The sequence below is a fragment of the Streptosporangium sp. NPDC000239 genome (assembly GCF_040300765.1).
Taxonomy (GTDB): domain Bacteria; phylum Actinomycetota; class Actinomycetes; order Streptosporangiales; family Streptosporangiaceae; genus Streptosporangium.
This window is the reverse complement of the sequence record NZ_JBEPEI010000003.1, coordinates 401,470-458,391: the sequence shown is the minus strand read 5'-3', so window position 1 is coordinate 458,391 and position 56,922 is coordinate 401,470. Positions and strand designations below refer to the sequence as shown.

Sequence of the window (56,922 nt, the reverse complement as noted above, 5' to 3'; positions counted from 1 at the left end):
AACCGCAGGTCACCCACTCAAGAACCGCCTATCGAAGCACCATGGAAGCGGGCGCGCCCTGCCCCCTGCCGCCCCGTACGGCCACGCCCGCCGGAGAGGCCGGGACGGTGGCCTGGACGGTGGCCCTGACCGCGTCCCCGGCGGTGGCCCGCTCCCGGCTGTGGCAGGCCCGCAGCACCGGGCCGAGCATCACGAGCACCCCGACCTCGAAGAGCACGACCAGCCGCTGGGTCACCCCGGCCGGGATGTCGTCGTTGGTCAGGTCGATGCCGAGCATCCGTACGACGTAGGGGGCGACCACCAGGACCAGCACGCCCAGGGAGGCCAGGCTCAACAGCCGGACCGGGCGGGAGTACGGGCTGCTCGCGTACCTCCTGGCCAGGATCAGGCCCGCCAGCGGCATCGCCAGGAAGGCCACGAACGCCGCGTACCTGTGGATGCCACCGGACATCGACAGCGGCACACCGGGCTTGTCCGTGGGGAAGGCGCCGATCAGCAGCATGCACAGCCCCCAGACGGCGATCAGCGTCGCGGCCCCCCGGTCCTCACCGCGCCGGGCGAGCAGGACGCCGAACGTGGTCGCGGCCGCGGCGAAGAGGCCCAGGGAGACGGGCAACAGCCAGCCGTCGGTCTGGAAGGCGTATTCACTGATCACCGTGTGCACCGGGTCGAGCCCGGTGACCAGGTGGAGTCCCGTCATCGTCACGGTCCCGGCGCCGATCGCCACGTAACCGCCCACAAGCATCTTCGATCCCGCAAAAGCCTGACGTGCCATGGGTTCAACCTTGGCGAGCGGCCTCGTTCCGCAGTACCGGAGACGGTCCCCAGTGATCCCTGAGCCTTCCCGGAGGAACCCCGGGGCGGGGTGGGGTTACCTTCAGGGGGCCGTTCGTCACCCCAGGGCGCTGAACTGGGAGAAGACCACCCAGGGTAGGGCAGACCTCATCAGGGTAGCCCTCCTCAGGGTGGGGTCGGGGCCACCCGGGACTTGACCTTGAGCGCGCTCGAAGAGACATCGTGGGACACCGGGGCCGCCCCGAACACAGGGGCCTCGATCACTTGATCGACTTCTACAGGGCACAGGAGTTCACATGAACAGGCGTCGTCTTGGTCAGAACGGCCCGGAGGTCTCGGCCATCGGACTCGGCTGCATGGGGATGTCGGAATTCTACGGTCAGGCCGACGAGTCCGAGTCGGTCGCGGTCATCCGTCGCGCGCTCGATTTGGGGATCGACTTCCTCGACACCGCCGACATGTACGGCAGGGGCCACAACGAGGAACTGGTCGGCCGGGCGATCAGGGGCCGCAGGGACGAGGTGGTGCTGGCCACCAAGTTCGGCGTCGTCAGAGGGGAGGGCGAGGAGCGCGGGGTCGACGGCAGCCCCGGCTACGTCAGGCAGGCGGCCGAGGCCTCGCTCAGGAGGCTCGGCGTGGACCACATCGACCTGTACTACCTGCACCGTCGTGACCCGCAGGTGCCGATCGAGGACACCGTCGGCGCGATGGCCGAGCTGGTCGCGCAGGGCAAGGTCGGCCGGATCGGCCTGTCGGAGGTGAGCGCGGACACCCTGAGGAGGGCCCACGCCACGCACCCGATCGCCGCGCTGCAGAGTGAGTACTCGCTGTTCACCCGGGGTCTTGAGACGGAGATCCTGCCCGCGGCCAGGGAGCTCGGCGTCGCGCTCGTCGCCTACTCTCCGATCAGCAGGGGACTGCTCGGCGGCCTCGGCACGGGAGACCGGCTTCCCGACGACGACTTCCGCAGGTATCTTCCCCGCTTCGCCGGGGAGAACGGCTCGCGCAACGAGGAGCTCGCCGCCGAGGTCCGCAAGATCGCCGAGGAGGCCGGTTGCACTCCGGCCCAGCTCTCCCTGGCGTGGCTGCTGGGCCGGGGTGAGGACGTCATCCCCATCCCCGGCACCAAGCGGCTGCGTTATCTGGAGGAGAACGCGGCGTCGGTTGACGTCGCCCTGACCGCCGACCAGCTCGCCGCGCTCGACGCGGCCGTGCCCCCGGACAGCGTCAAGGGTGATCGTTACCCGAGCATGGCACTGATCGAGGGCTGAGCCGTACCGTCGCACGGTCCCGGGCCCGTGCCGGGCACGGGCCTCAGGGCCTGCGGTCGCGGAAGGTGCGGCGCAGGTCGTCGACCCAGGCGCCGGGGATCTCCCAGGGGATGAAGTGGCCGCCCCGGTCGTGGGCGGTGAGGTTGACGTGGTTGTACCAGCCCGCCCGGTCGCCGTCGAGGAAGGAGCGCACCCGCCGGTCGGTGGTGACGCCGGGCGGGTTCTCGTAGCCGACGAAGGTGATGCCGGTCGGGGCCTCGACGACGGGTTCTCGGTCGTGGGAGGGCGCCCAGGGGTGACGGTTGGCGTTGGCGTAGTAGCGCATCGAGGCGCCGATCGCGTTGTTGACCCAGTAGATCATCGTGTGCGTGATCAGGTCGTCCCGGTCGAAGACGGTCTCGACGTCGCCGCCGTTGTCGCTCCAGGCCGTCCAGCGTTCCAGGAGCCAGGCCAGCAGGCCCGCGGGTGAGTCGCTCAGCGCGTGGGCGAGGGTGCCTGAGTCCAGCATGTGCACGGCCAGGTGCACCGCGAAGCGCCGGTCGAGGGCGAGGATCCGCTCGCGGACGGAGTCGGGCGCCCCTTCGGGGATGGGCGCGCCCTGGGCGAGGTCCCAGGCCCGGTCGCCGTTGAAGAGGGTGAGCTTCTGGCCGGAGCCGATGTGGATGCCGTACAGCTCGGCGGCGTACTTGTGGCCGAGCTGACCGCAGACCAGGGCGCCGATGTCGCACCCGCCTGCGGCGTATCTGGAGTGGCCGAGGACGCCGGTCATGAGGCTGTGCCACAGGTCGGCGACCTTCCAGAAGTTGACGTCGTGGCTTCCTGGGAGCGGACCGGAGAACCCGAACCCGGGCAGGGAGGGCACGATGACGTCGAAGGCGTCCTCCGGGTCGCCGCCGAAGGCCGCGGGGTCGGCGAGCCGGTCGACGACCTTCGACCAGTGCCAGAACGTCCACGGCCAGCCGTGGGTGAGGATCAGCGGAACCGGCCGGGGTCCTGCCCCCGCCTTGTACATGAAGTGCACCGGGGTGCCGTCCACGGTCACCCGGTAGTGCTCGTAGGCGTTGATCGCGGCCTCGGCCTCCCGCCAGTCGTACTCCTCGCGCCAGTAGGTGACCAGCTCGTTCAGGTAGCCGCGGGGGACGCCGTAGGACCAGTCGCCGTCCTCCTCCAGCGGTGGGCGGGTCAGGCTCAGCCGTACCCTCAGGTCGTCCAGAACCTGGTCGGACACGTGGATCGGGGTCGGTTCGAGGGGAATCATGCGGTTCCTTTCACCGGTCACCGGCGGCGGGCGGCGGTTCGTCCGGCGGCCGTACGGCGAGGGCGGACATCTCCGACAGCGCGGGCAGCGCCTCGGCGATCGCCCGTCGCTGCCCGGCGTCCAGGTGCCGGGCCAGTTCGGCGAGCCTGGCGATCCGGTTCTCGCGGCGGCTGTGGACGATCTCGGCGCCCGCGGGGGTGATGTGCACGAGCACGGCCCGGCCGTCGGTCGGGTCGGGCCGCCGCCTGACCAGGCCGTCGCGTTCGAGACGGGTGACGAGCTGGGTGATCGCAGGTTGGGTGACCTGTTCGCTCTCCTTCAGCTCCGACAGGCGCAACGGCCCTCTGCCGGCCAGGGTGTGCAGCACCCCCAGCGTGGTGAAGCTCATCCGCTCAACGGAGGCGAGGCGGATGAAGACTCCCGTGAACCTCTCCACGGCGAGGGCGAGGGCCTCGACGTCGAGGCCGTCCGATGACTCGTGCGGCGACACGGCAGGACTGTATCACCGACTTATATAAGTTGCTTATCTATTTCGGGAGGGGGCGAACCCCCTCCCGAGGGAACCACGGGACTCAGCGGGCCAGCGCGGTGGCCAGCGGGGTCGCCGGATGCCCCGTCAGCCGCGGTACGGCGTCGCCGACCCCGGCCAGCTCACCCTTGGCGATGGCCGTGTAGGTCGAGACCCACGCGTCGACCTCCCAGTCGGGGGCGCCGTAGTGCGCCCTGGAACGGTAGGCCTCCTCGACGGTCTCCCGGTGGTAGGTGACGGGACGCCCGGTGACCTCGGTGATGATCGCGGCGGCCTCCTCAAGGGTGATCGCCTCGGGGCCGGTCAGGTCGTACGTCGCGCCCGCGTGTTCGCCGGGTGAGCCCAGGACCGCGACGGCGGCGTCGGTGATGTCGTCGAGGGCCACGACCGACACCCGCCCGTCCTCCGCGGGACCGCGCAGCACACCGTCCTGACCGGCCATCAGTGGCAGCAGGTCGGCGTACATGTTGTCCCGCAGGAACGTGAACGGCACCCCCGTGGCCCGGATGTGCTCCTCGGTCGCCCAGTGGTCGCGGGCGAGGGTGAACGTGGCGTCGGGGGCGGCCCCGTAGAAGGAGACGTACACCAGGTGGCCGACGCCCGCGGCGACCGCGGCGTCCACGAAGGCCCGGTGCTGGGCGACGCGGTCGGGGGCCTCGGAGGCCGAGACCATGAGCAGGGTCTCGATCCCGTCGAGGGCCTGGCGCGCGGCCTCCCCGTCGGCGAAGTCCGCCCGCGCGACCTGGGCCCCGTCCAGCCGGGGCGCGCGGGCGGGATCGCGGACGACGAGCCTCTGACTGGTCCCCGCGGCGGCGAGCCTGGCGGCGACACGCCCGCCGAGCCTGCCGGTTACTCCTGTGACAGCGATGGTGGTCATGCTTGAAAGGTACTGGCGCCCCTCACGGCCACCGGGCAGGCATGCCCCCGGACGACTCAGCGGAAAGCGACAAATCCCCGGCGGCATGCCCCATAAGACATTAGATCGCTCACCCGAATCACTTGACGGGTGGCCGTATACCGCTGTCAACTCCGGCCTTCCCGAGCCCGCCCTCCCCCGGGGACGTCCCGATCCTTCCGGGCCGCGGTGTCACACCGGTGGGCGCGAGGGTCATGGCCGATGAACTCAGAGGACCGCCCAGAAAAGGCCGCACCATCACGAAAAGCCACGAAATATCATTATTTTTCACGCCAATTGTGGCACTTTACTCGAACATTGATACGGGCTGCGTGTCGTTTACCAAGAAGAGCACCAGGGGAGTATTGAACTCGCGCCCGGAAGCATGTCGCGGCGTTTTTCCACCTTCGGACTATTTTTCATGGAGTGATGATGCGCCCTGGGAACAGACCCGCCCGCGCCCTGTCCGTCACCGCCCTGGGCGTCGCCCTCGCGGCGCTCGCGCCCCTGCCCGCCCTCGCCGTCTCCGCCCCTGTCTCCACCGCCACCCCCGCCACCGGGCCCGGCTCCGGCATGGGAGAACCGGTGGATCCCGGCGAGGTCGAGCCGGGCATCTCATGGACGAACACCCTGAAGCCCTCGGGCCTGGGCAGGCGCGGAACGCACTGATCCCACGTCCCGCACACCGGCTCCGCCCTCACAAAAGACCCCGTGAGGACCCCATGGAGACCCATGAGGGCCCACGACTCCACGAAGGCTCTCTTAGGGCCCTATGAGGGCCCGATGAGGATCCCGGAGACCGGCTCAGCCCAGGCGTGAGACGAGGACCCCGGCACGCGCGAGCTGCGCCTCGCGCGCCCTCCGCACCGCCCGGCCCAGCAGCGTACGGTTCCAGGCCTGCACCACGAGCCTGTCCTCGACCTCGGTCCCGCCGTCCCGGTCCCGCAGGGTGAACCGGTAGCCGAGTTTGACCCCGCCGGGACCCGCGGCCTCCCCCTCGACGGTCTCCGGAGTGCTCCTGAGCGTCACCTTCACCAGGCTCTCGTACCTGACGAGACCGAGCAGCCTGAGCCGCTCGACCGAGACGTAGCGCGTCTCCCCGTCCACCGTGCTGACGTCCCTGACCGCGACCACCAGCGGCGAGAGCCCCACGTAGCTCTGCGGCTGGCTCAGGTGCGCCCGGAGCGCCGCCGGGGTGTTACGCACATGGAAGGTGTTGTGCAGCGTGACTTTCGGCATGACATGTCCCCCAAATCATGATCTTTAGGGGGAGACAGTAGCCGGTTCCGACATGTACCACCGGGTGTGTTGCTCACCTCGGGTGAGGGAGTCGAGCCTGCGGGGCAGCTCGCTGCGGGAGAACGGGTCGGCCCCGGCGTTGCGGATGTGGATGCCCACGGCGTACATGTCCCGGATCTCCATGAGCGTCGAGTAGCCCGGCCAGGAGCGCAGGTCACTGCCGTAGGCGTCGGCGAAGGCGTCCACCTCGGCCGCGCTCAGCCCGAACCGGCGCTGACCGTGGTAGGTGTGCACCAGGTCCCACTCACGGGGTCCGACCGCGACGCCGTCCCAGTCGCACAGCACCACGTGACCGTCCGTGCAGCGCAGCAGGTTGTCGATCCAGGCGTCCCCGTGCAGCAGCACCGGCGAGCCGTCCATGTCCAGCCCCGCCCAGCGCTCGGAGAGCTCGGCGATGCGGTCGCGCAGCCAGGCCCGCTGGCAGGGGGTGAGCACCGCCGACCCGTCGACCGTCACCCGCAGCTCGGCCAGCGGATCGGCGAAGCGCTTCAACGCCACCGGGGGCACCGGCAGCAGGTGCAGGCTGCGCAGGATCTCTCCCAGCTCGGTGGTCGTCGGACGGCCGCTCGCGGGCACGTAGTGCCAGAAGGTCACGACGCCGCCCTCGTGGGTCACCGGCTGCTCGGAGATCTCGTCGGCGGGACGCACCGCGGGAAAGCCCTGCTGGGCGAGCCAGCGGGCGACCGCGAGCACCAGTGGAAGCCTGGTCCGCGCGTTCGGCGCGGTGGCGATCCTGACCACGATCCCGCCGCGCAGCTTGAAGACGGCGTTGCTTCGCACACGAAGGAGTTCGGCGTCCCGGTGATCGATCCCGAGATCCTCGCAGACCTCGCGCAGGACCCGGAACGCCCCCTCCGCGAGCGGGCCCATCAGCTCACCGGCAGGGCATCGACGACCAGGTCTGTCAGGCGGCGCACCGCCGCGGCTCTGCGCCTGCCCTCCGGCACCTCCGACAGCACCACCCTGGCGCGGCTGAGCACGATGGAGGTGCGGTGCTCCGGCGGCACCTGGAGCAGGGCCTTCTCCGCCAGGTGGCAGGCGTCGTCGGCCTTGCCCCCGCGGGCCATGTGCGCGGCCTGGTCGAGCAGGAGCAGCACCGGGTCGATGGTGTAGGCCCCGGAGGGACCCGGCGTCCAGTCGACCTCCTCCCCCAGCTCGATCAGCGTGCCGATCCGGTAGAACTGCAGGCGGCGTTCGGAGAAACGGAAGGCCAGGTGGTCGTGCCCCTCGGGAGGCATCCTGGCGAAGATCCGCTCCGCCTCGGCCAGCGCCGCCCTGGCGGCCTTGTGCTCGCCGAGCCTGGCCAGCGCCCGCGCCTCGGCCGCCGCCCCGAGGGCCGCCGGAGAGCTGGGCGCGTTCCCCGCGAGTGTCCTGGCCTCCCTGGCGAGCCGTACGGTCTCGGCGAGGTCCCCGTAGTAGTAGGGCAGCATCGCCTGCTGCGCCCTGACCAGGGCTCGCAGCCGCAGGTCGCCCATGTCGTCGGAGGCGGTGCGCGCCGTGCCGTACCAGGCGTGGGCCTGGCGGGTGTCGCCGAGCTTCATCAGCGCGTCCGCGGAGAGCAACGCCAGCATCACGGTCGCGCTCAGCAGGCGGCGCTGGGCCATCGCGGGCTGGCGGGCGGTGACGAGCGCGCGCACGTCGCACAGTTCGAGCATCAGCCGGTAGAGCATCGGCAGCGGGGCACTGGTGATGTACTCGCGGCGGTAGCGGAGCACCTGCTCGTCGAGCGCGTCGAGCTGGTCCTCGGTGACGGTGGCGCGGGCGAGGGTGCGGTCGAGCTCCTGGCGGGTCCGTTCGACCTCGGCCAGCAGCCGCCCGTTCATCACGAAGCGGGAGCCGAGCAGCGCGTGGTGGAACAGCGCCCGCCGTTCCATGTCGTTCCTGCCGTCAGCCGCGCCGTCGCCCTCGCGCCGTTCCTCGGCCCGGTACGGCTGGCGCCCCTCACCCCCGGAGAGCACGACGACCCTGGCCTCGCTCTCGTCGTCGCAGTAGTCACCCGCCAGGCCGAGCCGTACGGCGTTGGCCCGGTAGAGCCGCGCCAGCAGGTCGATGGTCTGCGGGCGGGGACGGGCGCGCTTGTTCTCCCAGGCGTTGAGGAGGTCGATGTTGGCCCGGGCCTCCCCCAGGTCCTGGCGCAGGCACATCTCCTCAAGTTCCTGTACGGCCTGCCTGGCCGACCACCCCCTGGCCAGCCGGTGGGCCTTCAGGAGGCTGACCCCGCAGCAACCGTGGATGGCCTGCGCCGTCTGCCAGGGCGTCCACTGCTCGGAACCGGCCTGCTCACGCCAGCGGCGCGCACACGCGGGAGAATGTTCACCTCGGGCCACGGCGCCCTCCCCGTCGCTGTTTACACAAGATTAACGAGAGCGAAGCACAGCGTAAGCATGCTCATGCATTGCTTTCCCTTTATTCGCGGTTTACGCACGGAACGGCGACAACTTTCCCAGGTATTCCACTGATCCGGCGCCGATCCGGCCCGAAGGCCGATTGCCTCACATGCCCCCGAACCGCACTCTGCACATTAAAGCCAACACCGTCCGCCAGGAGTGATCCACATGACGGCAAAGCGCGGCGAGGCCGTCGACCATCTGCGCCGGCTCGCCTCCCAGCTGGAGGCCCATTCCTTCCAGGTGCACCTGAGGTCGTCCCACGGACCTTATCCCCGCCTCCACGTGGTCAACCCGATGGCCCCCACCATGACGGAGGACGTCCTCGCCTCCCACGACGAGGACGGCGAATGGTGGTTCTGGCTCTCGTGGGCGGGGCGTATCGGTCAGGCCGAGGACGTCGCGACGGCTGCGGAGCGTGTGGCCAGTGTGCTCCATGTGATACGTCGATAGGTGATTCTTGGGCTCCACATGGGTAACACCCGATGATCAAGCCCAGAAAGGAGCGGGAACGTGAAAAGGATCCACCTCATCCAGCGCCCCCGGCCCCCACGTGAGCCGGTTCCGCTCGACCTGCGCACTCCCTCGGGCAGAGCCCTCCCTTTTTGACCCCTTTCAGTGCCATACATCCCCTTCTGACCGCCGCCCTCCGGCGGCCGCCCCGCGCCGCAGCGACGGGTCACGGCCGCGGAGCGCGTCGCCTCTCTCCCCTTAGGAGCCCCTTTCAAGGGAAATTTCTCCTTTTTTGAGTCCCCCTTTCAAGGTAACTTCAAGTACTTTGCAGGGGTCCCGGGCCATCCTTGCGGCCATGAGCAGCGTTCTCTTCACCGTCAGTGTCAGCGTGGTGGTCCCCGCCATGAACGAGGCCGCCAACCTGCCGCACGTCTTCGCGACGCTGCCGGAGTGGGTGGACGAGGTCATACTGGTCGACGGCAACTCGACCGACGACACGGTCGCCGTCGCCGAGAGGCTCCGTCCGGGGCTGCGTGTCGTGACGCAGACCGGCAGGGGCAAGGGCAACGCCCTCACCGAGGGGTTCGCCGCCGCGAAGGGCGACATCATCGTCATGATCGACGCCGATGGTTCGACGGACGGGCGGGAGATCGTCGCCTTCGTGACCGCCCTGACCGAGGGCGCCGACTTCGCCAAGGGCTCCCGCTACATCCCCGGCGGCGGCTCCGACGACATCAGCCGGACCCGCTCCCTGGGCAACCGCGTCCTCACGATGATCACCAACCGTCTCTACGGCACCCGCTACACCGACCTGTGTTACGGCTACAACGCCTTCTGGGCGCGTCATCTGGAGGTCCTGAACCTCGACTGCGACGGCTTCGAGATCGAGACGCTGATGAACGTGCGCGCCGCCAAGGCCGGGCTCGTGATCCGCGAGGTGCCCAGCCACGAGCGCAGCCGCATCCACGGCGTCAGCAACCTGCACGCCGTACGGGACGGCCTGCGCGTGCTCAGGACCATCCTGCGCGAGCGCCGCCGCACCGCCTCTCCCCGGCGCGAGCACGCCTCCGTCTGACCCGGGCGGCCAATATGTGCGTCTGGAACTCCGCAGGCGCAGGGATCCCGCACAGGCCGCCGTGCTGGAACGTCGGCTCACCGAACTGCTGCGGCAGTTCGGTGACCGCATCGCCCCGATCACCCCCGAGGTCGCCGAGGAGTGGGGGCGGCTGAACGCCGTGCGGCCGATTCCCACGGCGGACGGGTTGATCGCCGCGACGGCCAGGGTGAACGGCTGGACGCTGGTCACCCGCAACGTCAAGGACTTCGAGGGGACGGGGGTCTCGCTCGTCGATCCGTTCGACCTGCCGCCCGCCTGATCAGGCGAACTTCGTCTTCGGGCGTTCCTGCAGGACGCCGTCCACGTAGACGTCCACCTTCTCGTCGTAGAACGCGACGAGCCCGGCGACACGCCCGCTCTCCTCAAGCGGGGTCCGGTAGGACCAGGCCAGGTCGGGCCGGCCGTTGACGCTCCAGTACTCCGCCACCCCCTTGTACGGGCAGCGGGTCACGGTCTCGGTGGGAACGAGAAGGTCGAGCCGGACGTCGGTCTTCGGCAGGTAGTAACGCGGCGGCAGGCCCGTCTCGAACAGGATCCTGGGGTGGTGGGAGTCGGCGACGACGACGCCGTCCACCTCGACACGCACGTGCCGCGAGGACGGCAGGACGTCGACCCGGGTGTAGGGGTCGCGGGGATGGACGTAGACCTCCTCGTCCTCCTCGAACCAGGCGTCGGCCGCCTCCCACTCGAACCGCACGTGGTCGCGCAGTTCCTCGATGGGCGATTCCGGATAGGCGAGGGCCGCGTCGGCGACTCCCGCCACGTCGTACAGCACCGCCTCACCCCGGCTCGGCGAGTGCGCGCTCCCGCCGTTGGGCTCCAGCTCGACGGCGACGTCCCGCCGGGGGAAGTAGTAGGTCGGGTAGTAGGGCACCTCCCAGACCAGCAGTGCCCGGGTGGTGTCGGCGGCCACCCTGCCCCCGAAGAGGACCCGCACTCTCTTCGCGCTCCGCTCCACACGGACACGCCCACGTGTAACCGGTTCCATGCCACCGCCAACCCTGACCGTCTCGGGACTATTCCGGCACAGGTCTCGCACCGGTTTCCCCGCGTGGGATACACATGATCTTGTGCGCCGACTTCTCCTCCCCCTGGCCGCGCTGGCGCTCCTGCTGACGGGGTGCGGCGTGAACGACCCCGCACGGGCGGACTTCTGGGCGAAGGCCGGCACCCTGACCGAGACTCTGAAGGGCACCCGGTTCAAGGAGAGTGAGGATCTCGGCTTCCTCATCACCCGGCGGGAGGGTGTCGAGGTCCTGTCCGTCGCCGAGCGGACCCGGCGGGACCCGTTCCGTGCCGTGGTCAGGGTGACCGGCAAGGGAATGATCAAGGTCTGGGAGGGCAGGCGTGAGACGCTCCGTGCCGTTCCCGACGTCGTCGGCTGCTTCGAGGCCGTCGCCTCCGGCAACGCCTTTCCCGACTTCTTCGCGGACGTCTCCCTCAAGGAGGTCACATGCCCGGCCACCACTCCCCTCGGCTTCAGGGCCCACGCCAGGTTTCCTCCCCGGATGTATGAGCGGTTGCAGGAGACGCTCCCCGGCAGACCGGACCTGGCCAAGGTCCGGAAGGCCGTACAGCGGCTGGACCTGGACCCGCGGGTCGTCCGGGAGATCGCCGAGGGGGGGACGGAGAAGGGGAGGACGGTCGGAATCGCGCTCAGGGAGGGGCCCGACGGCGGCTGCATGTACGCGCGGGTCTGGCGGGGAGGGTCGAAGGTCTGGGCACCCTACCGGATCGTGCCCTACGGCGACGCCGGGGCCCAGACCTGCACGGCGACCGGAGCGATCAACGGCTACGCCGAGCGGGCGGCCCACTGAGAGCTCAGGCGCCCGCCTCCGTCCGGCCTCCCAGAGGGGCCCGGGGGCGTAGCGCGCCCGCGGTGGCGACGGTCGTCAGGACGATCACCGACAGCACGGCGAAGGTGACGGGAAGCGACGTCAGGTGGGCGACCCAGCCGGTCACCGCGGGGGCCAGCAGCCCCGACAGATAGGTGATCGCCGCCACCCCCGCGACGCCCTGGCTCGGCGCCGCGGTCGCCCTGCCTCCGGCGGCGAAGGTCAGCGGCACGATCACGGCTATTCCCAGGCCGAACAGCGCGAACCCGGCGACGCCCGGCAGCGGGTCGCGCGCCGCGACGATGACCGTCCCTCCGGCGACCGCGAGCAGGCCACCGGCCCGTACGGTGGCGACCGGCCCGAGGCGCTGGACGATCAGATCTCCCAGCAGCCTGGTCACGGCCATGGCCAGGGCGAAGGTCGCGTAGGCCGCGGCGGCCATGCCCGGCCCCGCCCCGGTGACGTCCGTGACGTAGACGGCCGACCAGTTCATGCTCGCCCCCTCGGCGAAGGTCGCGCAGAACCCGACCGCGCCGATCGCCAGGATGGCCCGCGAGGGTACGGCGAAGCGGGGCGGTGCCTGCTCGCCCGGCTCAGGGCGGACGTCCGGCAGGCCGCGGCTCGCCACGAAACCGACGACCAGCAGGACGAGCGCGACGGCGCCGTGGTGCAGGCGCGCGTCGATTCCGGCCTGGGCGGCGACGACCCCGATCCCGGCGCCGGCCAGGCTGCCCACACTCCACATGCCGTGCAGCCCCGACATGATCGAACGTCCCAGGCGCCGCTCGATGATCACCCCCTGGGCGTTCATGGTGACGTCGCACGTACCCGCCGCCGCGCCGTACGCCAGGAAGATCGCGCACAACCAGACGAACCCGGGGGCCTGGGAGGGGATCGCGAGGGCGACGCACCACAGGGCGAGCAGGATCCTCGTGGCGGCGCGCCCGCCGATGCGGTGGACGAGACGGCCGGCCATCGGCATCGCCACGAAAGCCCCCACCGCAGGACAGAACAGGGCGATCCCCAGTGCGGCGGGATCGAGACTCAGATGGTCTTGCAGCCACGGGACGCGGGTCGCCATGCTTCCCGCTACCGCCCCGTGGACGGCGAACACCGCCGCGACCGCGATGCGGGCGCGTTGATTGTCGTTGCGCATGGTGTGAGAAACTAACAGGCAGGCTTCCTGATTAAAAGGGGATAAATGAGGACCGCGACTCCGCAGATGGCCAGGGCGATCAACGACCGCCTCGCCCTGGACCTGCTGCTCGAACACGGAACGCTGACCGCCCCGCAGCTACGGGCGCTCACCGGGCTGTCCCGCCCGACCGTGTCCGACCTCATCGAACGCCTGCAGACCAACGGGCTCATCGAGGTCGTCGGCAAGAGCGGTGACGAACGCCGGGGGCCGAACGCCCGCCTGTACGGCATCGTGGCCGGCCGTGCCCACGTGGCCGGAGCCGACATACGGCGTGACACGGTCACCGTGACCGTCTCCGACATCACCGGAAGCCCGGTCGGCTCGGCGAGCCGCGAGATCGGCCCCGGGAACGGAGCCCTGATCGCCTCGCCCACCTACCCCCAGCACGCCAGGGCGGCCACCCCCCTGGCCGGGGTCGTCGCCGACGCCGTCGCCGAGGCGGCCGGTTCCCGGAGCCTGCACGCCGTCGTCCTCGGCGTGCCGGGGATGGTCGACCCGCACAGCGGCGAACTGGCCGTGGACAACGGCGTGCCCGGCTGGCAGCCGCACCTGCTCCAGACGTTGCGCCGCAGGATCGACGCGCGGATCGACCTGGAGAACGACGTCAACCTCGCCGCCGTCGCCGAGCACCGCGCCGGTTCCGCGCAGGGACGCGAGGACTTCGTGCTGCTCTGGCTCGACGACGCCGTGGGCGCGGCGGTCACCCTCGGCGGGAGGCTGCGCAGGGGCGCCTCGGGTGGCGCGGGTGAGATCACGCCGCTCGGCTTCCCCGAGGGTTCCTTCTGCGACCTGCTGGACGCCAGGGCCGCCGCCGGGCTCGACCAGGACACCCTGGCCGCCAGGATCGCCCGGATGGCCTTCACCGCGGTCGCCGTCCTCGACCCGGGACTCGTGGTCCTCGGCGGGGAGACGGGCCGCTCCGGCGGTGAGGAACTGGCCGCGCGGGTCGGCGAGCACCTCGACACGCTCTCGCCGGTCCCCACCCAGGTCCGCGCGGGCACCGTCGAGGGCAACGCGATCCTCAACGGCGCCCTGTTCACGGCACTGTCCATCGCCCAGCGGGACGTCTTCGGCGACGCCCCGGGCGACCCCCCGATGTGACGACCGCCCTCCGGTCAGGGCCCGGTACGGCGACGGCGGAGGGAACGGAGGGAGACATGGGCGATGAGCCCGGCACCGGCCGCGGTCAGCAGGAACAACAGCGTCGGCCGCCACGACCAGGCGGGACCGGTCAACGCGAGGTGCTCGACGGGGTACTCGTTGTACTTCGCGGTCGCGCGGGCGGTGGCCACGTCGGTGTGGACGGCCAGGTCGCGCAGTACCGGGTCGAAGCCGGACTCGGCGGCGGCGCGCCCCGCGTGCGGCAGTTCGACGGCCAGCCCACGCCCGGCGACCAGACGGGTGAGCGCGGGATCGACCTGCCCTGCCGCGCCGACCCCGGGGACGACCAGCCGGGAGAGGGCCGGCGCCGTACCGTCCGCCGGTTCGGCCACCAGGGTCACGCCGTGCCGGGTGGTGACCGTCGGGGTGCCCGCGAGCGCGACCGCGTGGGCCGCGAAGGAGCCTCCCGCGTAGACCTCGAACGCCGCGGCGACGTCGATCTCACCGGCCCCCGGGTTCAGCCCGATGCCGACGACCGGCCGGAACCAGGGGAAGGCCGCGTTGAGCGCGTAGGGCAGGTCCGCCAGAGCCGGCTCGTCGGCCGGGATCACGGTCGAGGCGCCGGGCGACCAGCCGGGATAACCGACCTCGGCGCCGACACGCCGGGCCTCGGCCTCCCCCGCCAGCAGTTCGACCAGCCGCAACGCGCCGACGACGCCGGAGGTCACACCCGCGGTCGTGGTGACCGGGCCGTCCTCGACGTAACGTCTGCCCTGAACCCAGCGGGTGTCCGGATAGTCACTCCGGAGAGCGCCGATGACCCCCCAGTGCGAGGTCGCGGCGCGTCCCCTGAGCAGGCCACCGGCCGCGACCAGCCGGGAGCCCGCGCAGACGCCCAGGATCCGGGCGCCCGCGGCGGCCCGACGGGCGATCCAGGCGCGCAGCGGCGCCTCGGCCTCGCCCTCGGGGTCGACCACGGCCGGAACCACGACCACGTCGGGCACCGCGTCCCCGGTCTCCGCCTCCTCAAGCGTGCGGTCGGGCAGCAGGCGCAGGCCGCCGGACAACGGGACCGGCTCCCTGCGCGCGCCCACCGTGTGGACGAGGAACCGATCGGAGCGGGCGAAGACCTCGTACGGCCCGAGCACGTCGGTGGTCACCGAACCGCTCGTCCCGACCACGACCGCGACCTTGATCCGTCCCCGCGGCGCCTCTCCCGCCGGAGGCTTCCCGGGTACGGCTCGCGGGGCCCCCGGGTAGCTGTCCCGCATGGAGACCACGACCCCGGCCGCGCATGTTCCACCAACGAGAACACCCCAGATGGCGATGAAAAGGACTATCCGTACGAGCAGTCTGGCGCGTTGAGGCATGCGGAAGCTCCTGAGGTGTGAGGGGTCCCGGCCCGATCGGGAACCGGGAACGAGAAGAACGAGAACGCCGCGTGACGGCGGAAGGACGGGGAACGAGAAGAACCGGGACGGTCAGCCGGTTTCCCGCCGGAACTCCGAGGGCGGCCCGCCGTACCTGGCCTTGAACAGGCGGCGGAAGTGCCGTCCCTCGCGGAAGCCACACCGGACGGCCACGGCGTCGACCGGCAGGCTGGTCTCGCGCAGCAGGGACATGGCGCGTTCGAGCCGCAGCCGCTGCCGGTACTCCAGCGGGGTGATCCCGGTCGCCGCGGTGAAGGCCCGGCTGAGCCCCCGGGGGGACAGGTTCGCCACCTCGGCCAGTTCGGCCAGGGTGTGCGCGGCGTCGATGCTCCCCGCGAGATGGTCCTGCACCCGGTGGACGGCGGAGTCCAGGTGCGACCGGTGCCTCAGGAACTGGCTGATCTGCTCCCCCGCGCCGTCTCTGCGCAGATAGACCACCAGTTCACGGGCGACGGCCGTGGTCAGGGCCGGGCCGTGGTCCCGCTCGACCAGCGAGAGCGCCAGATCGACCCCTGCCGAGACGCCCGCGCTGGTGCTGACCGGGCCGTCGTGGACGTAGAGCACCGCCTCCTGCACCCTCGCCGCCGGGTATCTGGCGCGCATCGCCTCGACCAGCGACCAGTGCGTGGTGCAGCGGCGCCCGTCCAGCAGGCCCGCCTCGCCCAGCGCCACCGCGCCGGTGCAGACCGACGCCAGCCGCGCCCCCGTGGCGGCCGCCGCACGCAGCCAGCCGACCACGGTCTCCGAGACGTACGGCTCGCGGTGCTCACGCAGCCTGGGGCCCGGGACCAGCACCAGATCACCGGCCGCGACCTGCGGCAGGGCGCCGAGCCCCGCGAGGCTCACCCCCTGGGCGGTCGCCACCCGCTCGGCGTCGGCGACGTGCTCGATCCGGTATCCCGCGCCGAGAAACGCGGCGGTGTCGAACACCTGCACCGGACCCGCCAGGTCGAGCAGGTTCACCTCGGGCAGCACCAGCACCACGACCCTGCCGGTACTTCCGGTCCCCTCATCAGCCACGACGCCGACGCTACCGGCCGTCACCCCGGCCCCGGCAGGGCCGTACGGGCCTCGCACCGGACGGATCAGGACACCGTGAACCTCCGGTCAGGCCGCCTCAAGGGCGTCGGCGACGGAGGGGAAGACCTCGAAGACCTGGGTCAGGCCCGCCAGGTTGAGCCTGCGGGCCAGGTTTCCCTGGACACCGGTGAGGATGAGCCGTACTCCCGCGAGCTGGCCCTGGTGACGGGCCTGGAGCAGTTCACCGATGCCGGAGGAGTCGCAGAACGTCAGAGCCGACAGGTCGAGGATGAGGGTCGGCGACTGCAGGAGCTCCCACGCCCTGCCGAGCTCCGCACGCAGCAACGGCGTGTGGTAGTGGTCCAGCTCCCCGCTCACCCGCACCACGAGCGTCGTACCGTGCAGCCCGGACGTGGCGCTGAAACTCGGCTCCGGCTCTTTTCCCGCGAACATCATCAACCTTCTGTACCGAACCTCTCCCAGCCGTGTAACTGTCTCACACGGAACGGGTCCCTCCGTGAGCCCGGCGGCCATGCCGCCGGACGCACCCCCCTGTTGCCCCACCGTCCCGTCTGACGTGCCTCGTCCCCGGCCCAGGCGGCGGAGAACGCGTCCTCGCTCGCCCTGTCAGGGTGCCCAGGGCTGACAGGTCTATTCAGGATCGGCACCGTCCGGAGGGCACTCTGAGGGAGGATGCCCGCATGGGACATCTACGCTCTGTCACGCTCGTGCTCGCCGGGGTGACCCTGATGGCCTCCTGTGGCGCGCATCCCCCCGAGCCGTCCCCCACCGCGTCCCAGGCACCGCCGCCGAGCCGTACAACGCAGCGGAACCCGTCGCCGGTCTCCCCCGCCTGGAAGGCCGTCAGGCCCGCCCAGCTGGCGGCGAGCTCCGCGCTGCTCGACGTGGCGGCGGCCGGGCCGCGTGAGGTGTGGGCGGTCGGCTACCAGAGGGGCGCCGAGGACCGGGAGGGCACTCCCGCCGTGACCAGGTGGGACGGTGTGAGATGGCGCGAGGTCACCGGGCTGAACGATCACGACGTCAACCACCTGACGGGCGTCAGCGTGGCCGGTCCCCGGGACGTCTGGGTCGCGGGCAACGGGGTGAACGCGTTCGCCGCGCGCTGGGACGGGCGGCGCTGGACGGCGCGGCGGCCCTTCGGCGTCGCGGAGGACTACCGGCTGACGGACGTCGCCGCCACGGGCGGCACAGGGAGCACAGCGTGGTTCACCGGGAACGGCCCGTCCGGCGGGGTGCTGATCCGGTGGGACGGCACGGCCTTCCGCAACGTGCCCACCGGCGGCGGCACCTTCGAGGCGGTCACCGCCAGGCAGGGGCACGTCTGGGCGGTCGGAGCGGCCCAGGACGGCACACCGCTGGTCTGGCACGGCTCCCCCGACCGCTGGGAGCGGTCGCGGACACCCGCCATCCCCGGTGGCACGCTGCGGCGGGTCTGGCAGGTCTCCCCGTCCGACGTGTGGGCGGTCGGCGAGGTCGCGCCCGCCGGGGCCGTACGGGACGGAGCCCGGATCAGGCAGGGGCAGCCGCTGGTCCTGCACTGGGACGGGACCCGGTGGGCCAGGGCCGAGGTGCCGGTCGCCCGCGGTGCCCTGCAGGGCGTCACCGCCTCCGGTCCCGGCGAGGTGTGGATCAGCGGGGTGGACGCCGACCATCCGGGGCAGGCGCTCATGCTCCGCTTCGACGGCACGGCGTGGACACGCGAGTACGGCCCGCTCCTGCGTCCCCGCCGTCCCGACCAGCAGTACGAGGACAGTGACCACGTCACCAGGACGGGTGTCACCCGGGTGCCCGGTACGGCCACGCTGTGGGCGGTCGGCTCGGTCGGCGTCGGTGACGACGAGGACGATTTCGTCCTCAGACGCTGAGCCCGTTCCTTCCGACTTCAAGTTTTACCTGTCGCCTCGCCGTGATCTTCAGACCGGAGACCGGCGTGCGCATCCCCTGCCCCATCGGACTTCCCGGCCCGCCCGCGATCCGGAGAATGCTCCGTTTTCACTCTCCGGACGGCCCGAAACAAATTCGATCACCCATGGACACCCCAAATCGCCCTTGGAATGTCGTACTCTCTCCCAAACTCCAATAAAGAGGGAGTCTGACATGAAACGTATAAGAATCACCCAAAGGCCTCGGCCGCCACGTCAGCCCGTCTCTCTCGACCTGCGCACCCCCTCAGGACGAGCGCTCCCGTTCTGACAGGAACAACCTGTTGACGAACCAGAGCACCACCCCGACGACGAGCAGCAGACCCGCCCGCACGTAGACGTCGGCGCCGCGCCCCGTGATCGGCAGCGCGAGCACAAGGCAGACAACCGCGCCGAGCGCCGGCATCCAACTGGGCGCCCGGTAGTGGTCGTGGCCGACGGGATCCTTGCGCAGCACGAGCACGGCCACGTTGACCAGCGCGAAGACCAGCAACAACAGCAGCACCGTCGTGTCGGCCAGATCGCCGACATCGCCGGTCGCGACCAGCACCGCCGCGATCGCGGTGGTGAACAGGACGGCCACCCAGGGCGTCGCCCTGGTCGAGTGCACCGAGGCGAAGACCTTCGGCACGATGCCCTCTCGGGCCATGCCGTACACCAGGCGTGAGGCCATGATCATGTTGATCAGCGCGGTGTTGCCGACCGCCAGCAGCGCGATCAGCGCGAACAGCTTGGGCGGGAACGCCAGGCCCGCGACCTTGACGACCTCAAGGAGCGGGCCCGTCGAACTGGTCAGGGTCTTGGCGTCCACCAGCATCGTCGCGGTGAACGCCACCGCCAGATAGATCAGCGCCGCGACCGCCAGACCACCGAAGAGCGCCCTGGGGTAGTCGCGCTGCGGATCCTTCGACTCCTCGGCCAGGTTGACCGAGTCCTCGAAGCCGAGCAACGCGTAGAAGGCGAGCGCCGTACCGCCGAGGACACCGAGGAAGGCGCCGTTCGCCGGATGGAACTCCAGGGCCCGGGCGGGCTCGCCCTCCCCGGACAGCAGCGCGTAGATCCCGATCACGATGATCACCACGAGCCCGAACGCCTCGATGACGGTCAGGACCACGTTGACCTTGATGGACTCGGAGATGCCCGCGAAGTTCACCAGCGTCACCAGCCCCAGGAAGACGAACGCCCCGGCCATCACCGGCAGGGTGACGAACTCCCCGAGGTACTTGCCGCCGAACGCGCGCGCCGCCGCGCTCGCCGAGGTGATCCCGCTCATCAGCACCGCGAAGGCCACGACGAAGGTCAGGAAGGGGATGTTGAACGCCTTGTTCGTGTACAGCGCGGCCCCGGCGGCCTGGGGATACTTCCCGACGAGTTCGGCGTAGGCCGTCGCGGTCAGCGCGGCCAGCACGAAGGCCACCAGGAACGGCAGCCACAGAGCGCCGCCGACATATCCGGCGACCTTCCCCACCAGGGCGTATATCCCCGCACCGAGGATGTCGCCGACCACGAAGAGCAACAGGACCCGGCGCCCGATCACCCGCTTGAGCGAGTGCTGGGCCGCGCCGGAATCGATCACCGCCTCAGCCATGCCGCGCTCCTACCCGCCCTCCGGCTGATCTCACCCACCGTCACTCGGGCACCACCTGTAAGCGTCATGAAAGTGCGCCGCAAGGAGATCCCCTACTGTTCTCTCTGTCACAAGAAGTAATGAAAGGCAGAAATGTTCTCCGTCCTCTCCTCCCGTCGTATCGCCGCCACCGTCGCGGGAGCCGCACTTCTCTCCTTCACCGCCGCCTGTGGCGGGTCCGGTAACGCCGAGTTCTGCGCCCAGGCGCCCTGGACCAAGGCCTTCACGGACTACACCACCGCCACCGCCAGCGCCGGCACCGACTTCAGCAAGTTCAACGACGCCAGCCAGAAGCTGTCGGCCGACCTGAAGGAGCTCGCCGGCAAGACCGACGGAGACCTCGCCTCCGCGCTCAACGACCTCGCCAAGACCTGGGGTGACTTCAAGATCGACCCCAAGGACCTGGCCGGAGCCGGCGCCACCGTGCAGAACATGGCCAAGAGCGCCCAGGAAGCCACCGTCAAGCTGGGCAAGGCCTGCTCCTCCTGACCTGATCTGATTGACCTCTCCACCCCGTGCCTCCCGCTCCCAGGGAGGCACACCCGAGGGACACAGCGCCGCTCCGCCTGCGGGGGGCAGCGCGGGGCGGCGCTGTGTTCCTTTGCTCTGTGTCTCTTTGCTCCGCCTGACGGCGTCGCGGGCTTGGGCGCCCTGAGTCGGTGCTTTCCCTCGTCACTCCGTCGCTTCGCTCCTGCGTTCCTCAGTCCAAGCACCGACGCGCCCAAGCCGAAACTCCTCACACTTGGCGCCGGTAAAGCACAAGATGTGCTGCTTTGCGGCTCCTTCGGCGGCGCGGGTTTGGGCGCTTCGAGTCGGCGTCTTCCCTCATCGTCCGTCCGTTACGCCACCTCGCTCCGCAGTCCAGATTCGAGGACGCGCCCAAACCGGCGCTCTCCACACTTGGCACCGGGGAAGCACAAAAGCCGAGCTCCTCGCGCTTGACGCCGGGAAAGACGGGGCGAACTCTTCGTTTCCAGTGCCGGACGCCCTGGGTTGAGGCGCGTTACGGGGACACCCACGCGGAGAACGACGCTCTGGTGTCGGACACCCGGGTTGGGACCGTTGAGAGATCGGCGTCCGAACCGATGGCTCTGGGGGCCGGGTGAGCCCGGGTCGGCGCCCAGGGCGTTTCCCCAGCCTGAGTTCGACCGGGCCGGGAACCCGAGCTCGGCCGGGCCGAGTTCATGCCGTGTCCTGTGAGCCCCCGCCGTCCGGTGGGGGCTTTGTCGTCCGGCAGGCTCCTGCCGACCGTGCGACGCGTGCCATAAACATGCATCGCGCGCCAGACAGTGAGGCCGATCCAGGGGGTTCTTTACCGGGTGTCAGCCCGTTGTCAGCCCCGCAGAGCACGGGCCTCGGCGTAGCACTGCTCGAAGCCCTCAAGCACGGCGGGCCACGAGCAGCGCACCGGTTCCGTCTCACGGTTGTGGGCCGCGATCGACTCGCGCAGACCGCGGTCGCGTACCAGCTTGGCCACCGAGGCGACCAGACCCTCGAAGCTCTCGCCGAGCAGTCCCTCCTTGCCGGGACGGACGAAGTCGGCCACTCCGCTCTGGGCCCGCGCCACCACCGGCACCCCGGCCACCCGGGCCTCAAGCGCCGCAAGTCCGAAGGACTCCCTGGGAGCGGGGGCGACGAAGACGTCGGCGGAGGCGAGCAGCTCACGGATTCGCTCACGGCTGTAGCGGCCGGGAAGCGAGACCCACTCCGTCATCTCGTTCACCCGCAGATAGCGCTCCATCTGGGAGCGCGCCGGGCCGTCACCCACGACGGTCGCCCGCATCCGCGTCTCGGCGGGCACCAGGGCGCGGGCCTCCTTGAGGAGCCTGAGCAATCTGACCGGCTGCTTGCGGGGTGCGAGCCGTCCGACCGCCACGACGTGCACGGGAGCGTCCTGATCGGCTTCACCGCCGGAATTGGGAACGGCCTGGCGCCAGGCCGAGACGTCCAGGCCGTTGGAGACCACGTGGACCGGCACCCTGCGCCCCGCGACCGAGCGGATCGGCCGGGCCGCGGCCTCACTCACCGCGGTGCCGACCAGCCCCCAGCGGTGCCATTCGAACAGCAGCCGCAGCCCCCGGTAGAGAGCACGGGTCACCGGATCCCACATGCTGTGCACGGTCACCACGACGGGCAGCCCCGCCCGTACGGCGGCGCGGACCCCCATCCAGGCGAACGGTGAGACCGCGCCCATGTGAACGTGCACCACGTCGGGCCGTCGTGCCTTCACCAGACGCAACAGGTGACCGACGCCGAACGGGTGAACAGGCAGGTCGAAGGGGAGTTTCGCAACGATCCGATACACGCCCCGCAGTGTCTCCCCCGGCGTCGCGGTCGCGACCTCGACCTCGTGGCCCGCCTCCCGCTCCATCCGGACCAGATCGGCCACCTGCACCTCTATCCCACCCAGACGCGGCAGGTAACAGTCACTGACGTGGAGGATCCTCACCGTGCCAGCCTAAAGCGTCCGCCCCACCCCACCCCGCGCCCCCGGGACCCCACGGAAGAACCCCCGTTCAGGCCACCGTCCGCCCACGCCCGCGACGACCCGGACCCCACGAACTCCCCAAGACCCCGCCGATGCCTCGGATCCCGTCACCCCCTCTAAGGTTTTGTCCGGGGGTACCGGTGCCACACGAGGGGTTACGGCTTGGGCGCGTCGGTGCTTGGACCGAGGAACGCAGGAGCGAAGCGACGCAGTGACAAGGGAAAAGACACCGACCCGAAACGCCCAAGCCCCGCGACGTCGAAGGTGGCGCGGGACAACATGTCTTGTGCTTTCCCAGTGCCGTGTGTGAAGAGTGTCGGCTTGGGCGCGTCGGTGCTTGGACTGAGGAACGCAGGAGCGAAGCGACGCAGAGACGAGGGAAAGCACCGACCCGAAGCGCCCAAGCCCGCGACGCCGCCAGGCGGCGCAAAGAAACACAGCTTGGGCGCGTCGGTGCTTGGACTGAGGAACGCAGGAGCGAAGCGACGCAGAGACGAGGGAAAGCGCCGACTCGAAAGCGCCCAAGCCCGCGACGCCGCCAGGCGGAGCAAGGAGACACAGCTTGGGCGCGTCGGTGCTTGGACTGAGGAGCGAAGGAGCGAAGCGGATGAGCGACGAGGGAAAGCGCCGACTCGGGGCGCCCAAGCCCGCGACGCCACAGGCGTCGCAAAGAAACACAGCCGTGTTCTTCCATGCCCACCCCGACGACGAGGCCCTGCTGACCGCGGGGACCATGGCGATGCTCGCCGCCCAGGGGCACCGGGTGATCCTGGTCGTCGCGACCTCGGGGGAGCTCGGTCAGGCCGATCTCGGACCCGGTGAGGCCCTGGGGGCCGCCAGAATGGCCGAGCTGTACAGGTCGGCCGCCGCGCTCGGCTGCGCCAGGGTGGTGAACCTCGGCTACGGCGACTCGGGGCTGGCCCCGGACGGCGGCGTCGCCGAGGGGCGCACGGGGAACGCCTTCATCGACGCCGACGTCGAGGAGGCCGCGGGGCGGCTGGCCGAGATCCTCACCGAGGAGGGGGCCGACCTGCTGACGACCTACGACCCGGCGGGGGGCTACGGGCATCCCGACCATGTTCAGGTGAACCGGGTGGGCGCGCGGGCTGCCGAGATCGCGGGCACCCCGATCGTGCTTGAGGCGACGGTCAACCGTGATCCGCTGCTGAAGGGGCTGCGTCTGATCAGCCGGTTCTTCCCGCAGCTCGACGTCCGTTCCTTCGAGCGGGCCTACTCCCCCGGGTCGGTGATCACCCATCGGGTCGGGGTACGGCGTTTCGCCCGGCAGAAGCGGGCGAGCATGGCGGCGCACGCCTCCCAGGCGACGGGGGCGGACACCCGGACGCTCGGGGTGATGCTGAAGGTGCCTCTGCCGCTCTACCGGCTCATCTTCGGCACCGAGTGGTACGTCCGCCGGGATCTGCCGCAGGGCGCCAGGCTGAGGCATCCGTTCGAAGCTCCTCCCAAAGGATGAGCCCCGGACCGGCACACTTGGTCGAGGGGGTTTCATGAAGAACAAGTGGGTTCAGATCGGACTGTCGGTCGTGTCGCTGGCACTGGCCGCGACGCTCGTGCGTTTCCTGCCGCAGATCGTCGAGGCGATGACCGGCAAGCACGTCTCGTGGTCGCAGATCGGCGCCCAGTTCTCCGGGTTGAACTGGCAGACGATCGCGCTGATGGCCGTCGTCTGGCTGGCGAGCCTGCTGGCCTACACGTTCGTGCTGACGGCCTCCCTGCCCGGTCTGACCCACCTGCAGGCTCTCACGTTGAACGCGGCCGGCAGCGCGGTGAGCAATCTGCTGCCGTTCGGCGGCGCCGCCGGGGTCGCGATGACGATCGGGATGACCAAGGGGTGGGGTTTCCCGTTACGGCCCGTGGTGGTCTCGACGCTGGCCAGCGGCATCTGGAACACCCTGTTCCGGTTCATCCTGCCCGCGGTCGGCATCCTGGCGCTGCTGCTCAGCGGGCAGCGGCTCAGCCCGGCGGTGACCAGCGCGGGCTGGATCGGCGCGCTGTCCATCCTGGTGCTGGTCGTCGTGGTCGCCGCCGCGCTGTACTGGGACGCCGCCGCCGCGCCGCTCGGCCGGGTTCTCGACGCCGCCGCCCGGCTGCTTCCCCGCCGGTGGCGTCCGACGGGTCACGGCCCCTCCCACTCCCTCGACCGGTTGCGCGCCGACACCTCCGAGGTCGTACGGCACCGCTGGCCGGGACTCACCCTGGGCATGATCTTCTTCCTCGGCCTGCAGTGGCTGATCCTCGTCTGCTGTCTCCAGGCGACCGGCTCCTATCCGGGCCTGGCGCAGTCGATCGCGGTCTTCGCCCTGTCCAGGGTGCTGACCACCGCCGTCGTCACCCCGAGCGGGACCGGCATCATGGAGGCCGGGACCGTCGGCGCGCTGGTCTTCTTCGGGGCCCCGCTCGATTCGGCCACGGCCGCTGCGTTGCTTTTCGGCTTCTGGACCTACACTGTCGAAATCCCCTTCGGCGGCCTGGCACTCGGCGCGTGGGCGCTCCTGCGCAGGCGTGAGAGCACGGTCCAGGCCCCCGAGAAAGAGCCGATCAGCCGCTAGATTGGGAAAAACCTTGTGCGTGATTCGAAGGCCCGCATAGCGTGGCGGCTGACATGGCGGGTGAAATCGTAGCGTTCCGGGTCCTCGGCCCGGTCGAGGCGCACTCCGGTGACGACGAGCTCGATCTGGGCGGGTTACGCCAGCGTGCCGTCCTCGCCCGGCTTCTGGTGGCGCGGGGGCAGGTCGTCCCCGTTGACTCCCTGCTCTACGACCTGTGGGATGACGACGCGGCCAAGGGCGCGCAGTCGGGGTTGCAGGTCTACATCTCCCGGCTGCGGCGGGTCCTGGAACCCGGCCGTCCGCGTGGGGGGCCGAACCGGCTGCTGGTGACCGTCGCCTCGGGTTACGCGTTGCGTGTCGCGCCCGACCAGGTGGACGCGTTGCGGTTCGAGGCCATGGTCCGCGCCGCCGGTGAGCAGCTCGAAGGCGACGACCCCGCCTCGGCGCGGGCGCGTCTTGAGAAGGCGCTGGGGTTGTGGCGTGGCACGCCGTACTCCGACTTCGCCGACCAGCCGTGGGCGGAGGCGGAGGTGAACCGCCTGACCGAGCTGAGGCTGGTGGCCCGTGAGCGGCACGCCGACAGCAGTCTGCGTCTGGGGCTGCCCGCGGAGGCCGTACCCGACCTGGAGGCGTTGACCGCCGAGCATCCGCTGCGTGAGGAGGGCTGGCGGCTGCTCGCCCTCGGCCTCTACCGGTGCGGACGGCAGGCCGACGCGCTGGCCGCGCTGCGCAGGGCGCGCACGATCCTCGCCGACGAGCTGGGCATCGACCCGGGCCCCGCGCTGCGCAAGCTTGAGTCGGACATCCTGGCTCAGGACCCCGGTCTCCAGCTCGCCGTCCCACCGGCGAGGCAGCGTACGGCGGTGCCCGCCGACACCTGGCCGCCCCGTCCGGCGGCGGCCCCCGCCGAGCTGCCGCCCCTGGAGCCCGAGCCGTTCGTCGGGCGGGAGGCGGAGCTGAGCAGGCTGATGACCGCGGCGGCCAGGACGGGCCGTTTCACCGCGGCCGTGATCAGCGGTGACGCGGGCGCGGGCAAGACGATGCTGGTCCGCAGGCTCGCCAGGCAGCTCGCCGACGACGGCTGGGGCACCTCCTCGGGCGCGTGCCCCGACAGCAGCGCCACCCCGCCCGTCTGGGCGTGGGTGGAGATCCTGCGCACCCTGGTGGACGTCACCGGGGCGGGTGAGTACGCCCCGCTGCTGGCCCCGTTGCTGGACGACACCGCGGCCGAGCCCGACGAGGACCAGGCCTCCGGCGGGTTCCGGCTGCACCGGGCGGTCGGCGGTTACCTGGCGGCCGTCGCCAAGGAACGGCCGATCCTGCTGACGCTGGAGGACCTGCACTGGGCCGACGACCAGACGCTCGCGCTGCTGCGGGCGCTGCCGAGCCTGCTGGCGACCAGCCGGGTGCTGCTCGTGGTGACCTGCAGGGACAGTGAGCTGAGCGACCAGCAGGCGGACGTGCTCGCCGCGTTGGCCAGGCTCGGTCCTGTGCGGGTCGGCCTGACGGGTCTGGACGCCGAGGCGGTCGCCGAGCTGGTCAGGGCCACCTGTGTGCGCGCGGTCGACGAGGACGCGGTCAACAGCATCGTCGAACGGACCGGCGGCAACCCGTTCTTCGTCCGTGAGACCGTACGCCTGCTGGACGCCGAGGCGGTGAGCGACCGCGCGACGGCGGCCGAGGTGATCTCCGGTGTGCCGTCCGGTGTCCGTGACGTGCTGCGGCGCCGGATCGCCAGGCTGCCCGCCGCCGCCCAGCAGATCCTGTTGCAGGCGGCGGTGATCGGCCGTGACGTCGATGTGGACGTGCTGGTCGACGTCGCGGGTGACGAGGACGCGGTGGTCGACGCCGTCGAGGCGGCGCTGCTGGCCGGGCTGGTCACCGAGCCGGGCCCCGGCATGCTGCGTTTCGATCACGACCTGGTCCGGGACACCGTCTACTCGGACGCCTCCAGGCTGCGCCGTTCCCGGCTGCACGCCGCCGTCGCCTCGGCGATCGAGCGCAGGCATCCCGGGGACGTGGCCGCGCTCGCCCACCACTACGACGCGGCGGGCACCGCGGAGACCGCGGCCAAGGCGGTGCGTTACGCGGGGCTGGCCGCCGAGCAGGCCGAACGGCGTTTCGCCCACCGTGAGGCGGCCTCGCTGTGGGAGAAGGCGATCGCCGCCTTCGACAGGTCCGGTGCCGCCTCGACTCCGGAGAGCACCCGTGAGCGTCTGCTGCTGACCCTGAACCTGATCAAGGCGCTGGCGTTGTGCGGGGACATGGCCGCGGCCCGCAGGCGGCGGCGCGAGGCGATGGACACCGCCCTGCCGCTGGGCAACCTGGAGCTGACCGCCAGGGTCGCCGCCTCCCTCGCCGTGCCGCACAAGGGCATGGCCCGTGACTTCACCCGTACGGCGTGGGAGATCGTGGACGTCGCCGAGCAGGCGCTGGTCGAGCTGCCCGCGGGTGAGCAGTCGCTGCGGGCGAGCCTGCTGGCCACCCTGGCGCTCGAACTTGAGGGGTCGGCGACCTCCAGGGGAGAGCAGGCCTCCCTTGAGGCGGAGGAGCTGGCCAGGCGCAGTGGTGATCCGGCGCTGCTGGCGACCGCGCTGAGCGGGCGGCTGCGTCAGTCGTACGGCATCACCCCCGTCGGGGAGCGCGAGGTCATCGGCAGGGAGCTGCTTGAGGTCGGCAAGACGACCGGCCAGGTCTCGGTCCAGGCCCTGGCGCATCTGGTGCTGATGGAGTGCGCCGCGGCCTCCGGCGCGTTCGCCGAGGCCGACGCGCACGTGGCCGCCTCCGGACGACTCGCCAGGCAGTACGGCCTGCCCGCCCCCGCCGCCGTGGGCGCGTGGTACGCCGGGCAGCGCCTGATGATCGCCGGTGACTTCTCTGGGGCGGCGCTCGCCTACCGGGACGCCGCGCGGCTGACCGCGAAGGCCGGCATGCTCGAAGGCCGCCAGGACCTTCCGCTGATCACCACCTTCTGCCTGCACCTGGTCAACGGCAGGGCCGCCGACATGGTCGAGCCGCTGGCCGAGGCCCATCAGCGGGGGGCCAAGTGGACTCTCGACGCCTACGCCGTGGCCCTGGCCTCGGCCGGGCACACACGGGACGCCAGGGCGGTCATCGCGGTCAAGACTCCGGTCCGCCCTGACTTCCTCTACGAGCTGGCGATGGTCTGGCGGGCGCTGGCCGGGATGCTGCTGGACGACCGGGAGCGGATGACCGAGGCCTACGACACGCTCAAGCCGTTCGCCGAGCGGATCGCGGGCGCGGGGACGGGTGTGGTCGCGTTGTGGCCGGTCTCGCTGACCCTGGGTGACCTGGCGCTCAGGCTGGGCTTCTCCGACGCGGTGCGCCCGCACTACGAGGACGCCCTGGCCGTCGCCCGGCGGGTCGGGGTGACCCGCTGGGTCGAGGCGGCGCAGCGTTCGCTCAGCAGCTGACGCGGAACCTGGCGCTGTGCGCGGTCGGACGGCCGGGGACGGAGAGCGTGACGCGGTACAGGCCGGGGTTGCCGGCGATCCTCGGCTGCCATTCGACGCTCTGACGCTCTCCGGTGAAGCCGGAGCCGCCGCTCAGGTAGGTGCGCCAGCCGCGGGACGACTCGCTCCAGCGCTGCAGGCGCCAGCCGTAGGTGACGGTTCTTTCCGGGTGCGGGTTGCCGATGACGCTGCGCGCCTCGTACGGCCTGTCGCACGGGGCGCCCTCGGTCGCCGGGGTGACGGTGACCGTGCCCTCCGCCAGGGTGGTCTCCGCCTGGACCTGTGCCGTGGTCTCCTGCATGGACTTGGACGACAACTCCACGGTCTCCACCGACGCGTCGTCCGCGCTGACCGCCCGCACCGTGGTCGCGGGGGTGCGCGGCACCTCGATCCCGGCGTAGGCTCCGACGAAGGCGAGCGTGGCGACCAGCAGTTTCACGACGCTCGCGGTTCCACTGGCCACCACCGGCGTGAGACTGCCTCGCGGACTCATGACTGTTCCCTCCCTGTTTCTGCCCCTTACTTGTAGCCCGGGATGGTTGATCTCCGCTTGACGTCCGGTTGCAGCGTCAACGGTGGCTGAACGGGCTCCCACCCGACCCCCTGGACAAGGTCAGGTAAGCCTGCCCTAATATCGGCATACGGCAGGGAAACCAGCGGGGCGGTGATGTTCACAATGCGGTCGTTCGCGGCAGGCATCCCCGACCCGACCTCGGCCTCCGTGCTGGGGATGCCCCTGTGGCTCTGGGTGCTCATCGGAGGGGTCGCGCTGTTCGGCGCCTTCCAGGCCTACTACTGGATCGGCAGGAAGCTCGGCCCGAGGCTCTACGCCACCCGGGTGGGCAGGCGGATCAGCCAGGACGGCATCCGCAAGGTCGAGAACGCCGTCAGCAGGTGGGGCGCGCTGGCCGTCTACGGCTGTTTCTGGGTTCCCGGCCTGCGGCACACGCTGCCCTGGGCCGCGGGGGTGCTGCGTGTCTCCTACCCGTGGTACGTCGTGGCCAGCGCCCTCGGCTGCCTGACCTGGGTCCCCATCGCGTCCTTCGGCCTGTACTCGCTGTTGTGGGGCTGGCTCAAGCTCGCGGCCGAGTCTCCGCTGCTCGCGGGCACGGGTCTTCTCGTGGCGGCCGTGGCGGTCACGCTGTTCGTGCGTCACCGCAGGAACGCGCGGCGGGCCAAGGAGGAAGTCACCGTCGGGTGACGCCGCGCCGTACGGCTTGTGTCACACCTCCGCGTGGTTTCTGCCACCATGTTCCCCATGCAAACCGGGGGAATTCGTCTTCTCGCCTGTACCGCTCTGGCCACCGTGACCACGGTGGCCGCTGTGACAACCGGGTTCGTCGTGCCCGCGCACGCCGCGCCGGTCGTGTCACAGGCCACGACGAGGACGGTCGCGGCCTCGACCGCTCCCGCGGTGGCCGCGAAGGTCGCCTACCTGCTCGACGTGACCACGGGCAAGCCGCTGTTCGCCAAGCAGGCCACCAAGCGGGTGCCGATCGCCAGCCTGACCAAGGTCATGACGGCCTACGTCGTGCTGCGTGAGGCCGGTCTCGACGACGTCGTGCGGATCAACGCCGACGACGTACGGCACGCCGCGACGAACGACGCGACCAGCGCCTCGCTGCGCGCCGGGGAACGCCTGACCGTCCGGGACCTGCTGCACGGGGTGATGCTCCCCTCGGGGGCGGACGCCTCCCACGCGCTGGCCCGCGTCTACGGCCCCGGCGAGAAGAAGTTCGTGGCCAAGATGAACGCCGCGGCCCGCTCGCTCGGCCTGACCGGCACCCGCTACACCAACACCGACGGGCTGCCCAAGCCGTCCGGCGGCTACTCGACCGCCCAGGACCAGGCCAAGCTGGCCCAGATCGCGCTGGGTGACCCGGTGCTGCTGGGCATCGCCTCGACCAGGCGCTACACCGTGGCCGCCTCCAAGCTGCACCGGGCCCACACCTGGACCAACAGCAACAAGCTGCTCGGCAAGACGCCCGGCGCGCTGGGTGTGAAGACGGGTTACACCCGCGCCGCGGGCTACTGCCTGTCGTTCGCCGCCGACCGGGACGGCCACCGGTTCGTCGGGGTGATTCTCGGCGACGCGAAGTCCGAGCGCCGTTTCCAGACCGCCAACCGGCTCCTGGACTGGGCCGGCGAGCAGGTCTCCGGCACGGGCGACGACCAGGGCGAGGACGGCGGGACCCTCAGCGGCGACGCCTAGCCCAGGGTGTCTCCGGTTCCTGTGACGAGGACGCCGCGCATCAGGCCGTGACAGGCGATGGCCGCCGCCGCGACCACGTTGAGGGAGTCGACGCCCAGGCTCATCGCGGCTGAGCTCATGGGGATGCACACCGGCTGGTCGGCCTCGTGCAGCCAGTGGGAGGACAGGCCGTCGCCCTCCGAGCCGAGCAGGAGGGCGACCCGGTCCGCCGTACCGGCCGTGTCGATCGGGGTCGCGCCCTGGTCGGGGGTGAGTGCCAGGGTCAGGAAACCCGCCGCGCGAAGTTCGGCGAGGCCGTCGTACCAGTTGGTCATCCGCGCGTACGGGATCGCGAAGACGGCACCCATCGACACCTTCACCGCCCTGCGGTACAGCGGGTCGGCGCAGCGGGGCGACAGGATCACGGCGTGGACGCCGAGCGCGGCGGCGCAGCGGAAGATCGCACCCACGTTGCCGTGGTCCACCAGGTCCTCCAGGACGAGGACGCGCCGGGGGCCGCCGCGCAGCGTCTCGGCGACCGTGGGCAGGGGTTTGCGGTCCATGGCGGCCAGGGCGCCCCGGTGGACCGGGAACCCGGCGATCTCCTCCATCTCCCGGTCCTCGACCACGTGGACCCGGTCGCCGAGACCGTCGAGCAGGTCGGCCAGGGAGTCGGCCCAGCGGCGGGTCAGCAGCACCGAGCGCACCGGATACCCGGCGGCGACGGCCCTGCGGATCACCTTCTCCCCTTCGGCGATGAACAGGCCGTGTTCGGCCTCAAGGCTCTTGCGCAGTTCGACGTCACGCAGGTTCGCGTAGTCGGCCAGGCGGGGGTCCCGGTGAAGGTCCCGGTGAAGATCGGGGTGGGAATCGGCTGCTTCAGGCATCCTGGAATACTGCCACGGCCTTTCTGAGCTGCCACACCGCGGCGTAGACGACCAGCAGCACGCTCAGTCCGGCCAGTGTTCCCGCACCCAGTCTGGTGATCAGCTCGGTGCCGTCCCTCGGCGGGAAGATCACGGGCCACACCGCCGCTCCCCCCAGGGTCGCGGCCACCGCCGCCAGGATCACGCCGAGCCGTACCGGGGTGGAGAGCCTCAGCCGGTCGGGCACCGCGACCGGGGTCATCCGGGCCAGGCCGCGCCAGGACCACCACAGCACCAGGCTCAGCCCGACCACGCTTGAGAGGTACTGCAGCGCACGGAAGGTGGGAATCTGGCCGACGAGGGGGTCGACCAGCCAGGACCAGCCCCAGATCCGGATGCTGTAGGAGTGGGTGAAGGAGTCCCACAGCAGGTGGGTGAGGGAGCCGACGACGCCGCCCGCGACCACGGGCAGCAGCCGGCCGATGTCGTGTTTCGGGGCCAGCGAGGCCGCCCTTCCCGCAAGACCGGCGGGCAGCAGCGCGGTCAGCGGGTCACGGAGCAGCCCGTGGAAGACGGCGAACATCACCAGGACGGCGAGCAGGTCGAGGGTGAAGGCGCCGGGTATGGAGTGCCAGATCCCGTAGTTCGGCAGGAAGGGCAGAAAGATCGGCAGGTCGGGTGCCATCGTGCCCAGCGCGAGCGCCCAGGGGTCGAGGACCTTGCGGGCCCGCGCCGAGGCGATGAACGGCAGCACTGCGGCGACATGGCTGGGCGTGAACGGCACGAAGCTTTCTCCTGAGATCCGGTGATTCGTTCTTCCCCAGGAGACTATGGCGCCACGTCCGCCACCGAGCGACTCACGAATCCACCCTGAAACCACAGGGAGTGGCGTGTAGGTTACCTGGCGTGATATTTGGGGATTCAGGAACCACCACGGCCTGCCGGAGCACACCCCCCGCGCCCGAGAGCGCACGCTGGCTGCGCGACGCCCGTACCGCACGCGCCCTCTCGCTGGCGACGCTCGTCTGGCTCGGGGTCGAGAGCGCTCTCGGCATCGCCGCCGGATTCGCCGCGCACTCGGTCGCGCTGATCGGCTGGGGCATGTTCTCACTGGTCGAGGCCGCGGCCAGTCTCATCGTCGTGTGGCGCTTCACCGGGTCGCGGACCCACTCGGCGGACGCCGAGGCCAGGGCGGGCAGGGCGGTGGCGATCAGTTTCTGGCTGCTGGCCCCCTACCTGGCGCTTCACGTGGTCTACGACCTGTGGGCGGGGCACACGGCCAGGCCCAGCGTGCTCGGCGCGGTGGTCACGGCGGTCAGCCTGTTCGCCATGCCGTTCCTCGGGGTGGCCAAGCGACGGCTGGGCGCGCGGCTCGGCTCGGCCGCGACCTCGGGGGAGGGCACCCAGAACCTGCTGTGCGCCTTGCAGGCCGTGGGCGTGCTGGCCGGGATCGCGCTGAACGGCCTCGGGTTCCGGTGGGCCGACCCGGTCGTGGCGACGCTGCTGGCCGCGGTGGCCGCGCACGAGGGGCGCAAGGCCTGGCGCGGGCACGTCTGCCACCACTGAGCGGCCCGTTCCCATACAGCACAGAGATCGTTTTCTATCGCGCAGGGGGATTTACACAGCAAAAAGGGTGTTTTGCCACTTTAAGCGTTCCCAGTACAGTTCCGTGAACATTGTGGAGAACCTCCGTATAAGGTGACCCGCTAGTTTCCGGACATCGAACGCGAAGAGGGCATCGTGAGCGGACGTCACAGGACGGATGAGCTCGACGACGGCTACGCCTCCTACAACCTGCCGCGGCGGCGCAGAAGCGGACGGGGCGCGGTGCTCGTGCCGTTGGCGGGCTCCGTCGCCCTCGCGGTGCTGCTCGGCGTCGCCGCCTTCGTGATCGTCAACCGGGACCGCGGCTGTGCGCAGACTCCCGTCACACTGCGGGTGACCGCCTCCCCCGACATCCAGCCCGCCCTCTCCGAGATCGCCGGGCGCTTCACCAGGACCTCCCGCGACTCCGGCGGCGGATGCGCGACCGTCACGGTGACCGGGGCCGCCTCCGCCGCCGTGGCCTCCGGCCTGGGGGGCAGCGGAGGCGAGGTCGGTGCGATGGACCTGTGGATTCCCGACTCCTCCCTGTGGGTGAACGGCCTGCGCGCCAAGGATCCGGCCTTCCCCGCCCCCGGCGCCTCCGTCGCCCGCTCCCCCGTCGTGCTGGCCGCTCCGGGCACCGCGGTCCAGGAACTGCGGGACGACCTCGGCGAGGCGAGCTGGAAGGGCATGCTCGGCGCCGCGAACGTGACGGACCCCAACGGCCCGGGCCGCAGGGTGCGGGTGCTCGCGCTCGACCCCTCGCTCAACGCGGCCGGGCTCGGCGCGCTGCTGGCCGCCTCGGGTACGGCGACGGCCTCGGGTGTCGGCCAGGAGGAACTGGTCGGCGCGCTCAAGACACTGTCCGGCTCCACCGTCCGCGACCAGGACGCGCTGCTGGCCAGTCTCGGCGTCAAGGGCCGCAGGACCCCGATCGGCGTCGCCTCGGAGCAGGGCGTGTGGGCCTTCGACACCGGCAGGAAGCCGCAGGTCCCCGCCGTCCCGCTGTATCCGGCCGAGGGGACGGTCGACCTCGACTACCCGGCGGTCGTCACCACCCGGGACGCCGCCGTGCGCGCCGCGGCCGAGGCGTTCCTGCGCGACCTCACCACCGAGGCCGCCGGGAAGGACCTCCAGGACCGGGGTTTCCGCACCCCCGACGGCCGGGCGGGCACCGCGCTCCTGGGTGTCTCCGGCTTCCGCGCCCAGGCGCCGAAGTCGCTGCCGCTCCCGGACGCCGCGACCGTCGCCGGGCTGTCACGCTCGTGGTCCCGGCTGAACCTCGGCACCAGGCTGCTCACCCTGCTGGACGTCTCGGGCACGATGGCGCTCCCCGTGCCGGGGACGGGCCTGACCCGGATGCGGGCCATCACCAGGATCGCCACCGAGGGCATCAAGCTGTTCCCGGTCAAGAGCGAGATCGGGGTGTGGGAGTTCTCCACGAACCTGGACGGCCGAGGCGTCGACTACCGCGAGACGGTCCCGGTCGGCCCGCTGACCGAGAACCTGGACGGTGTCCTGCGCCGGGACCTGATCAACCGGAAACTGGCCGCGACCAGGGCCAGGGCGACCGGCGACACCGGGCTCAACGACACCCTCGCCGCCGCCTACCGGCGGATGAACGAGGAGTACCAGGGCGACAAGATCAACACCTTGGTGGTCCTGACGGACGGCGCGGGCAACGACGACCCCGAGGGCGGCATCGGCGACCGGGAGATCCTCAGGAGGCTGAAGCGGGAGTACGACCCGGAGCGGCCGGTCAGCATCCTGATCATCGCCTTCGGGCCGGACGCGCCGAAGGGCAGGCGCCAGATGGAGGCACTGGCCAGGGCCACCGGCGGCGAGGCCTACATCGCCAAGGACATCGGACAGGTTCGCACGTTCTTCCTTGAGGGAATGCGGCGCCGCCTCTGCGCGCCGCACTGCTGACCCCTCTCCGAGGGCACCGCCGTACGGCGGACATATCACACGATCGACATGGATGGTGACCCTCCGCGGAGGGCGTGATTTGAGTCACTTCTCTCACCCCCGGCTCGCGCGGCCCCCGACACGCCCGAGCCACCTTTGCCACAACTGTCCCAGCTCACCCGATCTGGCCGAAAAGCCCTGCACCGTAGGGCTTCGGTGGTTGCGCGTGAGACTCTCCCGGCGTGGCGAAAGGCCCAAGGGAGACATCCGAATCCTGACCGGATATCGTATGATCACTTGACTCCGCGCTGGATAACGCCAACGCATCGCTTTGCGATCCGGTAAACCATGGACTGAGGTCAAACGTCGGCATTGACGTTCGTCCGCAGTGATTGATCCCATGAATAGGTGATCGATCATGCCACTACGACCAGGAGTCAGGAGATGTCGACCAATCGCAGGGTGCTCGGGTGGGCACTCACTCTTGCGTGCGTGGCGGGGGCCGTGATCGCGCTGGCCGGGATCGACACCCCTCTCCGGATCGTCCTCACTCCGCTGTTCCTCTTGGTCACTCCGGGTGCCGCGGCGATGGGACTGTTGCGTGATCGTGACCCTCTTGCGGCACTATCAGTGGGTGCGGCGGCAAGCCTGGTCGTGAACGTACTCCTTGCCGTGGCCATGCTGTCCTTTGACAAGTGGTCGCCTCGCGCCGGGGTGGCGACGATCGCGGTGCTCGGTGGGTTCATATACGTGTTACGCGTGTTGTACCGGGGGAGCGCAAGCTTGCAGACCGAACAGGGGGCCAGGTCAAGGTGAACATCGTCGTCGTTCGCCCCGGTGACCTCGGGGAGTCCGAGATATCCCGATGGCGGGAGTTGCAGGGGGCCGATCCGTCCCTCGACAACCCCTTCCTCTCCGTGGAGTTCGCCCTGGCCATGGGCCGTCTCCGCGACTACGTCCGGGTCGCCGTCATCCAGGACGGTGGCCGGACGGTCGGATTCTTTCCCTACGAGCGCCACAACTTCGGCATCGGCAAACCCCTGGGCGGTTTCCTCACCACCTGCCACGGCCTGATCTCGGTTCCCGACCTGGTCCTGGACGCCAAACAGCTGTTGCGCGCCTGCAAGCTCTCCGTCTTCGACTTCGACCACCTCGTCGCCGGTCAGCCGACCTTCGCCGAACACCAGTCGGACGTACGGCCCGCGCCGGTCATGGACCTGAGCTCGGGTTTCGACTCCTATATCGATCAGGTGAAGCAGAACTCACCGAAGAACTACAAGACCGTCCGCTACAAGGAGCGCAAGCTCGGCCGTGAGCAGGGCGAGATCCGCTTCGAATGGGACTCGACGGACCCCGCGACCCTGCGCACCCTGCTGAACTGGAAGTCGGACCAGTACCGCCGCACCGGGCGGGTGGACCGCTTCGCCCAGCCGTGGATCGTCCGGTTGCTCGACGAGATGCACGCGATGCGCTCGGAGAGCTTCTCGGGCGTGCTGACCATGTTCTACGCCGGTGACACCCCCGTGGCCGGGCACTTCGGCCTGCGTACGGCGCACACCCTGGTCGGCTGGTTCCCCGCCTACGACACCGAGTACGCCCGCTACTCCCCGGGCATCACGCACCACCTCCACATGGCGGAGCACGCGGCCGGCTCGGGGCTGCGCCAGGTGGACATGGGCAAGGGCGGCCGCGAGTACAAGTCCTGGCTGAAGAGCGGCGACCTGTACGTCGCCGAGGGCCGGGTCTCCCGCCCCTCCCCCGCGGCCGCGGTCCACTGGATGGGCCGCACGCCGGTCAACAAGGCCCGCACCATCGTCCTCGATCGACCCCATCTGTATCGGTTTGCCGATCGCGTGCTGAAAGGTTTCGGCCGTATGCGCACCTCAGCGCAGAACCAATCGGCCTCCGCGGTCGTCAAGGAACCATGGGGAGTCGGCTAGGCCGACCCCCGGTAACAGCGAACACTCCCGCCAGGACCCTTCCATGCATCCCTCACCGCATTCGCCATTCCCGCCGCCCCCTCAGGCTGTGTCTGGCTCCGGGTCCTCCCGTCAGTCGTCATGACGACCGCCGAACCGGAAGGACATGTTTCATGAGTCCCGACATCGTCAAGCACAATGCCAAACCGCCGCTGCGAGCGATGCCACCGATTGAGCGGTTCACCCCTATCACCCCTCACATGGCCATCTCTCCCACGGTCAGCGTCGTGGTCCCCGCGATGAACGAGGCGGAGAACCTTCCGCACGTCTTCGCGACCCTGCCCCAGTGGATCGACGAGATCGTCCTCGTCGACGGCAACTCCGTCGACGACACCGTGGCCGTCGCCAAGCGGCTGCGGCCCAACGTCCGCATCGTCACCCAGACCGGCAAGGGCAAGGGCGACGCCCTGGCCGCGGGGTTCGCCGCCTGCACCGGCGACATCATCGTGATGATCGACGCCGACGGCTCGACCGACGGCCGGGAGATCATCCAGTTCGTCGGCGCGCTGGTCACCGGGGCCGACTTCGTCAAGGGGTCGCGCTACGCATCCGGCGGGGGCAGCGACGACCTGACCTTCAACCGCAAGTTCGGCAACAAGGTGCTCACCGGCCTGGTCAACCGGATCTACGGCACCAGCTACAGCGACCTGTGCTACGGCTACAACGCCTTCTGGGCGCGTCACCTGGACGTGCTCAACCTGGACTGCGATGGTTTCGAGGTCGAGACCCTGATGAACATCAGGGCGGCCAAGGCCGGGCTCAAGGTGCATGAGGTTCCCAGCCACGAGCGCTGCCGTATTCACGGCGAGAGCAACCTGCACGCGGTAAGGGACGGGATCCGGGTGCTGAGAACCATCATCAGGGAGTGGCGGAACAACCCCGTCACCACCGCTCCCGAGCCTGCGGCCACCACCCCGGCGGCGGACCAGGGCGCCGCGTAGTCATGAGAACCAGTGTCGTCATCTGCGTCTACACCGAGGAGCGCTGGGAGGACATCCGGGCCGCCGTCGCGTCGGTCGAGAACCAGCGGCGCAGGCCGTACGAGATCATCCTGGTGGTCGACTACAACGCGGACCTGCTACTGAGGCTCAAGCGGGAGTATCCCGATGTGATCGTGGTGGAGAACACGCAGGAGAAGGGGCTGTCCGGGGGCAAGAACACCGGCGCGGCTACGGCCTCGGGCGACATCGTGGCCTATCTCGACGACGACGCGGTGGCGGAGGCGGGGTGGCTGGAAGCACTGGAGGAGGGCTTCCAGGATCCGGCCGTCGTCGGCGTCGGCGGGCTGACCAACCCACTGTGGGCGACGGGACGCCGTCCCGGCTGGTTCCCCCGCGAGTTCGACTGGACCGTCGGGTGCTCCTACCAGGGCATGCCCACCCGGCGGTCACCGATCCGCAACGTCATGGGCGGCAACGCCGCCTTCCGCAGGGAACTCGTCGGGCAGGTCGGCGGGTTCCACACCGGCATCGGCCGCAGTGTGCAGGGGCGCAAGCCCAGGCCCCTGGGGTGCGAGGAGACCGAGTTCTGCATCCGGCTCTCCCAGCGGATGCCCGGCGCGGTGATGCTGTTCGAACCCGCGGCGGTGATCGGCCACAAGGTGCCCGAGGCACGGGCCAGGTTCGCCTACTTCCGGTCCAGGTGTTACGCGGAGGGCCTGTCGAAGGCGCTGGTCACGCACAACGTCGGCGCCGGGGACGGACTGGCGAGTGAGCGGGCGCACGCGCTGAAGGCGCTGCCGCTCGGCGCGCTGCGGGGCCTGGGAGACGTACTGCGTGGCGATTTGTCAGGGTTCGGCAGGGCTGTGGCGATCGTGGTCGGACTCACCTGGACGACCTGGGGTTACATCGTCGGATCTCTCCGGTTGAAGGTGGCGAAATCGTGATCCGCGTGCCGATTCTGATGTATCACTCCATCTCCGACCGGCCGAACCCGGAGACGAAACCGCTGGCCGTACGGCCCTCGGTGTTCGCCGACCAGCTCACCTACCTGAAGGAGCACGGCTTCACCCCGTTGACCGTGGCCGACATGGTCGCCTCGCTGCACAGGAACAACGGGCGTTCCCTGCCCGAGCGGCCGGTCGTGGTGACCTTCGACGACGGCTACGCCGACTTCCACAGCCACGCGCTGCCGGTGCTCGAACGCCTCGGCTTCCCCGCGACGGTCTTCCTGACCAGCGGGTGGGTCAGGGACGCGGGCGAGGACGCGGCGGGCAGGCCGCTGGACACGATGCTGACCTGGAGCCAGGCCCGGGAGGCCGCCTCGTGCGGCATCGAGATCGGCGGCCACAGCCACAGCCACCCCCAGCTCGACCAGTTACCCGACGACCGGCTCCGCCAGGAGCTGCGCCGCAACAAGGCACTGCTCGAAGACAGGATCGGGGCTCCGGTCGCGACCATGGCCTACCCGTACGGCTACTCAAGCGGGCGGGTCAGGCGTGAGGTGCGGCGCGCCGGCTACTGGGCCGCCTGCGCGGTGAGCAACGCCATCGCCGCCGACAGGCACGACGTGCTCGCCCTGCCACGCCTGACCGTGGCCGAGGGCACCTCGATGGGGATGTTCAGCCGGGCCGTCGAGGGCAGCCAGGTCCCGCTGATCTACATGAGGCAACGCGTCCTGACGAAGGGTTACGCCGTCGTCAGGAGGACCCGCTACGGCCTGCGCCGGGTGCGCGGTCTGGCGTGAGGAACACGTCCTCGGACGTGGGGGGAGGCGACACATGAGCGCGACGACGGACGAGCCGCAGGGACGGCTCGCCGGGTTGCGGCAGCGGGTGACGCGCGATCTGCGCAACCCGCTCTTCCGCAACGGCTACGCGCTCATGGCCAACACCGCGATCACCGCGGTGCTCGGCATGGGCTACTGGTGGCTCGCCGCCCAGCTGTACGGCCCCGCGGACTTCGGCAGGGGCCAAGCGCTGATCACCGCCATGCGGCTGTTCGCCTCGCTGACCGCGCTGGGGTTCGTCGGGGCGCTGGCACGCTTCATCCCGGTGGCCGGACGGCGCACGCCCGCGCTCATCGTCAGGGCGTACGCGGTCGCCGGGGCGACCGGCGTGGTCGCCGCGCTCGGGTTCCTGCTCACGTTGCCGTGGTGGGGGCCGACCTACGCCTCGCTCGACGGCCTCGGCCCCGGGCTGTTCTTCCTGGCCTCGACGCTGGTCTGGTCGGTGTTCACGCTGGAGGACGTGACGCTGGCCGGGCTGCGCAAGGCCACGTGGGTGCCGGTGAGCAGCCTGTGCTACGGCCTGGTCAAGATGGCCATGCTGGTGGGCCTGGCGTTCGCGCTGCCCCGCGACGGCATCTTCGTCTCATGGATCATCCCGGCCGCGATGGCCCTGATCCCGATCAACCTCCTGCTGTTCAGGAAGGTCATCCCCCGGCACGTCGCGCGCACGGAGGGTACGGCCAGGCCGCTCGCCTTCGGCGAGGTGGGCCGCTTCCTCGCCGGAGACTACCCGGGCACGCTGTCGATCCTGGCGAGCGTCTACCTGATCCCGGTCCTGATCGCGGCCAGGGTGGACGAGGTCACCTTCGGCCTCTTCTCCATGGCCCACACGCTGGGCTCGCTGATCGAGCTGCTGGCGATGAACATGGCCACCTCACTGACCGTCGAGGGATCCTTCGACCGGGACCGGTTCGCGTCGAACTCCCGCAGGGCGCTGCGCCGGGCCTTCATGATCATTGTCCCGATCGTTATCGTGACGATCCTCGCGGCGCCCCTGATCCTGCGCGTCTTCGGCCCGGACTTCGCCGACCGGGGAACACTGCTGCTGCAGCTGATGGCCCTGGCGGTGCTGCCCAGGGTGCTGATCGAGATCTATCTGAGCGGCCTGCGGGCCCTGGGGAAGGCTCGCAGGCTCGCGTTCGTCCAGGTCTCCCTGGCCGTACTCGTGCTCACCAGCACCCTGGCGCTGTTCCCCTCTGCGGGGATCGAGGCCGTTGGCTACGCGCTGCTGCTGAGTGAGCTGCTGATCGCCGCGCTGATCTTCCCCGACCTTCGCAAAATGCTCAACGGTGGGAAAAGATCAAATACGGTCGTCACGGCCGGCTCCGTATAACCCCCATGATGTAGACGTGAGGCAACGCTCAGGTGATGACGTGAAATCGGAGGCCGCAGAGGCGGGGGAGCATTCCCCCGCCTCCGAGGAGACGCACGCCGGACCCGAGGACAGTCCCACTCCCCCGGCCGCTCCCGAGAGCCTTGAGGACCGCGACTCCAAGGACTTCGAGGACCCCGAGGGCTCTGGGAACCCTGAGGGTTCCGGGGCCTCGGAGGGCTCTGGGAGCTTCGGAGGCCTGGAGGACGCCGAGGAGAACGTGGGGCCCGGGGATCAGGAGGAGCCGGACGCCTCCGGCGACGACGACCCCTCGCCGACCGCGGTCCTCCGCATCCCCGGCCACACGCACGAGGAGTCCTCCGAGGACGCGATCGCCTCGATCATGGGCACCTCGGTCCTCGGTTCCTCGGTCACGGACTCCTCCGTCGTCGACTTCTCGGTCGTCGACCTGCCGGGGGTCGCCGACGACGACCCCGAGAGCGAGGCGGACCCCGAGCCCGAGCCGGATCCCGAACCAGGCCCCGAGCCGGGCTCCGGGTCAGGCGAAGTCGGTGACGGTGACGGTGACGGTGAGGGCGCCGACGGCGAGGACGTGGAGGCGACCGCCGAGGTACGGCTGCCCGCCGCCCGGCGTGCCGGACTCCCCGGCTCCGCCCAGAAGGCCGACCCGGAAGCCACCAGAAACGTCAAGGTGTCGGCGTCCATATCGGTGCCCACGCTCCGGCCCCGCGTCCCGTTGACGGAGCGGCTGGCGCGCTCGGCGATGGCGTGGCTCCCGCCGCTGCTGACCGTCGAGGGCCTGATCATGTACGTGCTGGCCCTGCGTGCCACGCCGGGCCCGCTGCGAGGTGTCGACCTGTCGCACATCGACGGTCTCGGGCTGATCTCCGCGCTGCCCGCCACCTCGTTCGTCGCGATCCTGCTGATGATCACGGCGTTCTTCGTCACGATCGCGCAGAACACCGACCGCAAGTTCCTGCTGCTCTTCCAGCTGGCGGTGATCACCTTCGCGTTGCACGGCGCCGCCGCGCTCATCGAGGACACACCGCGCTTCCACACGGCCTACGTCCACGCGGGCTTCGTCGAGTTCATCAACCGCACCGGGACGTCCTCACCGATCCTCGACGCCCGTTTCGCGTGGCCGGGGTTCTTCGCGCTGGTCGCGTTCGTCACGAAGGCCGCCGGAGTCACCGACCTGACGCTGGTCCTGCGCTGGACGCCACTGCTGTCCAACCTGCTCTACCTGCTGCCGTTCGTGCTGATCCTGCGCCAGGTGGTCGCGACGACCCGGGCCCGCTGGTTCGCGGCGCTGCTGTTCATCCTCGTGCAGTGGATCGGCCAGGACTACTTCTCGCCGCAGGGCTTCACCTACGCGATCTACCTGGCCTTCGTGGCGATCGTGCTGCGCTGGTTCGGCAAGGTGGAGGTCCGTGACGCGGCCGCGCCGCCCAAGGGCCGCATCCGGCGGCTGCTGGCCAGGCTGGACGGGCTGGCCCCGGGCGAGCTGACCCACTCGACCAGCGTCTACGACCGCTCGATCATGCTCATCCTGCTGATCGTCCTGTTCGCGACGGCGACGGCCTCGCACCAGATCACGCCGTTCATGATGCTCGGCGCGCTGACCGGTCTGATCCTGCTGCGGCGTTCCTCGCTGAGCTGGGCCCTGCCGTTCCTCCTCGGGCTGATCGTGCTGTCGTGGATCAGCTACCAGACGGTCACCTTCTGGAGCGGCCACATCGAGGAGCTGTTCGGCGGTCTCGGCCGGATCCTGGAGAACCTCCAGCGCAACACCGGCGACCGGATCGAGGGCAGCGACAGCAGGCACACGCTGGTGCTGCTGGCCCGTCTGGGCATCTGCGCGGTCATCCTGCTGCTGGCCGCGGTCGGCCTGCTGCGCCGTCTGCGCCGGGGGGTCGGCGACCGGGCCGCCCTGCTCCTGCTGTGCGTTCCGGTGCTCGCCCTCGCGCTGCAGAGCTACGGCGGCGAGATCGGTCTGCGCATCTACCTGTTCGCGCTGCCCGGGGCGTGCATCCTCGCCGCCTACGCCTTCTTCCCGAACCTGCCCGCCGGTACGGCCGACGCCCCCGAGGAGGCGGTTCCGGCCCGCAGACGCGTCATCAGGCTCGACCCGTTGCTGACCCGCAGGATCTCACTGCTGCTCGCCGCCGCGTGCGCGATGGCGCTGTCGATGTCCTTCCTGATCGCCCGCTACGGCAACGAGCAGTTCGAGCGGGTCTCCAGCGACGAGGTCCAGGCGATGCACTACGTCTACGGGCACGACAAGCCCAGCGGCAGGGTGCTGTTCCTGGTCCCGATCATCGGGCCCGAGGTCACGCCGACCATCCCATGGGGCGAGCGCGACTTCGACAAGATCGAGTATCAGCAGGTGCTCGTGGACAAGAACCCGGAGCAGCTGTCCTCCGTGATCGACAAGTTCCGTGTCTCCCCACCGAACACCTACCTGGTCGCGAGCCGTGGCCAGGCCGCCTACCTGCAGCTCAACCATGGTTTCCCGACCGACTGGAGCAAGCGTTTCCGGGCCGCCCTCGACGCGTCACCGGAGCTCAAGCGGGTCTTCGACAGCCCCGACGCCGCCGTGTACACGCTGAAGACGTATCCGAAGAACGCCGAGATCCCCCAGCCACGTCCTCTTACGGGCTTCGGCGACCGTGGGTCCCCTATGACCCCGATCGGCCTCGGTGCCCTCGGAGTCACCTGGATTGCACTGTTTGTCTATGAGATGCAAAAGCTGCGCGATCCCGGCCGTGTTTCGAAGAGGGGACGACGCATCCTGTTTGTCGCGGTTCCCGCATTCCTGCTGGCGGTCGCGGTGATTGTCGAACGCTTCATCGTCATCGGGTTCAACCAGATCCAATAGGCGTGAGCCTCCGGGGTCCCCCGGTATATCGACCAACTATCGCCGGGGGCGCGTGACGCGCGCGGCACGTTGAAGGACGGTTCGATGGTCATGGGAGAGCATCATCGCCTGGTGAAACCTGTCGTGGCCATGACCATGGCCGTCCAGGATCGCAGGATCGCGGCCGTGGACGCCCTGCGCGGGTTCGCGCTGTTCGGCATCGTGGTCGTCAACATCGCCTACCTGGCCTCGGGGTACCGTATGGCGGGCCTGGCCGAACCGGCCTTCTCCGCGCCGCTCGACTGGGAGGTGCGCTGGGTCGTCACGGTGTTCTTCGAGAACAAGTTCTATCTGCTGTTCTCGTTCCTGTTCGGCTACAGCTTCACCCTTCAGCTCGACTCGGCCGCGGCCTCGGGGACCGCCTTCGTGCCGCGTTTCCTGCGCCGTCTGACCGGGCTGTTCCTGCTCGGCCTGGCCCACGCCGTACTGCTGTTCCCCGGGGACATCCTGGCCACCTACGCGGTGGTGGGGCTGGTGCTGCTGGCCGTACGGAGGATCAGGCCGCGGACCGCGGTGCTCTTCGCGGTGGCGCTGACCCTGCTGCTCGCGACGGGGTTCGTCCTGATGGCCGGGCTCGCGCTGCTGGGGACGGACCTCTCGGGCACCGTGGCCGGGGGTGCCGCGCAGGCGGCCAAGTCGGACGCGGCCCTGCAGAGCTCGGTGCCCATGATCATCTCGGATCACCTGCACAAGCTCGGCAGGATCGTGGTGCTCCGGGTGCTCTTCCAGGGGCCCGCGGTGCTCGCCGCCTGCCTGGTGGGGCTGGCCGTCGGCAAGCGGCGGCTGCTCGCCGACTCCGATCGGCACACCGCCACACTGCGCCAGATCCAGTGGGTGGGATTCCCGGTCGGCATCCTGGGGGCGATCTTCTACGCGCACTCGACCTGGTCGGGCGGCACGAGCGTCCACCACATGCTCGGCCAGGCGGTCGACCTGATCACCGCGCCGCTGCTGGCCGCGGCGTACGTCGCGACCCTGCTGCGGGTGTTTCCCCGTGCCCCGCGCCTGACCTCCGTGCTGGTGCCGCCGGGTCGGACGGCGCTGACCAACTATCTGAGCCAGTCGCTGATCTGCTCGCTGATCTTCACCGGCTACGGGTTCGCCCTGATCGACCGGCTCAGCCCGCTCGCCGTCTCCTCGATCGCCGTGGCGATCTTCGCGTTCCAGGCGGCCGCCAGCGGGATGTGGCTGCGCAGCCACCGGTACGGTCCCGTCGAATGGCTGCTGCGCTGGTTCACCAACTGGCGCAGACCCGCCGTCAGGCTCCATCCCGCCCGCTCCACCTGACCTCGTACGGTTCCAGCTCGAACTGTTTGCCGTCGATCGTCGTGGTCGCGGCGGCGTCGGTGGTGTTGACCATCACGAACTGGCGTTCCTGGGCCAGCACCCGCACCGCGGGATTGGCCGAGGTGAGCGGTACCAGGGGGACGCCCTCGGGGAACCACTTGGTGAACCCGCTCAGCACCCCCGCCATCGGCAGCTCCTCCCCCGTGCCCGGACGCCACAGGCAGCCGGGGCAGTCCTCGCCCGGTTTGCGTTGCGGATTCCAGTAGAGGGCGGTGGACGCGCCGCTGGTGGCGAACTCCATCATGGCGACGGTCTGCACGGCGGTTCTGCGCTCCTCCGTCCAGTCGGCGTTGTCCGGCGCGACGTACCATTCGGCCCACCAGACCGGCAGGCCGCCGCTCCTCTGTTTGAGCCAGGTGGTGACGGCGCCGAACTTGGCGAGTGCGCCGAAGTCGTCGGGGTGGGCCCCGGCGTCCCTGGTCATGGAGGCGCCGTCGACCACGATGAAGTCGGCGCCCTTCTTGTTGCGGATCCAGTACTCGACGGCGTCGAGGTCGCGCTGGTCGACCACGCCCCAGGGACCCTGGAGTTCGGAGCCCCGGCCGTTCTTGTCGCTGACGATCGGGATGTAGGGACCGCCGACCTTGATGTCGGCGTTCACCTCCTTCAGCGCCGTGTAGACCTTGTTGTACAGCTCGGTGTAGGCCTCGGCGTCCCAGCGGTTGGTGGCCGAGTTCCAGAATCCCTTGAACTCGTTCCACACCATGAAGTGCTCGACGGTGGGGTAACGCCTGGCGACCGTGGCGGCGAGCTTGGCGAAGTCGTCGAAGTTCTCGCGGTTCGGCGGCGACTCCAGGGTGTTCCAGTCGGTACGCCCGTCGGTGCCGCCCTTCATCCAGTCGGGGGCGCAGCACAGGGTGATGACGGGCAGGGCCTGTGAGCGGCCCATGAACTGCACCCGGCGGTCGAGGTTGCGGAAGTCGTACTTGCCGCGTACGGGCTCGGGGTTGTCCGCGCCCCAGCCCATGATGTGCTGGTTCTGCACCAGCGGGACCCGGGCCAGGAGGTGCGAGGCCGTCTCGGTGACCTCCTCCCGCTCCGCGTCGCCGCTGAACTCGGTGTGGGTGACGCCCCAGCGAGGCCAGGCGCCGAAGTCCGGGGGCTGCTCGACGGCGGGCGCGGGCTGCGGGGGCGGGATCGCGACGGCCCGCCCTCTCGGCTTGCCGTGCCCTGTCGACATGACGACGATCCCGACCAGGAGCGCGAGAGCGACGACTCCCGCTCCCGTCGCGATCAGCCAGTTCGGAATCCGCCGGCGCGGTCCGTCAGTCGGTATCACCGCTCGTCCTCGATCCTGGGCACGGTCCAATGAAGCGTTCCACAGCGACGGCGGACGTGACCGTGAGAGGACGCGGCTCACAGCCAAGCGTTATCGGCCGCATCGTCAGGCTATCCACGCGACTTGCAGAACACTTGAAACTTCTATCGCAGATTGGCACCTGACCGGTAACCCACGGTGATCATCACGGGTGGTACGGAGCGCCTTCTCCCATGGAGCCTCGGAACGTTACATCCTGGGAGAACCCTGGGAAAACCACCTACGACCCGATCCTTTACCGCTACATTACGCACCGTGCCGCACGCTGTGAGTACGCATATCCTGTGCGCATTCATGCCCGAAGGCGCATCGGGGAAGTCGCAACCCCAGTAGGAGCCCATGCACGTCTCTATCGTTCATCCTCGCGAACTGGCGGAGTCCGACATCGAGCGATGGCGGACCCTTCAGGACGCGGACCCCGCCTTCGACAGCCCCTTCCTGTCCCCCGAGTTCACGATCATCGTCGGCGAGCTGCAGGAACAGGTCCGGGTGGCGGTCCTGCAGGATGGCCGGGAGACGGTCGGCTTCCTCCCCTTCGAGCGCCACGCGATGGGCATCGGCAAACCGGTCGCCGCGGGGCTGACCGACGCCCAGGGGCTGGTCCACGTCAAGGACCTCGAACTCGACCCACGAGAGCTGATCAGGTCATGCGGCCTGGGGGTCTTCGAGTTCGACCACCTGGTGGCCGGGCAGCCGCTGCTGTCCGGACGGCACACCCGTCACCCGTCACCGATCATCGACCTGCGCGACGGCTACGACTCCTACGTCGAGACGGTGAAACGCGACTCGGGCAAGACCTACCGCTCCACGGCCTACAAGGCGCGTAAGCTTCAACGGGACCATGGAGCGATCCAACACGACTACGCCACGACCGACCGTGCGGCGCTGCGGACGCTGCTCGGCTGGAAGACCGACCAGTACCGCCGCACCGGCAGGACCGACCGTTTCGCCCGGCCGTGGATCGTCAAGCTGGTCGAACGGCTGCTCGCCACCGACACCGAACGCTTCGGGGGGGTCTTCGACGTGCTACGGGTCGACGGACAGCCGGTCGCGGGCCACTTCGGCCTGCGCACCGCCACCACCCTCGCGGGCTGGTTCCCCGCCTACGACATCGCCTACGCCAAGTACTCCCCCGGCCTGATCCACCACCTCGCCATGGCGGAGAAGGCGGCCGCCGCGGGCATCGAGGTCATCGACCTGGGACGCGGCGAGAAGGAGTACAAGGAGAAGCTCAAGAACGGGGAGTACGAAGTGATGGAGGGCCGCATCGCCAGGCCGAGCGCCGGGGCGGGCATCCACTGGGCGCTCAGCGTGCCGGTCCGTAAGGCACGGGGAACCGTCCTGGCCAACCCGGTCCTGCGGACCACGGCCGACCGGGCGCTGAAGACCTTCGGCCGCCTGCGCACCTCCTTGTCGTCGTGAGCGCCCGGTGACCCCCGAGGGCCTGGTGGCCACGCGAACGGGGCGTCACTGCTTAGCCGTACCGTCCAACCGGCTCGGCCTCTATCTCGCGCTGCGGCACTGGTGCCTTCCCGGGCAGCGGCTGCTGATGTCGCCGATCTCCGCCGACGAGATCCTCTTCCTGGTGCTGGCCGCCGGGCTGCGTCCCGTCATCGCGCCGCTCTCACCGAGTGACGGCAACATCGACGTCGGCTCCGTCGATCTCGGCACCGTCGACGCCGTGCTGACCACCAACCTGTACGGCCTGCCCGACCGGGTGGCCGCGTTCGCGGGCAAGACGCTGATCGAGGACGTCGCCCACGCCATGGAGACGACGGTCGGGGGCAGGCCACTCGGCACGTTCGGGGTGGCCGGGGTCTTCAGCATGTCCAAGCACGCGGGGGCGGGTTCCGGCGGGGTGATCGCGGTCGAGGACGAGGCCGACCTGCGTCCCCTTGAGATCGCCCGTGACCTGCTGCTGCGGCCGTACCGGCCGGTGGCCGAGGCGCGGTCGGTGCTGACCTCGGCCGCCAGGCACTCGACGGTCCGGCTCGGCCTGGTCAGGCCCGCGCTGTGGGCGATGCGCGCGCTCGGCCTGGAGGAGAAGCGCGAGGGCCTGCGGATCGCCACGCGCCCGGAGGAACTCGCCGAGGCCATGAAGCGGGTGCCCGACCTGCCGCCGTTCGACTCCTGGGTCAGGGCCGACCTGCACGACTACCGGACCAGACGGGGGCCGCTCTCCCGTCGCTACCAGGTGAGACGGCTGCGCGGGCTGCCCGGGCAGCGGGCCCGGCGGATCGCCGGGGTGCGCGCGCTCGCCGAGTTGCCCACGGTCGCCGCGGGCGTGCTCGCCCACCTCGACCAGCCGCTGTTCCGGGTGCCGCTGCTGGTCGCCGACCGGGACGCGGCCATCGCGGCGCTGGAGCGGCGCGGGGTGGCCACCGGCTACCTCTACGACCCGCCCTACGACGACTATCTGCCCGGCCTCGTGGAGCCCTCCGACGATCCGGGGGTCGCGCGGTGGTGGGGGCGGCACGCGCTGCCCGTCGATCCGCTCCAGGCCCGCCGCGCGCTGCCCGTGGTCAGGGAACTCGCTCCGGCGCCGCCCCCTCCTCCGCGAGCCGCAGCTCCCCGATCAGCTCCGCGATCACCGCTACCCCCCGCCTGACCTCGGGCAGCGAGGCGGAGCCGTAGCCGATCACCAGACCGTGCCTGTCGGCGGCGCCGTGGTCGTCGCGGTTCATCCCCTTGAGCAGGACCCCGCGCTCGGCCGCGGCGGCGACCAGCGGCCCGACCACGTGCTCGGGCAGCCCGACCATGACGTGCAGCCCCGCGGTGTCGCCCGTCACCAGCGTGCCGAGGCCGGCGACGACCTCCGCCCGGCGGCGGGCGTATTCGAGCCGCATCCGGCGCAGGTGCCTGTCGAGGTCTCCGCGTTCGAGCAGCACGGCCATCGCCTGCTGGGTCGGGCCGCTGGTGCGGTCTCCCAGGTCGGCCCGGACCTCGGCGACCGCCGCGAGCAGGCCCGGCGAGGCGACCAGCCAGCCGACGCCGACGTCGGGGGCCAGGGACTTCGACAGCGTGCCGAGCAGCACGACCCGCTCCGGTCCGAGGCCGTACAGGGCGGGCAGCGGGGCGACGTCGTAGCGGAACTCGGCGTCGTAGTCGTCCTCGACCACGACCGTCCCGGTACGGCGGGCCCAGGCGAGCAGGCGTTCCCTGCGCGGGACGGGCAGACGACCGCCGAGGGGGTACTGGTGGGCCGGGGTGGTGTACAGCACGCGCAGGTCGTCGGGGAGGGCCTCGACGATGACGCCGTCCTCGTCGACCGGGCACGACACGACGTCGGCGCCCCGCGCGGCGAAGACGTTCCTGGCGACCCGGTAGCCGGGGTCCTCGACGCCCGCCCGGTCGCCGGGCCGCAGCAGGGTCGCCGCGACGAGGTCGAGGCCGTTGCCCGTCCCCCGGGTGACCATGACGTTCTCGGGACCGGCCGCGACCGCCCTGGTCCTGCGCAGATGCTCGGCCAGCGCCCGGCGGAGCCTGGGCAGGCCGTACGGGTCGGGGTTGCTCCCCGGCGGCAGGTCGGCGGCGGCGCGCCACGCCCTGCGCCAGGCCGCCCGGTCGTAGTCACGCACCCACGGCTTGCCCGGGCGCAGGTCGATCACGGGCCCGGCGGGGGCCTCCCGCGTGGGGGCGGAGACGGGCGAGGGGTCCACCGGGACCTCCGGCTCGCGCGGGGCCAGGTCGACCACGTAGGTTCCGGAGCCGTGGCGGCCTTCGAGCCAGCCCTCCGCGTAGAGCTGCTGGTAGGCCTCGGTCACGACGGTCCTGCTGACCGAGAGCTGGCGGGCCAGGGCCCGGGAGGAGGGCAGCCGCTCCCCGGACTTGAGCGTGCCGTCGCGCATCGCGGTGCGCAGCAGGTCGCCGAGCTGGGTCATGAGTGCGGCGGGAGCCTGGCGGTCAACCGACAGGGGCAGGTCAACGGGGATGCGCGGCAAAGTGGTCTCCCAGAGGCGACACGAAGTGGACGTGGTTTCGATATCCACTTCTTCCTAGGGTAGGGGTCATGCTCTCCACGACCTCACGCACCACGCTCAACCGTTCCAAGGAGCGGGGCCGCACCTCCCGCGATGATCTCTACGCCGTGCTCGACGCCGGGCTCATCTGTCACCTGGGGGTCGTGGTCGACGGAGCTCCCCGGGTGGTGCCGACCGGCTACGGGCGCGTCGGCGACACCCTCTACCTGCACGGCTCGACCGGTTCGGTCTCCCTGCGCGGCACCGGCGAGGTCTGTGTGACGGTGACGCACGTGGACGGCGTGGTGCTGGCCAGGTCGGTCTTCAACCACTCGATGAACTACCGGTCCGCGATGATCTACGGCCGCCCGCGTCTCGTGCTCGACGAGGACGAGCGCCTCGCGGGCCTGCGCGCGATCACCGAGCAGCTCGCCCCCGGCCAGTGGGACGCGGCTCGCACGCCGACCAGGAAGGAGCTCGCCGCGACCGCCGTGGTGGCCCTCTCCCTGACCGAGGCGTCGGTCAAGGTACGGCAGGGCCCGCCGAGCGACGAGCCCGAGGACTACGCGCTGCCGGTCTGGGCCGGGGTGCTGCCGCTGCGCCTGTCGTGGGGCGCGCCGGAGACCGATCCGGCCATGACGTCCGAGGTCGAGGTGCCCGAGCATGTCTCCTCCCGGCCCGCGCCGGGACGGTAGGAAGGCGGGCGAACGGGGGCCGTTCGCCGCGACCTACCGGGTCTCCCAGCCTTCCGAGACTGATTTGTGATTCATGAGTAAATTTTCGCGATCTCCGGCTAAGCTACGGTTCGCCTGTTGTGGGTGGGGGCCCAAGCAACTGAGGAGACCGCATGTACGGCACGTCATCAGGCTGGCGAGTCCCCGGATACACCGAGATACGCGAGCTGGGAGCCGGTGCCGGCGGACGCGTGGTGATGGCGCGGCACGAGGTCGACGGCATGCAGGTCGCGATCAAGTACCTGTCCGACGAACTCAGGGGTGACGTCGGGTTCGTCGCGCGTTTCCGGCACGAGGCCAGGGTGCTCAACACCCTGGACAGCCCGCACGCCGTACGGCTCTACGACTACGTGGAGACCGGTGAGGGCGCCGCCATCGTCATGGAGCTGGTCAACGGCGTCCCGCTGCGGGCGATCCTGCGCTCGGAGGGGCCGACCGGTCCTGAGGCGGCGCTGGTCGTGCTCAAGGGAGCCCTCCTCGGCCTGTCGACCGCGCACATGGCGGGCGTCGTGCACCGCGACTTCAAGCCGGAAAACGTGATGGTCGAGGCGGACGGGACGAGCAAGCTCGTCGACTTCGGCATCGCGATCCGCTCGGGCGACGGGGACACCCCCGCGGGCACGCCTCCCTACATGGCCCCCGAACAGTGGACGGGCTCACCCTCCGGCCCCTCGACCGACGTCTACGCCGCGACGGCCGTGTTCTTCGAGTGCCTGACGGGCGCCCGGCCGTTCCGGGCGTCGAACGTCGCCGCGCTGGCCAGGCAGCACCAGGTCACGCCGCCGCCGATCGAGGAGGTGCCGCCCGCGCTGCAGGGCCTGGTCGAGCGGGGACTCGCCAAGCACCCCGCGGACCGGCCGCCGACCGCCGCCGCCTTCATCACCGAACTGGAGGCCGTCGCCGCCGACGCCTACGGGAGCGACTGGCAGGAGAAGGGGCGCCGCCGCCTGGCCGGTCTCGCCGCGCTCCTGCCCGCCCTGTTCCCTGTCGAGGCCCCCAAGACCGGCACCGGTTCCTCCTCCGTCGCCGAGACGAACCTCAGAAGCGGCGGCGCGCGCCGCAGGGCGTCGTCGTCCCTGGGCAAGATGGGCGTCAAGATCCTGGTCGGCGTCGGGTGCGTCGCGGTGATCGGCGGGGTGACCGCCGTGCTGGTCAACTCCGCGAGCAGCACCGCGATCACGCCGCAGAGCCTGGTCTACTCGGCACCCCCCGAGACGGACGAGTCGCTGCTTCCCGAGAACCAGCCCGACGACCCCACTCCGACGCCGTCGAAGAAACCCACGCACAAGGCCTCAAGCCCCGCCCCCACTCCGACTCCGGCCGCGACGACCGCCGCGCCTCCCCCACCGGTCCAGCCGACCCAGGCGGCCGTCCCGTCCAAGTCGCCCAAACCCACGCCGAAGCCGTCGGCGACCCGTACCAGGAAGCCGACCAAGAGCCCGGCTCCGAAGCCCACGCCGACCGCCTCCGAGGAGGAGGAGACCTCCTCCATCGACACCTCGGACACTCCGACCAAGGCCCCGTCCAAGTCCCCGACGCCGACCCCCACGCCGACCAAGACGGCCTCCCCGTCGTCGCCGTCCCCCAGGCCCACCAGGACTCCGACCCCGACGCCGAGCAGCCCGTCGCCGACGGAGACCTCGACAGACGGGGGGACGCCTCCGAGCCTGAGCGCGTCTCCGACGCCTCCCGAGACCTCCCCGGTGACGCTGCTGGCGTTCGGCCTGGTGACGAGCGGCACCGTGCCCATCACACTGGCGGTGAGGCGCGGGATGGCCGGTCGCCACCGGAGGCGGCGCGGGCGCTAGAGAACGGCGGAACAGGTCATGGACATCGAACGGGGGAACGTCGCAGGGTTCCTGCTGACCGGCGAGAGCCGTACCGGTGAACCGGGAACGTGGTCGTCGGCGACCGCGCCCGGCGGACGGCAGGCGGGCGCGCTCAGGCTCGACCCGCGTTTCACCTCGGACCCGGCGGCGCGGGAACGGCTGGTCGCCGCGGTGCTCGCCGAACGCGCGCTGATCCAGGCGGGCCTGACCGGGCTGGTCCCGGTCACCGACCTGGTCTCGGCCGGGCGGGAGATCTGGCTGCTCACCGGCGAGCCGGTCAGCCCCACCCTCGCCGACCTGCTCGTCGCGCCCGCAGGCGCTCCTGGTCCCGGTGCGGGTGAGGCGGCCGTCGTGCTGCTGGAGACCGCGCGGACCCTGCTCGCCCTGCACGCCGCGGGGCTCGCCCACGGGGCGCTGCACCCGGACACCGTGGTGATCTCCGCCGACGGGTCCGCCCTGCTCGCCGAACGGGGGCTGGCCGACGCGCTGCACGGGCGCCCGGCCCACCCCGGCCGTGACGCGGCCGCCTGGGCCGCGCTCGCCCGTGGCCTGGCCGCGAACTGGGCCGCCGCCGACCCCGGAGCCGCCGCCCTGTTCGAGCGGGCCGCGGCCGTCGCCGACGCGGACGGGCTCGGCCGGGCCCGTGACGTGCTGCTCTCCGGGCAGGACACGCTGCCCGCGGGCTCTCTGACCAGGAACGGTCTCGCCCAGGCCGTACGGCTGCGCCCCGCCCCCGGCCTCCTACCCGCGAACGTTCCGCCGATGCCCGTCCCCGACGAGGGCGAGGTCGTCACGCTGCTGCGGGCCGACGTGCCGACCGCCGCCCAGGAGAACGTCGTCATGCGCTTCGGTCCCGGCGTGCCGCCGGAGACCACGGCGGCGCAGATCTGGCGGGCGGGCCGTAACCGGCAACGGACCGAACAGCCCTCCGACGGGTTGCGGGCGCTCGGGACCGCCGCCAGACGCAGGCGCCGCCGTACGGCGCTGGCCACCGTGGTCCTCGCGCTGATGGTCGTCGGTGTCCTGGCGGTCTGGCTGCTGCGCGGTTCGGCGACCCCGCTCGCGGTCACCGGCGTAGAGGTGAGCGCGCCGAAGAAGCAGCAGGCGTGCGACGCGACGGTCAGGATCACGGGTGTCTTCGCCACGAACGGCTCCGGCGGGGAGATCCGCTACGAGTGGCGGCGCAGCGACCGCAAGACCCCGATCGAGCAGACCGACACCGTTCCCTCCGGGGCGGCCTCGCACGAGGTGAGCCTGGAGTGGACGGTCAAGGGCGAGGGCCGCTTCCGTGGAACGGCGACGCTGCGGCTGCTCTCCCCGCTGGCCGGGGGGCAGAAGGTTCAGGACAAGGCAAGTTTCACCTACAAGTGCCCCTAAGCCTCCCAAGCCACCGCAATGCACTGCTAACCGGTTCTTACTACTCTGACGGCCATGACCACGCAGACCCCTGCCGGCTGGTACCCCGACCCCTACGGTTCACCGCTGTTGCGGTGGTGGGACGGCAACCAGTGGACCGACGCCACGCACCCCAGGGACACCTCTCCCCAGGGGCAGGCCGCGCCCCTCGCCCAGCCGACGGGGCAGACCGGCCCGTTCCCCCAGCCCACGCACCCGCAGACCGGCGCCGCCGCCCAGCCTCCGGCCCAACCCGCCCCTCAGCCCGCCCAGTCCCCCGCCCAGCCCGCCGGACCGCCTGCCGGTCCCCCCGTTCCCGGCGGGCCCACCGGTCCCGCGGCCGGGCCCACCGGGCCGCAGACCAGCCCCTTCGCGGCGCCGTCCGGCCAGACGCCCTCCTTCTCACCCCCCTCGGGACCCCCTGAGGGGGTGGGCCAGACCGCGCAGTGGAACGGGGCGCAGAGCCAGGCACCGCAGGGGCAGCCCTCCTGGGGCGGCGGGCCCGGGGGCGGTAACACGATGCAGCTGCCCGCCGGGGGGTACAGCCTCCCGCCGGGGACCACTCCGCGTAAGAGCAGCCCGTGGCCCTGGATCCTCGGAGGCGGCGGAGTCGTGATCCTGGTGGCCGTCGTCGTGGCCGCGGTCATGTTCCTGGCGAACCCCACATCCAGGCCGACCGCGGACGACCCGACCCTGCCGCCCGCCGTACCCACGCAGGAGCCCACCCCCTTCCCGACCGAGCCCGAGACCACCGAGCCTCCGCAGGAGACTCCCGCGCCGGAGGCGTCCGATTTCCCCCGGCCGCAGAACGGGCGCATCCAGGACCCGGTGAGCGGCATGTCCTACGCCTTCCCCGGCTCCCCCTGGCAGATCCCCGCGAACGCGGGCACCGACCCGCTCGGTTTCACCTGGAACAGCGGGACCCTGGCGGTCGCCCAGGACGACTACGACGGCAAGGGCGGCAGGTGGCTCGGCAACATCCTCACCGGTGAGCTCCCCGACAAATACGGCTATGACGGGGTCCCCAGCATGCGCGGGATCGCCGCGACACTGCTGCACGCGACCGAGGCGGCCTACTACAGCCCCGAACACGATCGGAAGGTCGTCAAGGACGAGGCGATCAAGGTGAGCGGCCGGGACGGCTGGCTGTTCATGTTCGACCTCGACTTCTCCGCCCAGTCCAAGGCCAACGGCTGGAAGTGGAAGAAGGAACGGGCCGCCTTCGTGATCGTGGACCGGGGCGAGGGCAGGAGGCCCGCGCTTATGTACCTTTCCATCCCCGACAATCTGGACACTTCCCTCGCCGACCGGGTGGTCAAGTCGCTCAAGGTCTCCTGACGGGAGTACTACCCTGAAGGCTATGAGTGACCTGCTGGTCTGGATCGACTGTGAGATGACCGGGCTCGACCTCGGCCGAGACGCGCTGATCGAGGTGGCCTGTGTGGTCACGGACGGTGAGCTGAACCAGCTCGACGAGGGCGTTGACGTGGTCATCAAGCCTCCGCCCGAGGCTCTGGAGCAGATGTCGCAGATCGTCCGTGAGATGCACACCGCCTCGGGTCTGCTGGAGACGCTGAGCACGGGCGTCACGCTGGCCGAGGCGGAGGCCATGGTCCTTGACTACATCAAGGGGCACATCCCCGAGCCCAAGCGGGCCCCGCTGTGCGGCAACTCCATCGCCACCGACCGTTCGTTCATCTCGCGCGACATGCCGGCCGTCGACACGTTCCTGCACTACCGGATGATCGACGTGTCCTCGATCAAGGAGCTCGCCCGGCGGTGGTACCCCCGCGTCTACTTCGCCTCGCCGGAGAAGCAGGGCGGTCATCGCGCGCTGGCCGACATCACCGAGAGCATCCGCGAGCTGCGTTACTACCGCGCGGCGGTCTTCGTGCCCCAGCCGGGACCCGACTCCGCGACGGCCCGTGAGCTCGCGGAGACGATCTCGGCCACCGCCACCTGAGCGACGCGCGAAAACCAGGGGCGAAACGACTCCCAAAGACCGCTACACTTTTCATGTGCTGCTGCGGCAGACATGGTGGGCGTAGCTCAGTTGGCAGAGCGCCAGGTTGTGGTCCTGGATGTCGAGGGTTCAAGTCCCTTCGCTCACCCCATGAGAACGGCCGGTCCCCAAGGACCGGCCGTT

The 56,922-nt window shown here is 70.5% G+C and carries 50 protein-coding genes and 1 tRNA gene; 32 read left to right on the top strand and 19 right to left on the bottom strand.

The genetic code is table 11. The features are described 5' to 3' along the window. Positions 1-28 precede the first annotated feature (28 nt). Positions 29-745, bottom strand: a complete 717-nt coding sequence (locus tag ABT340_RS11235; protein WP_352010566.1) for a DUF998 domain-containing protein — start codon at positions 743-745, stop codon at positions 29-31. A 346-nt stretch (positions 746-1,091) separates the two neighbouring features. Here ABT340_RS11235 and ABT340_RS11230 point away from each other — a divergent pair, with 346 nt between their 5' ends. Beyond that, positions 1,092-2,066 (top strand): aldo/keto reductase, encoded by a 975-nt coding sequence (locus ABT340_RS11230; RefSeq protein ID WP_352010565.1) that lies wholly within the window; start codon positions 1,092-1,094, stop codon positions 2,064-2,066. 43 nt (positions 2,067-2,109) lie between these two features. On the opposite strand, the gene ABT340_RS11225 is transcribed toward ABT340_RS11230, so the two are convergent. The 3 genes from ABT340_RS11225 to ABT340_RS11215 all read right to left on the bottom strand — a co-directional run bounded on the left by ABT340_RS11225 (position 2,110) and on the right by ABT340_RS11215 (position 4,730). After that, positions 2,110-3,324, bottom strand: coding sequence for an epoxide hydrolase family protein (locus tag ABT340_RS11225; protein ID WP_352010564.1), 1,215 nt, complete (start codon positions 3,322-3,324; stop codon positions 2,110-2,112). Positions 3,325-3,334: 10 nt separating this feature from the next. Continuing rightward, complete coding sequence (locus ABT340_RS11220) at positions 3,335-3,814, bottom strand: MarR family winged helix-turn-helix transcriptional regulator (RefSeq protein WP_352010563.1); 480 nt, start codon at positions 3,812-3,814, stop codon at positions 3,335-3,337. Positions 3,815-3,896: 82 nt separating this feature from the next. After that, positions 3,897-4,730, bottom strand: coding sequence for an SDR family oxidoreductase (locus ABT340_RS11215; protein ID WP_352010562.1), 834 nt, complete (start codon positions 4,728-4,730; stop codon positions 3,897-3,899). Between the two features lie 447 nt (positions 4,731-5,177). Between ABT340_RS11215 and ABT340_RS11210 the strand changes: the two genes are divergently transcribed. Further along, on the top strand, positions 5,178-5,417 hold the full coding sequence (locus tag ABT340_RS11210; RefSeq protein WP_352010561.1) for a hypothetical protein: 240 nt from the start codon (positions 5,178-5,180) through the stop codon (positions 5,415-5,417). A 135-nt stretch (positions 5,418-5,552) separates the two neighbouring features. Here the strand turns inward: ABT340_RS11210 and ABT340_RS11205 are convergent, their stop codons facing one another. From ABT340_RS11205 to ABT340_RS11195, 3 genes are read right to left on the bottom strand one after another with little or no spacing between them, the layout of a single operon-like run. Continuing rightward, positions 5,553-5,987 carry an SRPBCC family protein gene (locus tag ABT340_RS11205; RefSeq protein WP_352010560.1) on the bottom strand — a complete coding sequence of 145 codons (435 nt, stop codon included), beginning with the start codon at positions 5,985-5,987 and terminating at the stop codon, positions 5,553-5,555. Between the two features lie 24 nt (positions 5,988-6,011). Further along, on the bottom strand, positions 6,012-6,917 hold the full coding sequence (locus ABT340_RS11200) for a phosphotransferase enzyme family protein (RefSeq protein ID WP_352010559.1): 906 nt from the start codon (positions 6,915-6,917) through the stop codon (positions 6,012-6,014). Further along, a complete protein-coding gene (locus ABT340_RS11195) occupies positions 6,917-8,374 on the bottom strand; it encodes an NsdA family TPR-like regulatory protein (RefSeq protein WP_352010558.1) in 1,458 nt (485 codons plus the stop codon). Before ABT340_RS11195 ends, ABT340_RS11200 begins: the two co-directional genes overlap by 1 nt. A 228-nt stretch (positions 8,375-8,602) precedes the next feature. Between ABT340_RS11195 and ABT340_RS11190 the strand changes: the two genes are divergently transcribed. From ABT340_RS11190 to ABT340_RS11180, 3 genes are all read left to right on the top strand, one after another. After that, positions 8,603-8,887, top strand: a complete 285-nt coding sequence (locus tag ABT340_RS11190; RefSeq protein ID WP_352010557.1) for a hypothetical protein — start codon at positions 8,603-8,605, stop codon at positions 8,885-8,887. A 355-nt stretch (positions 8,888-9,242) separates the two neighbouring features. Continuing rightward, positions 9,243-9,962, top strand: coding sequence for a glycosyltransferase family 2 protein (locus tag ABT340_RS11185; protein WP_352010556.1), 720 nt, complete (start codon positions 9,243-9,245; stop codon positions 9,960-9,962). 16 nt (positions 9,963-9,978) lie between these two features. Beyond that, a complete protein-coding gene (locus tag ABT340_RS11180; protein ID WP_352010555.1) occupies positions 9,979-10,263 on the top strand; it encodes a PIN domain-containing protein in 285 nt (94 codons plus the stop codon). On the opposite strand, the gene ABT340_RS11175 is transcribed toward ABT340_RS11180, so the two are convergent. Continuing rightward, a complete protein-coding gene (locus ABT340_RS11175; RefSeq protein WP_362773642.1) occupies positions 10,264-10,992 on the bottom strand; it encodes a DUF427 domain-containing protein in 729 nt (242 codons plus the stop codon). It lies immediately after the preceding gene. Between the two features lie 82 nt (positions 10,993-11,074). Here ABT340_RS11175 and ABT340_RS11170 point away from each other — a divergent pair, with 82 nt between their 5' ends. Further along, on the top strand, positions 11,075-11,821 hold the full coding sequence (locus tag ABT340_RS11170) for a hypothetical protein (protein WP_352010553.1): 747 nt from the start codon (positions 11,075-11,077) through the stop codon (positions 11,819-11,821). Between the two features lie 4 nt (positions 11,822-11,825). Here ABT340_RS11170 and ABT340_RS11165 read toward each other — a convergent pair whose 3' ends face one another. Continuing rightward, positions 11,826-12,995: an MFS transporter gene (locus ABT340_RS11165; RefSeq protein WP_352010552.1), complete on the bottom strand. Its 1,170-nt coding sequence runs from the start codon at positions 12,993-12,995 to the stop codon at positions 11,826-11,828. A gap of 45 nt (positions 12,996-13,040) precedes the next feature. On the opposite strand from ABT340_RS11165, the gene ABT340_RS11160 reads away from it, so the two are divergent. Next, positions 13,041-14,138, top strand: coding sequence for an ROK family transcriptional regulator (locus ABT340_RS11160; RefSeq protein ID WP_352010551.1), 1,098 nt, complete (start codon positions 13,041-13,043; stop codon positions 14,136-14,138). Between the two features lie 14 nt (positions 14,139-14,152). Here ABT340_RS11160 and ABT340_RS11155 read toward each other — a convergent pair whose 3' ends face one another. From ABT340_RS11155 to ABT340_RS11145, 3 genes are all read right to left on the bottom strand, one after another. Beyond that, a complete protein-coding gene (locus ABT340_RS11155) occupies positions 14,153-15,508 on the bottom strand; it encodes a DJ-1/PfpI family protein (RefSeq protein WP_352010550.1) in 1,356 nt (451 codons plus the stop codon). Positions 15,509-15,619: 111 nt separating this feature from the next. Next, entirely contained in the window at positions 15,620-16,588 is a 969-nt protein-coding gene (locus ABT340_RS11150; RefSeq protein WP_352010549.1) for a GlxA family transcriptional regulator, read from the bottom strand. 87 nt (positions 16,589-16,675) lie between these two features. Further along, positions 16,676-17,044 (bottom strand): STAS domain-containing protein, encoded by a 369-nt coding sequence (locus ABT340_RS11145; protein ID WP_352010548.1) that lies wholly within the window; start codon positions 17,042-17,044, stop codon positions 16,676-16,678. 245 nt (positions 17,045-17,289) lie between these two features. Here ABT340_RS11145 and ABT340_RS11140 point away from each other — a divergent pair, with 245 nt between their 5' ends. Then, positions 17,290-18,474, top strand: coding sequence for a hypothetical protein (locus ABT340_RS11140; protein WP_352010547.1), 1,185 nt, complete (start codon positions 17,290-17,292; stop codon positions 18,472-18,474). Between the two features lie 304 nt (positions 18,475-18,778). On the opposite strand, the gene ABT340_RS11135 is transcribed toward ABT340_RS11140, so the two are convergent. Further along, positions 18,779-20,119: an APC family permease gene (locus ABT340_RS11135; protein ID WP_352010546.1), complete on the bottom strand. Its 1,341-nt coding sequence runs from the start codon at positions 20,117-20,119 to the stop codon at positions 18,779-18,781. Between the two features lie 132 nt (positions 20,120-20,251). Between ABT340_RS11135 and ABT340_RS11130 the strand changes: the two genes are divergently transcribed. Further along, on the top strand, positions 20,252-20,647 hold the full coding sequence (locus ABT340_RS11130) for a DUF8711 family protein (protein WP_352010545.1): 396 nt from the start codon (positions 20,252-20,254) through the stop codon (positions 20,645-20,647). Between the two features lie 844 nt (positions 20,648-21,491). Here ABT340_RS11130 and ABT340_RS11125 read toward each other — a convergent pair. After that, positions 21,492-22,607 (bottom strand): glycosyltransferase family 4 protein, encoded by a 1,116-nt coding sequence (locus ABT340_RS11125; RefSeq protein ID WP_352010544.1) that lies wholly within the window; start codon positions 22,605-22,607, stop codon positions 21,492-21,494. Positions 22,608-23,253: 646 nt separating this feature from the next. Between ABT340_RS11125 and ABT340_RS11120 the strand changes: the two genes are divergently transcribed. The 3 genes from ABT340_RS11120 to ABT340_RS11110 are packed head-to-tail and all read left to right on the top strand — an operon-like array spanning position 23,254 to position 28,650. After that, on the top strand, positions 23,254-24,120 hold the full coding sequence (locus ABT340_RS11120) for a PIG-L deacetylase family protein (RefSeq protein ID WP_352010543.1): 867 nt from the start codon (positions 23,254-23,256) through the stop codon (positions 24,118-24,120). A gap of 34 nt (positions 24,121-24,154) precedes the next feature. Next, a complete protein-coding gene (locus tag ABT340_RS11115) occupies positions 24,155-25,216 on the top strand; it encodes a lysylphosphatidylglycerol synthase transmembrane domain-containing protein (protein WP_352010542.1) in 1,062 nt (353 codons plus the stop codon). Positions 25,217-25,269: 53 nt separating this feature from the next. Further along, complete coding sequence (locus tag ABT340_RS11110; RefSeq protein WP_352010541.1) at positions 25,270-28,650, top strand: ATP-binding protein; 3,381 nt, start codon at positions 25,270-25,272, stop codon at positions 28,648-28,650. Here the strand turns inward: ABT340_RS11110 and ABT340_RS11105 are convergent. Further along, positions 28,640-29,182 carry a hypothetical protein gene (locus tag ABT340_RS11105; protein WP_352010540.1) on the bottom strand — a complete coding sequence of 181 codons (543 nt, stop codon included), beginning with the start codon at positions 29,180-29,182 and terminating at the stop codon, positions 28,640-28,642. The two genes, ABT340_RS11110 and ABT340_RS11105, sit on opposite strands and share 11 nt — an antisense overlap. Before the next feature lie 174 nt (positions 29,183-29,356). Here ABT340_RS11105 and ABT340_RS11100 point away from each other — a divergent pair, with 174 nt between their 5' ends. Together ABT340_RS11100 and ABT340_RS11095 are read left to right on the top strand one after the other, a co-directional pair. Further along, positions 29,357-29,890 carry a DedA family protein gene (locus tag ABT340_RS11100; RefSeq protein ID WP_352010539.1) on the top strand — a complete coding sequence of 178 codons (534 nt, stop codon included), beginning with the start codon at positions 29,357-29,359 and terminating at the stop codon, positions 29,888-29,890. A 114-nt stretch (positions 29,891-30,004) separates the two neighbouring features. Then, positions 30,005-30,901, top strand: a complete 897-nt coding sequence (locus ABT340_RS11095) for a D-alanyl-D-alanine carboxypeptidase family protein (protein ID WP_352010538.1) — start codon at positions 30,005-30,007, stop codon at positions 30,899-30,901. Here the strand turns inward: ABT340_RS11095 and ABT340_RS11090 are convergent. Further along, entirely contained in the window at positions 30,898-31,767 is an 870-nt protein-coding gene (locus ABT340_RS11090) for a TrmH family RNA methyltransferase (protein ID WP_352010537.1), read from the bottom strand. The two genes, ABT340_RS11095 and ABT340_RS11090, sit on opposite strands and share 4 nt — an antisense overlap. Beyond that, on the bottom strand, positions 31,760-32,530 hold the full coding sequence (locus tag ABT340_RS11085) for a DUF4184 family protein (protein WP_352010536.1): 771 nt from the start codon (positions 32,528-32,530) through the stop codon (positions 31,760-31,762). The genes ABT340_RS11090 and ABT340_RS11085 overlap by 8 nt, the downstream gene beginning before the upstream one ends. A 122-nt stretch (positions 32,531-32,652) precedes the next feature. Here ABT340_RS11085 and ABT340_RS11080 point away from each other — a divergent pair, with 122 nt between their 5' ends. The 10 genes from ABT340_RS11080 (at position 32,653) to ABT340_RS11035 (ending at position 45,481) form a co-directional block, all read left to right on the top strand. Next, the gene (locus tag ABT340_RS11080) at positions 32,653-33,312 is read left to right on the top strand and encodes a cation efflux transmembrane domain-containing protein (protein ID WP_352010535.1); all 660 of its coding nucleotides are present in this window, start codon (positions 32,653-32,655) and stop codon (positions 33,310-33,312) included. A 174-nt stretch (positions 33,313-33,486) separates the two neighbouring features. Beyond that, positions 33,487-35,259 (top strand): substrate-binding domain-containing protein, encoded by a 1,773-nt coding sequence (locus ABT340_RS11075; RefSeq protein ID WP_352010534.1) that lies wholly within the window; start codon positions 33,487-33,489, stop codon positions 35,257-35,259. Positions 35,260-35,682: 423 nt separating this feature from the next. After that, positions 35,683-36,054 carry a hypothetical protein gene (locus tag ABT340_RS11070; RefSeq protein WP_352010533.1) on the top strand — a complete coding sequence of 124 codons (372 nt, stop codon included), beginning with the start codon at positions 35,683-35,685 and terminating at the stop codon, positions 36,052-36,054. Then, a complete protein-coding gene (locus ABT340_RS11065) occupies positions 36,051-37,178 on the top strand; it encodes a GNAT family N-acetyltransferase (RefSeq protein ID WP_352010532.1) in 1,128 nt (375 codons plus the stop codon). Before ABT340_RS11070 ends, ABT340_RS11065 begins: the two co-directional genes overlap by 4 nt. Before the next feature lie 239 nt (positions 37,179-37,417). Further along, a complete protein-coding gene (locus tag ABT340_RS11060; RefSeq protein ID WP_352010531.1) occupies positions 37,418-38,158 on the top strand; it encodes a glycosyltransferase family 2 protein in 741 nt (246 codons plus the stop codon). A 2-nt stretch (positions 38,159-38,160) separates the two neighbouring features. After that, entirely contained in the window at positions 38,161-39,102 is a 942-nt protein-coding gene (locus ABT340_RS11055; protein ID WP_352010530.1) for a glycosyltransferase family 2 protein, read from the top strand. A 5-nt stretch (positions 39,103-39,107) separates the two neighbouring features. Beyond that, positions 39,108-39,902: a polysaccharide deacetylase family protein gene (locus tag ABT340_RS11050; protein ID WP_352010529.1), complete on the top strand. Its 795-nt coding sequence runs from the start codon at positions 39,108-39,110 to the stop codon at positions 39,900-39,902. A 34-nt stretch (positions 39,903-39,936) separates the two neighbouring features. Further along, complete coding sequence (locus ABT340_RS11045) at positions 39,937-41,277, top strand: lipopolysaccharide biosynthesis protein (RefSeq protein ID WP_352010528.1); 1,341 nt, start codon at positions 39,937-39,939, stop codon at positions 41,275-41,277. Positions 41,278-41,317: 40 nt separating this feature from the next. Further along, positions 41,318-44,155 carry a hypothetical protein gene (locus ABT340_RS11040; protein ID WP_352010527.1) on the top strand — a complete coding sequence of 946 codons (2,838 nt, stop codon included), beginning with the start codon at positions 41,318-41,320 and terminating at the stop codon, positions 44,153-44,155. Between the two features lie 111 nt (positions 44,156-44,266). After that, entirely contained in the window at positions 44,267-45,481 is a 1,215-nt protein-coding gene (locus ABT340_RS11035; RefSeq protein WP_352010526.1) for a DUF418 domain-containing protein, read from the top strand. Here the strand turns inward: ABT340_RS11035 and ABT340_RS11030 are convergent. Beyond that, positions 45,453-46,820 (bottom strand): GH39 family glycosyl hydrolase, encoded by a 1,368-nt coding sequence (locus ABT340_RS11030; RefSeq protein WP_352010525.1) that lies wholly within the window; start codon positions 46,818-46,820, stop codon positions 45,453-45,455. The two genes, ABT340_RS11035 and ABT340_RS11030, sit on opposite strands and share 29 nt — an antisense overlap. Positions 46,821-47,198: 378 nt before the next feature. Here ABT340_RS11030 and ABT340_RS11025 point away from each other — a divergent pair, with 378 nt between their 5' ends. Both ABT340_RS11025 and ABT340_RS11020 read left to right on the top strand, forming a co-directional pair. Further along, positions 47,199-48,281: a GNAT family N-acetyltransferase gene (locus ABT340_RS11025; RefSeq protein ID WP_352010524.1), complete on the top strand. Its 1,083-nt coding sequence runs from the start codon at positions 47,199-47,201 to the stop codon at positions 48,279-48,281. Between the two features lie 7 nt (positions 48,282-48,288). Then, the gene (locus tag ABT340_RS11020) at positions 48,289-49,467 is read left to right on the top strand and encodes a DegT/DnrJ/EryC1/StrS family aminotransferase (RefSeq protein ID WP_352010523.1); all 1,179 of its coding nucleotides are present in this window, start codon (positions 48,289-48,291) and stop codon (positions 49,465-49,467) included. On the opposite strand, the gene pdxR is transcribed toward ABT340_RS11020, so the two are convergent. Then, a complete protein-coding gene (gene pdxR, locus ABT340_RS11015) occupies positions 49,382-50,800 on the bottom strand; it encodes a MocR-like pyridoxine biosynthesis transcription factor PdxR (protein ID WP_352010522.1) in 1,419 nt (472 codons plus the stop codon). The two genes, ABT340_RS11020 and pdxR, sit on opposite strands and share 86 nt — an antisense overlap. A gap of 68 nt (positions 50,801-50,868) precedes the next feature. Between pdxR and ABT340_RS11010 the strand changes: the two genes are divergently transcribed. From ABT340_RS11010 to ABT340_RS10985, 6 genes are all read left to right on the top strand, one after another. Further along, positions 50,869-51,513 carry a pyridoxamine 5'-phosphate oxidase family protein gene (locus tag ABT340_RS11010; RefSeq protein WP_352010521.1) on the top strand — a complete coding sequence of 215 codons (645 nt, stop codon included), beginning with the start codon at positions 50,869-50,871 and terminating at the stop codon, positions 51,511-51,513. Positions 51,514-51,665: 152 nt separating this feature from the next. Next, complete coding sequence (locus ABT340_RS11005; protein ID WP_352010520.1) at positions 51,666-53,360, top strand: serine/threonine-protein kinase; 1,695 nt, start codon at positions 51,666-51,668, stop codon at positions 53,358-53,360. Positions 53,361-53,378: 18 nt separating this feature from the next. Then, the gene (locus ABT340_RS11000) at positions 53,379-54,758 is read left to right on the top strand and encodes a hypothetical protein (protein ID WP_352010519.1); all 1,380 of its coding nucleotides are present in this window, start codon (positions 53,379-53,381) and stop codon (positions 54,756-54,758) included. Positions 54,759-54,812: 54 nt separating this feature from the next. Next, positions 54,813-56,114, top strand: coding sequence for a DUF2510 domain-containing protein (locus ABT340_RS10995; RefSeq protein WP_352010518.1), 1,302 nt, complete (start codon positions 54,813-54,815; stop codon positions 56,112-56,114). A gap of 22 nt (positions 56,115-56,136) precedes the next feature. Then, complete coding sequence (gene orn, locus ABT340_RS10990) at positions 56,137-56,739, top strand: oligoribonuclease (RefSeq protein ID WP_352010517.1); 603 nt, start codon at positions 56,137-56,139, stop codon at positions 56,737-56,739. Between the two features lie 75 nt (positions 56,740-56,814). Next, positions 56,815-56,890 (top strand) — tRNA-His (locus ABT340_RS10985). Positions 56,891-56,922: the final 32 nt, after the last annotated feature.

Excerpts from the sequence above, each read along its gene's own strand:
- ABT340_RS11155 (WP_352010550.1), bottom strand. The coding sequence starts at position 15,508 with ATGCCTCAACGCGCCAGACTGCTCGTACGGATAGTCCTTTTCATCGCC.
- ABT340_RS11120 (WP_352010543.1), top strand. The coding sequence starts at position 23,254 with ATGAGCGACGAGGGAAAGCGCCGACTCGGGGCGCCCAAGCCCGCGACG.
- ABT340_RS11130 (WP_352010545.1), top strand. The coding sequence starts at position 20,252 with ATGTTCTCCGTCCTCTCCTCCCGTCGTATCGCCGCCACCGTCGCGGGA.
- ABT340_RS11165 (WP_352010552.1), bottom strand. The coding sequence starts at position 12,995 with ATGCGCAACGACAATCAACGCGCCCGCATCGCGGTCGCGGCGGTGTTC.
- ABT340_RS11185 (WP_352010556.1), top strand. The coding sequence starts at position 9,243 with ATGAGCAGCGTTCTCTTCACCGTCAGTGTCAGCGTGGTGGTCCCCGCC.
- ABT340_RS11110 (WP_352010541.1), top strand. The coding sequence starts at position 25,270 with ATGGCGGGTGAAATCGTAGCGTTCCGGGTCCTCGGCCCGGTCGAGGCG.
- ABT340_RS11045 (WP_352010528.1), top strand. The coding sequence starts at position 39,937 with ATGAGCGCGACGACGGACGAGCCGCAGGGACGGCTCGCCGGGTTGCGG.
- ABT340_RS11000 (WP_352010519.1), top strand. The coding sequence starts at position 53,379 with ATGGACATCGAACGGGGGAACGTCGCAGGGTTCCTGCTGACCGGCGAG.
- ABT340_RS11210 (WP_352010561.1), top strand. The coding sequence starts at position 5,178 with ATGATGCGCCCTGGGAACAGACCCGCCCGCGCCCTGTCCGTCACCGCC.
- ABT340_RS11025 (WP_352010524.1), top strand. The coding sequence starts at position 47,199 with ATGCACGTCTCTATCGTTCATCCTCGCGAACTGGCGGAGTCCGACATC.
- ABT340_RS11145 (WP_352010548.1), bottom strand. The coding sequence starts at position 17,044 with ATGATGTTCGCGGGAAAAGAGCCGGAGCCGAGTTTCAGCGCCACGTCC.
- ABT340_RS11010 (WP_352010521.1), top strand. The coding sequence starts at position 50,869 with ATGCTCTCCACGACCTCACGCACCACGCTCAACCGTTCCAAGGAGCGG.
- ABT340_RS11225 (WP_352010564.1), bottom strand. The coding sequence starts at position 3,324 with ATGATTCCCCTCGAACCGACCCCGATCCACGTGTCCGACCAGGTTCTG.
- ABT340_RS11005 (WP_352010520.1), top strand. The coding sequence starts at position 51,666 with ATGTACGGCACGTCATCAGGCTGGCGAGTCCCCGGATACACCGAGATA.
- ABT340_RS11230 (WP_352010565.1), top strand. The coding sequence starts at position 1,092 with ATGAACAGGCGTCGTCTTGGTCAGAACGGCCCGGAGGTCTCGGCCATC.
- ABT340_RS11205 (WP_352010560.1), bottom strand. The coding sequence starts at position 5,987 with ATGCCGAAAGTCACGCTGCACAACACCTTCCATGTGCGTAACACCCCG.
- ABT340_RS11090 (WP_352010537.1), bottom strand. The coding sequence starts at position 31,767 with ATGCCTGAAGCAGCCGATTCCCACCCCGATCTTCACCGGGACCTTCAC.
- ABT340_RS11135 (WP_352010546.1), bottom strand. The coding sequence starts at position 20,119 with ATGGCTGAGGCGGTGATCGATTCCGGCGCGGCCCAGCACTCGCTCAAG.
- ABT340_RS11215 (WP_352010562.1), bottom strand. The coding sequence starts at position 4,730 with ATGACCACCATCGCTGTCACAGGAGTAACCGGCAGGCTCGGCGGGCGT.
- ABT340_RS11235 (WP_352010566.1), bottom strand. The coding sequence starts at position 745 with ATGCTTGTGGGCGGTTACGTGGCGATCGGCGCCGGGACCGTGACGATG.
- ABT340_RS10995 (WP_352010518.1), top strand. The coding sequence starts at position 54,813 with ATGACCACGCAGACCCCTGCCGGCTGGTACCCCGACCCCTACGGTTCA.
- ABT340_RS11140 (WP_352010547.1), top strand. The coding sequence starts at position 17,290 with ATGGGACATCTACGCTCTGTCACGCTCGTGCTCGCCGGGGTGACCCTG.
- ABT340_RS11190 (WP_352010557.1), top strand. The coding sequence starts at position 8,603 with ATGACGGCAAAGCGCGGCGAGGCCGTCGACCATCTGCGCCGGCTCGCC.
- ABT340_RS11060 (WP_352010531.1), top strand. The coding sequence starts at position 37,418 with ATGGCCATCTCTCCCACGGTCAGCGTCGTGGTCCCCGCGATGAACGAG.
- orn (WP_352010517.1), top strand. The coding sequence starts at position 56,137 with ATGAGTGACCTGCTGGTCTGGATCGACTGTGAGATGACCGGGCTCGAC.
- ABT340_RS11105 (WP_352010540.1), bottom strand. The coding sequence starts at position 29,182 with ATGAGTCCGCGAGGCAGTCTCACGCCGGTGGTGGCCAGTGGAACCGCG.
- ABT340_RS11055 (WP_352010530.1), top strand. The coding sequence starts at position 38,161 with ATGAGAACCAGTGTCGTCATCTGCGTCTACACCGAGGAGCGCTGGGAG.
- ABT340_RS11070 (WP_352010533.1), top strand. The coding sequence starts at position 35,683 with ATGTCGACCAATCGCAGGGTGCTCGGGTGGGCACTCACTCTTGCGTGC.
- ABT340_RS11175 (WP_362773642.1), bottom strand. The coding sequence starts at position 10,992 with ATGGAACCGGTTACACGTGGGCGTGTCCGTGTGGAGCGGAGCGCGAAG.
- ABT340_RS11200 (WP_352010559.1), bottom strand. The coding sequence starts at position 6,917 with ATGGGCCCGCTCGCGGAGGGGGCGTTCCGGGTCCTGCGCGAGGTCTGC.
- ABT340_RS11115 (WP_352010542.1), top strand. The coding sequence starts at position 24,155 with ATGAAGAACAAGTGGGTTCAGATCGGACTGTCGGTCGTGTCGCTGGCA.
- ABT340_RS11160 (WP_352010551.1), top strand. The coding sequence starts at position 13,041 with ATGAGGACCGCGACTCCGCAGATGGCCAGGGCGATCAACGACCGCCTC.
- ABT340_RS11100 (WP_352010539.1), top strand. The coding sequence starts at position 29,357 with ATGTTCACAATGCGGTCGTTCGCGGCAGGCATCCCCGACCCGACCTCG.